Source organism: Gilliamella sp. LMG 34362 (assembly GCF_984569125.1).
This window is the reverse complement of record NZ_OZ474902.1, coordinates 921408-979078: the sequence shown is the minus strand read 5'-3', so window position 1 is coordinate 979078 and position 57671 is coordinate 921408. Positions and strand designations below refer to the sequence as shown.

At 35.4% G+C, this 57671-nt stretch carries 48 protein-coding genes, 1 tRNA gene and 1 other RNA gene (2 of these 50 cut by a window edge); 22 read left to right on the top strand and 28 right to left on the bottom strand.

Annotation, left to right across the window (positions count from 1 at the left end):
• Positions 1–315, top strand: the end of a protein-coding gene (locus AC5LWZ_RS04595; RefSeq protein ID WP_198221883.1) for a LacI family DNA-binding transcriptional regulator. The gene continues 735 nt to the left of window position 1, outside the view; only the last 315 of its 1050 coding nucleotides appear in the window; its start codon lies off the left edge, out of view; it ends in the stop codon at positions 313–315.
• 29 nt (positions 316–344) lie between these two features.
• Here the strand turns inward: AC5LWZ_RS04595 and truB are convergent, their stop codons facing one another.
• The 11 genes from truB to AC5LWZ_RS04540 form a co-directional block, all read right to left on the bottom strand.
• Entirely contained in the window at positions 345–1247 is a 903-nt protein-coding gene (gene truB, locus AC5LWZ_RS04590) for a tRNA pseudouridine(55) synthase TruB (RefSeq protein WP_493464050.1), read from the bottom strand.
• Positions 1248–1312: 65 nt separating this feature from the next.
• Complete coding sequence (gene rbfA / locus AC5LWZ_RS04585) at positions 1313–1690, bottom strand: 30S ribosome-binding factor RbfA (RefSeq protein ID WP_294882859.1); 378 nt, start codon at positions 1688–1690, stop codon at positions 1313–1315.
• 66 nt (positions 1691–1756) lie between these two features.
• Entirely contained in the window at positions 1757–4408 is a 2652-nt protein-coding gene (infB, locus tag AC5LWZ_RS04580) for a translation initiation factor IF-2 (protein WP_198246946.1), read from the bottom strand.
• Between the two features lie 17 nt (positions 4409–4425).
• Positions 4426–5901 (bottom strand): transcription termination factor NusA, encoded by a 1476-nt coding sequence (nusA, locus tag AC5LWZ_RS04575; RefSeq protein ID WP_110448321.1) that lies wholly within the window; start codon positions 5899–5901, stop codon positions 4426–4428.
• 16 nt (positions 5902–5917) lie between these two features.
• Complete coding sequence (gene rimP / locus AC5LWZ_RS04570) at positions 5918–6379, bottom strand: ribosome maturation factor RimP (protein ID WP_065578449.1); 462 nt, start codon at positions 6377–6379, stop codon at positions 5918–5920.
• A 192-nt stretch (positions 6380–6571) separates the two neighbouring features.
• Positions 6572–6648: transfer RNA gene (locus AC5LWZ_RS04565), tRNA-Met, on the bottom strand.
• Between the two features lie 216 nt (positions 6649–6864).
• On the bottom strand, positions 6865–7671 hold the full coding sequence (gene trpA / locus AC5LWZ_RS04560; RefSeq protein WP_294882766.1) for a tryptophan synthase subunit alpha: 807 nt from the start codon (positions 7669–7671) through the stop codon (positions 6865–6867).
• On the bottom strand, positions 7668–8861 hold the full coding sequence (trpB, locus tag AC5LWZ_RS04555) for a tryptophan synthase subunit beta (protein ID WP_493464049.1): 1194 nt from the start codon (positions 8859–8861) through the stop codon (positions 7668–7670). Before trpB ends, trpA begins: the two co-directional genes overlap by 4 nt.
• Positions 8862–8884: 23 nt before the next feature.
• A complete protein-coding gene (gene trpCF, locus AC5LWZ_RS04550; RefSeq protein ID WP_493464048.1) occupies positions 8885–10267 on the bottom strand; it encodes a bifunctional indole-3-glycerol-phosphate synthase TrpC/phosphoribosylanthranilate isomerase TrpF in 1383 nt (460 codons plus the stop codon).
• Between the two features lie 15 nt (positions 10268–10282).
• Positions 10283–11914, bottom strand: a complete 1632-nt coding sequence (gene trpD, locus AC5LWZ_RS04545; RefSeq protein ID WP_110448326.1) for a bifunctional anthranilate synthase glutamate amidotransferase component TrpG/anthranilate phosphoribosyltransferase TrpD — start codon at positions 11912–11914, stop codon at positions 10283–10285.
• Positions 11914–13476, bottom strand: a complete 1563-nt coding sequence (locus AC5LWZ_RS04540) for an anthranilate synthase component 1 (RefSeq protein ID WP_086359749.1) — start codon at positions 13474–13476, stop codon at positions 11914–11916. Before AC5LWZ_RS04540 ends, trpD begins: the two co-directional genes overlap by 1 nt.
• A 404-nt stretch (positions 13477–13880) precedes the next feature.
• Between AC5LWZ_RS04540 and AC5LWZ_RS04535 the strand changes: the two genes are divergently transcribed.
• Positions 13881–14789, top strand: coding sequence for an SPFH domain-containing protein (locus tag AC5LWZ_RS04535; protein ID WP_086359750.1), 909 nt, complete (start codon positions 13881–13883; stop codon positions 14787–14789).
• Between the two features lie 92 nt (positions 14790–14881).
• Positions 14882–15346: an NfeD family protein gene (locus tag AC5LWZ_RS04530; protein WP_198221897.1), complete on the top strand. Its 465-nt coding sequence runs from the start codon at positions 14882–14884 to the stop codon at positions 15344–15346.
• 247 nt (positions 15347–15593) lie between these two features.
• Here AC5LWZ_RS04530 and AC5LWZ_RS04525 read toward each other — a convergent pair whose 3' ends face one another.
• The 7 genes from AC5LWZ_RS04525 to dapD all read right to left on the bottom strand — a co-directional run bounded on the left by AC5LWZ_RS04525 (position 15594) and on the right by dapD (position 26358).
• Positions 15594–17264 (bottom strand): bifunctional metallophosphatase/5'-nucleotidase, encoded by a 1671-nt coding sequence (locus AC5LWZ_RS04525; protein ID WP_493464047.1) that lies wholly within the window; start codon positions 17262–17264, stop codon positions 15594–15596.
• Positions 17265–17512: 248 nt separating this feature from the next.
• Positions 17513–19660, bottom strand: coding sequence for a carbon starvation CstA family protein (locus AC5LWZ_RS04520; protein WP_232350062.1), 2148 nt, complete (start codon positions 19658–19660; stop codon positions 17513–17515).
• Positions 19661–19946: 286 nt separating this feature from the next.
• Positions 19947–20666, bottom strand: a complete 720-nt coding sequence (gene btsR / locus AC5LWZ_RS04515) for a two-component system response regulator BtsR (protein WP_110448330.1) — start codon at positions 20664–20666, stop codon at positions 19947–19949.
• Positions 20666–22360 carry a sensor histidine kinase gene (locus tag AC5LWZ_RS04510; RefSeq protein WP_294892395.1) on the bottom strand — a complete coding sequence of 565 codons (1695 nt, stop codon included), beginning with the start codon at positions 22358–22360 and terminating at the stop codon, positions 20666–20668. The genes btsR and AC5LWZ_RS04510 overlap by 1 nt, the downstream gene beginning before the upstream one ends.
• A 53-nt stretch (positions 22361–22413) precedes the next feature.
• Positions 22414–24690, bottom strand: coding sequence for a beta-glucosidase BglX (gene bglX, locus AC5LWZ_RS04505; protein WP_198199143.1), 2277 nt, complete (start codon positions 24688–24690; stop codon positions 22414–22416).
• Positions 24691–24938: 248 nt separating this feature from the next.
• Positions 24939–25430: a YajQ family cyclic di-GMP-binding protein gene (locus tag AC5LWZ_RS04500; RefSeq protein ID WP_110448333.1), complete on the bottom strand. Its 492-nt coding sequence runs from the start codon at positions 25428–25430 to the stop codon at positions 24939–24941.
• Between the two features lie 103 nt (positions 25431–25533).
• Positions 25534–26358, bottom strand: coding sequence for a 2,3,4,5-tetrahydropyridine-2,6-dicarboxylate N-succinyltransferase (gene dapD, locus AC5LWZ_RS04495; RefSeq protein ID WP_065563367.1), 825 nt, complete (start codon positions 26356–26358; stop codon positions 25534–25536).
• Positions 26359–26576: 218 nt separating this feature from the next.
• Between dapD and AC5LWZ_RS04490 the strand changes: the two genes are divergently transcribed.
• Genes AC5LWZ_RS04490 through AC5LWZ_RS04475 form a run of 4 tightly spaced genes read left to right on the top strand, consistent with a single transcriptional unit; the run spans position 26577 to position 28347 of the window.
• A complete protein-coding gene (locus AC5LWZ_RS04490; RefSeq protein ID WP_294892397.1) occupies positions 26577–27053 on the top strand; it encodes a prepilin-type N-terminal cleavage/methylation domain-containing protein in 477 nt (158 codons plus the stop codon).
• Positions 27047–27610: a prepilin peptidase-dependent protein gene (locus AC5LWZ_RS04485; RefSeq protein ID WP_493464046.1), complete on the top strand. Its 564-nt coding sequence runs from the start codon at positions 27047–27049 to the stop codon at positions 27608–27610. The genes AC5LWZ_RS04490 and AC5LWZ_RS04485 overlap by 7 nt, the downstream gene beginning before the upstream one ends.
• Positions 27594–28031 (top strand): DUF2509 family protein, encoded by a 438-nt coding sequence (locus AC5LWZ_RS04480; RefSeq protein ID WP_294892399.1) that lies wholly within the window; start codon positions 27594–27596, stop codon positions 28029–28031. Before AC5LWZ_RS04485 ends, AC5LWZ_RS04480 begins: the two co-directional genes overlap by 17 nt.
• Positions 28024–28347, top strand: coding sequence for a type IV pilus modification PilV family protein (locus AC5LWZ_RS04475; RefSeq protein WP_198246939.1), 324 nt, complete (start codon positions 28024–28026; stop codon positions 28345–28347). The genes AC5LWZ_RS04480 and AC5LWZ_RS04475 overlap by 8 nt, the downstream gene beginning before the upstream one ends.
• Here the strand turns inward: AC5LWZ_RS04475 and AC5LWZ_RS04470 are convergent.
• Complete coding sequence (locus tag AC5LWZ_RS04470) at positions 28319–28858, bottom strand: LysR family transcriptional regulator (RefSeq protein WP_493464045.1); 540 nt, start codon at positions 28856–28858, stop codon at positions 28319–28321. The two genes, AC5LWZ_RS04475 and AC5LWZ_RS04470, sit on opposite strands and share 29 nt — an antisense overlap.
• A 369-nt stretch (positions 28859–29227) precedes the next feature.
• Positions 29228–29977 (bottom strand): alpha/beta fold hydrolase, encoded by a 750-nt coding sequence (locus AC5LWZ_RS04465; RefSeq protein ID WP_493464044.1) that lies wholly within the window; start codon positions 29975–29977, stop codon positions 29228–29230.
• Positions 29978–30100: 123 nt separating this feature from the next.
• Here AC5LWZ_RS04465 and AC5LWZ_RS04460 point away from each other — a divergent pair, with 123 nt between their 5' ends.
• The 13 genes from AC5LWZ_RS04460 to AC5LWZ_RS04400 all read left to right on the top strand — a co-directional run bounded on the left by AC5LWZ_RS04460 (position 30101) and on the right by AC5LWZ_RS04400 (position 43900).
• Complete coding sequence (locus AC5LWZ_RS04460) at positions 30101–32041, top strand: exoribonuclease II (protein WP_493464043.1); 1941 nt, start codon at positions 30101–30103, stop codon at positions 32039–32041.
• A gap of 188 nt (positions 32042–32229) precedes the next feature.
• A complete protein-coding gene (locus AC5LWZ_RS04455) occupies positions 32230–32472 on the top strand; it encodes a YecH family metal-binding protein (RefSeq protein ID WP_110448341.1) in 243 nt (80 codons plus the stop codon).
• A 168-nt stretch (positions 32473–32640) separates the two neighbouring features.
• Positions 32641–33306: a hypothetical protein gene (locus AC5LWZ_RS04450; protein ID WP_493464042.1), complete on the top strand. Its 666-nt coding sequence runs from the start codon at positions 32641–32643 to the stop codon at positions 33304–33306.
• A gap of 20 nt (positions 33307–33326) precedes the next feature.
• Positions 33327–34886 carry a glucan biosynthesis protein G gene (locus tag AC5LWZ_RS04445; protein ID WP_232354812.1) on the top strand — a complete coding sequence of 520 codons (1560 nt, stop codon included), beginning with the start codon at positions 33327–33329 and terminating at the stop codon, positions 34884–34886.
• Between the two features lie 21 nt (positions 34887–34907).
• Positions 34908–37268, top strand: a complete 2361-nt coding sequence (gene mdoH, locus AC5LWZ_RS04440; protein WP_493464041.1) for a glucans biosynthesis glucosyltransferase MdoH — start codon at positions 34908–34910, stop codon at positions 37266–37268.
• 64 nt (positions 37269–37332) lie between these two features.
• Entirely contained in the window at positions 37333–38307 is a 975-nt protein-coding gene (gene epmA / locus AC5LWZ_RS04435) for an elongation factor P--(R)-beta-lysine ligase (protein WP_493464040.1), read from the top strand.
• 2 nt (positions 38308–38309) lie between these two features.
• Complete coding sequence (gene rmuC / locus AC5LWZ_RS04430; RefSeq protein WP_294912848.1) at positions 38310–39683, top strand: DNA recombination protein RmuC; 1374 nt, start codon at positions 38310–38312, stop codon at positions 39681–39683.
• Between the two features lie 118 nt (positions 39684–39801).
• On the top strand, positions 39802–40047 hold the full coding sequence (xseB, locus tag AC5LWZ_RS04425; protein WP_065614071.1) for an exodeoxyribonuclease VII small subunit: 246 nt from the start codon (positions 39802–39804) through the stop codon (positions 40045–40047).
• Positions 40037–40909, top strand: a complete 873-nt coding sequence (ispA, locus tag AC5LWZ_RS04420; protein WP_493464174.1) for a (2E,6E)-farnesyl diphosphate synthase — start codon at positions 40037–40039, stop codon at positions 40907–40909. The genes xseB and ispA overlap by 11 nt, the downstream gene beginning before the upstream one ends.
• Positions 40910–40921: 12 nt before the next feature.
• A complete protein-coding gene (gene dxs / locus AC5LWZ_RS04415; protein WP_370547301.1) occupies positions 40922–42787 on the top strand; it encodes a 1-deoxy-D-xylulose-5-phosphate synthase in 1866 nt (621 codons plus the stop codon).
• Between the two features lie 7 nt (positions 42788–42794).
• A complete protein-coding gene (gene zapA, locus AC5LWZ_RS04410) occupies positions 42795–43079 on the top strand; it encodes a cell division protein ZapA (RefSeq protein ID WP_034903801.1) in 285 nt (94 codons plus the stop codon).
• A 65-nt stretch (positions 43080–43144) separates the two neighbouring features.
• Positions 43145–43327, top strand: a non-coding RNA gene (gene ssrS, locus AC5LWZ_RS04405) — 6S RNA.
• A gap of 27 nt (positions 43328–43354) precedes the next feature.
• Positions 43355–43900, top strand: coding sequence for a 5-formyltetrahydrofolate cyclo-ligase (locus AC5LWZ_RS04400; protein WP_198221927.1), 546 nt, complete (start codon positions 43355–43357; stop codon positions 43898–43900).
• A 48-nt stretch (positions 43901–43948) separates the two neighbouring features.
• Here the strand turns inward: AC5LWZ_RS04400 and AC5LWZ_RS04395 are convergent, their stop codons facing one another.
• The 6 genes from AC5LWZ_RS04395 to sohB form a co-directional block, all read right to left on the bottom strand.
• Positions 43949–44551, bottom strand: a complete 603-nt coding sequence (locus tag AC5LWZ_RS04395; protein ID WP_146208345.1) for a hypothetical protein — start codon at positions 44549–44551, stop codon at positions 43949–43951.
• A 27-nt stretch (positions 44552–44578) separates the two neighbouring features.
• Positions 44579–45331: a 23S rRNA (guanosine(2251)-2'-O)-methyltransferase RlmB gene (rlmB, locus tag AC5LWZ_RS04390; protein WP_493464039.1), complete on the bottom strand. Its 753-nt coding sequence runs from the start codon at positions 45329–45331 to the stop codon at positions 44579–44581.
• Positions 45332–45334: 3 nt separating this feature from the next.
• Complete coding sequence (rnr, locus tag AC5LWZ_RS04385) at positions 45335–47776, bottom strand: ribonuclease R (protein ID WP_493464038.1); 2442 nt, start codon at positions 47774–47776, stop codon at positions 45335–45337.
• Positions 47777–48100: 324 nt separating this feature from the next.
• Positions 48101–49381: a hypothetical protein gene (locus tag AC5LWZ_RS04380; protein WP_493464037.1), complete on the bottom strand. Its 1281-nt coding sequence runs from the start codon at positions 49379–49381 to the stop codon at positions 48101–48103.
• A 638-nt stretch (positions 49382–50019) separates the two neighbouring features.
• Positions 50020–51303, bottom strand: coding sequence for a hypothetical protein (locus AC5LWZ_RS04375; protein WP_493464036.1), 1284 nt, complete (start codon positions 51301–51303; stop codon positions 50020–50022).
• Positions 51304–52020: 717 nt separating this feature from the next.
• A complete protein-coding gene (gene sohB / locus AC5LWZ_RS04370; RefSeq protein ID WP_493457941.1) occupies positions 52021–53109 on the bottom strand; it encodes a protease SohB in 1089 nt (362 codons plus the stop codon).
• Positions 53110–53259: 150 nt separating this feature from the next.
• On the opposite strand from sohB, the gene AC5LWZ_RS04365 reads away from it, so the two are divergent.
• Positions 53260–54960 (top strand): formate--tetrahydrofolate ligase, encoded by a 1701-nt coding sequence (locus AC5LWZ_RS04365; RefSeq protein WP_493464035.1) that lies wholly within the window; start codon positions 53260–53262, stop codon positions 54958–54960.
• A 14-nt stretch (positions 54961–54974) separates the two neighbouring features.
• Complete coding sequence (locus AC5LWZ_RS04360) at positions 54975–55373, top strand: RnfABCDGE type electron transport complex subunit B (RefSeq protein WP_493464034.1); 399 nt, start codon at positions 54975–54977, stop codon at positions 55371–55373.
• Positions 55374–55431: 58 nt separating this feature from the next.
• On the opposite strand, the gene typA is transcribed toward AC5LWZ_RS04360, so the two are convergent.
• Together typA and hemG are read right to left on the bottom strand one after the other, a co-directional pair.
• Positions 55432–57255, bottom strand: coding sequence for a ribosome-dependent GTPase TypA (gene typA, locus AC5LWZ_RS04355; protein ID WP_065578484.1), 1824 nt, complete (start codon positions 57253–57255; stop codon positions 55432–55434).
• Between the two features lie 154 nt (positions 57256–57409).
• Positions 57410–57671, bottom strand: partial view of a menaquinone-dependent protoporphyrinogen IX dehydrogenase gene (gene hemG, locus AC5LWZ_RS04350; protein ID WP_110448395.1) — the end only. 275 nt of this gene lie beyond the right edge of the window; the window shows 262 of its 537 coding nt (coding positions 276–537); its start codon lies beyond the right edge, outside the window; the stop codon is at positions 57410–57412.

The following is a 57671-nucleotide window of genomic DNA, read 5'->3' as shown; positions in this document are numbered from 1 at the left end:
TTAAGCAGTTTATCTTTTTTCGATTCAGATAGTTATCATGCACAAAATTATTTATCTTGTTATCGTTCTCTATTTGGTGCCTTACATCAAGTCAATAAAGGCCAATCAAATCTGTTAAAATCGCTGTCAATTGCTTATATTAGCCATAGCAATGAATATCAATATAATGACTTGGATAAATTGAATAGAATTAACAAACCACTCTATGAGATGGGCAATAAATCAGTACACTTACTTTGTGATTTACTTAAACAAAATATGACATCGTTAGCACGATGCCATATTATCGAAACAGAAGCTTTTTTTATCAACTAAATATCTGTTAATAAAAGGTAGTTAAAAAGTTAGGAAGTTGAAATCAATCTTTTAGGTGACAATTTATCCAACAGTTGTATACCGGCACCAATAAATTGCTGATCTTGATAAATTCTAACTAAAGTTTCTACTGCTACACTGTCAGCTAATTTGATAGTTCTACCTAATAAGATATCGCCAGCTTGGCTATCATTCAATTGCACTTTCGGACTATCTTGTAATGGACTATCTACCGGCATGAGTAATTGTGTTTTATCAGTAATATTTTCTAACTCATCCAAGCCAATCATTTTATCGATTGGATAATTTGACACTTGTAAACGTCTTAAATAAATCACATGGGCTCCACAACCGAGTAATTCACCTAAATCATCAATGATAGTACGGATATAAGTCCCTTTTGAACAATGGATCTCTAACGTTAACTCCTTTTTAATCGAATCATATTGAATAAACTGGTTTTCGTAAACCGTGATCGGTCTGGCTTCCCGTTCAATGACAATACCTTGACGAGCATATTCATAAAGCGGCTTACCTTGATATTTTAAAGCCGAAAACATGGTGGGAACTTGTAAAATATTACCACGAAAATGAGTTAATGCTTGCTCAATTTGAAGTTGAGTAACATCAACGGGTTTGGTACAGATTATTTGCCCATCAGCATCAGATGTGTCTGTCCGCTCACCCAATTTAGCAATTACTCGATAACGCTTGTCAGAATCTAATAAGTATTGTGAAAATTTAGTTGCTTCGCCAAAACAAATCGGTAACATTCCTGTTGCTAAAGGATCGAGAGCACCAGTATGACCAGCCTTTTTAGCATTAAATAGTCTTTTCACTTTTTGTAAGGCATCATTTGATGTCATGCCTTGTGGTTTGTCTAATAACAAAACGCCGTGAACATCACGGCGAATTTTTTTTATATTCATCATAGATATTTAAATTGAAACGGATAACACTCCTCAATATTTTTACAAAAATTGAGTGCTTTTAATTATTAATCTTTATGACGTTCGTTGTCTTGCTTAATCACATCAGAGACTAAACTAGACATCTGCATACCTTTGACAAGCGATTCGTCATAAAAGAATTTAATTTCAGGAATAATTCGTAAACGCATAGCTTTACCGATCAACGTTCGAATATACCCTTTTGCATCATTTAAGACATTCAATCCTTGTTCAATAATTTGTGGATCATCATCATTTAAAAAAGTGACAAATACTTTGGCATAAGAGAGATCACGTGAAATATCTACACCAGAAACAGTCACCATGCCTAAGCGTGGATCTTTGATTTCACGCTGTAAAATAATCGCAATCTCTTTTTGTAATTCATGTCCAACTCGAGATGATCGATTAAATGCTTTTGCCATATCTATTTTCCTTAAAATGTGAATAAGCAAGGCTAAAACCTTGCTTATAACATGTTAACGTATTAATTAAATAGTACGTTTGATTTCGACAGTTTCAAAGACTTCGATATTATCACCAACACGAACATCGTTGTAGTTACGAACACCAATACCACATTCCATACCATTACGAACTTCGTTAACATCATCTTTGAAGCGACGTAGTGATTCAAGTTCGCCTTCATAGATAACCACGTTATCACGTAATACACGAATTGGATTATGACGCTTAACTACGCCTTCAGTAACCATACAACCAGCAATTGCACCAAATTTAGGTGATTTAAACACATCACGTACTTCGGCAAGGCCAATAATTTCTTGCTTATATTCTGGAGCAAGCATACCGCTCATTGCTTGTTTAACTTCATCAATAAGGTCATAAATAACTGAATAATAACGTAAGTCTAAGTTTTCAGCCTCTACAACTTTACGCGCAGATGCATCAGCACGAACGTTGAAGCCTAAAATGATCGCATTAGATGCTGCAGCAAGTGATGCGTCAGTTTCAGTAATACCACCTACACCTGAACCAATGATTTTAACTTTAACTTCATCAGTAGATAGTTTAAGTAATGAATCAGAAATTGCTTCAACGGAACCTTGTACGTCAGCTTTAAGGACGATATTAAGTTCAGATACATCACCTTCAGTCATGTTAGTAAACATGTTTTCAAGTTTAGCTTTCTGTTGACGAGCTAGTTTAACATCACGGAATTTACCTTGACGATATAGGGCTACTTCACGAGCTTTCTTTTCATCACGAACAACTGTCGCTTCATCACCTGCTGACGGTACACCAGAAAGACCTAAAATCTCTACCGGAATTGAAGGACCAGCTTCAGTAACTTCTTTACCTAATTCGTTACGCATCGCACGAATACGGCCATATTCGAAACCACACAGTACAATATCGCCTTTACGTAAAGTACCTGATTGAACCAGCACAGTTGCCACTGAACCACGACCTTTATCAAGGAATGATTCAATAACCACACCACTAGCCATACCCGTTTCATAAGCAGTAAGCTCAAGAACTTCCGCTTGTAACAGAATCGCTTCTAATAATTGGTCAATACCCGTTCCCGCTTTTGCTGAAACATGAACGAATTGAGTATCTCCACCCCAATCTTCTGACATAACGCCATATTGAGCTAGTTCGCCTTTAACACGATCTGGATCGGCTTCAGGTTTATCAATTTTGTTAACCGCAACGACAATTGGTACATTAGCGGCTTTAGCATGTTGAATCGCTTCAATGGTTTGTGGCATAACACCATCATCTGCTGCAACAACTAATACCACGATATCAGTTGCTTTAGCACCACGAGCACGCATTGAAGTAAATGCAGCATGGCCTGGGGTATCTAAGAAAGTGATTTCGCCACTTGAGGTTTTAACATGGTAAGCACCAATATGCTGAGTAATACCACCGGCTTCACCTGAAGCAACTTTCGCTTTACGAATATAGTCAAGAAGAGATGTTTTACCATGGTCAACGTGTCCCATGATAGTCACAACTGGAGCACGTGAAACTTTTTCTGCACCTGTATCACGGTCGCTCATTAGTGATTCTTCAAGTTCGTTTTCACGACGAAGTACCACTTTGTGTCCCATTTCTTCAGCAACCAATTGTGCTGTTTCTTGGTCAATAACCTGATTAATAGTTGCCATTGCACCCATTTTCATCATGGTTTTGATAACTTCTGAGCCTTTTACAGCCATTTTGTTGGCTAGCTCGGCAACAGTAATGGTTTCACCAATAACCACATCTCGGTTAACAGCCTGAACTGGTTTGTTAAAGCCTTGTTGTAAAGTACTTTTGCCTTTTTTCTTGTGGTTACCACGAGTTACAGCTCGAGCTTCTTCACGTTCAGCTTTACCTTCAGATAATTTGCTGGCTTTTTTCTGCTTAGTCTGTTTAGTACCACGACCACGACCTCGACCGCCTTCGACTTCACGATCGGTATCATCTTCAGCAGCACGAGCATATTTAGAAGTAGTTACGTGATAATCTTCATCATCACTGTTATTATTGGTTTCTTCTGTTTCGTTATATTGTTCAGCAAGTTTACGCGCTTCTTCCGCCATACGTTTGGCTTCTTCTTCAAGTTTACGGCGGTTTTCTTCTTCAGCTTTACGTTTAATTTCGTTAGCTTCAGCTTCTAAACGTGCTTTTTCTTCTTGTGCTTTTTTCACTTTTGGATCAGCTGCTTGTTCTTGAGCTGCTTTAGCCTTTTGTTCTTGACTACGCTTTTTAGCTTCTGCTTCTTCACGTTTCTTTTGTTCTTCAGCAGCTAATTTTGCCTTTTCTTCGGCTTCTTTACGCGCTTTTAACTCAGCTTCTTGTTGCGCTTTTTGTTCTGCTTCAAGACGTGCTTTTTCTAATTCAGCTGGATCTTGTTTAACAATAGTTCGTTTTTTACGAACTTCAACTTTAATTTCTTTGCTTTTACCACCGCCACTTGACACATTCAATGTTGAATGTGTTTTACGTTGTAGTGTTAATTTTGTTGGGCCTTGCTGAGGATTTAAATGCGCAAGCAAAGCTTCTTTTTCCTTTTGGGTAACAGAATCAGATGCAGTTTTTTTAATACCAGCATCAGCAAACTGTTGCAAAAGCGTTTCCACTGGAGTTTTTATCTCTTGAGCCAGTGTTTCGATTGATACTTTGGTCATGTATTACTTTCCCTCAATTATTCATTTGCAAACCAACAAATATTACGGGCAGCCATAATAAAATCGCCAGCTTGTGTGCTTGTTAAACCTTCAATATCCGCAAGATCATCTGTACCTTGTTCAGCTAAATCTTCTAAAGTTACCACATCTCGTTGTGCTAATTGATAGGCTAATTCTTGTGTCATACCTGGTAGATCTAATAAATCTTGAGCAGGTCGTTTATCACCACTATGAGCAAGAGCGATAGTTGTTAATGCATCTTTTGCTCGATTTCTTAATGCTTCAACCAGCTCTTCATCAAGTTCATCAATTTCTAATAACTCTTCAACTGGTACATAAGCTAGTTCTTCTAATGAAGTAAAACCTTCTTCAACTAAAAGCTGGGCAAGATCTTCTTCAATATCTAAATGTTTCATTAGATTATTAATTGCTGCAAAAGATTCTGCTTGATGTTTTTCTTGCAAATCTTCTGTGCTCATAACATTTAACGTCCAACCAGTAAGTTGTGATGCTAAACGAATATTTTGTCCATTACGACCAATTGCTTGTGGTAATGTTTCAGCATTAACTGCGACATCCATAGTGTGTTTATCTTCATCAACCACGATTGACACAACATCGGCTGGCGCCATAGCATTGATAACATATTGTGCAGGATTATCATCCCAAAGAACAATATCGATACGCTCACCACCAAATTCATTTGAAACCGCTTGAACACGTGCGCCTCGCATACCAACACAAGCACCAACAGGATCAATACGACGATCGTTACTGCTAACAGCAATTTTAGCACGAGAACCTGGATCACGAGATACACCTTTAATGTCTATCATCTCTTCACCGATTTCCGGCACTTCAATGCGGAATAACTCTTCCATCATTTTCGGATTTGAACGGCTAACACAAAGTTGTGCTGGTTTATTATCTTGTTCAACAAGATATAAAATACCTCGCACACGATCACCAATTCGGAAATTTTCACGAGGTAACATATCATGGCGAGACATCATTGCATCAGCGTTATTACCTAAATCGAGGATAACGCTATCACGATTGGTCTTTTTAACAATACCAGTCACGATATCACCGATTCGGTTTCTAAACATGTCAATCACCATTGCACGCTCAGCTTCACGTACTTTTTGGACAATAACTTGTTTAGCGGTTTGAGTTGTAATACGGTCAAACGCGACTGACTCAATTTGTTCTTCTACGTAATCACCTAATTTTACATCAGGCTCTTCAAACTGTGCTGCTTCAAGGGTTATTTCTTTGGTAGGTTGAGTTACTTCATTTACCACTAACCAACGACGGAACGTATCATAATCGCCAGTTTTATGATCGATTTTTACAATAACATCGATATCAACAGTATGTTTCTTTTTAGTGGCCGTCGCTAATGCGGTTTCAAGCGCTTCGAAAATCTTATCTCGGGTAAGTGCTTTTTCATTAGATACTGCTTCAACAACAGCTAAAATTTCTTTATTCATCCTTTACACCTGTACTCTATTTAAGGTTAAAATTCGGTACAATGTTTGCTTTTTGAATATTACTAAAAGCAAACACTTCATCATTTCCATCTACATTAAACGTAATCATTTCATTCTCAATGGATTTAATCTGTCCTTTCCACTTGCGACGATTGGCAACAGGAATACGCAAACTGACGATGACTTCTTCACCAACAAAACGTTGATAGTGTTCAAGCGTAAACAAAGGCCTATCCATACCTGGAGATGAAACTTCAAGATTGTAGGCGTCTGTGATAGGGTCTTCAACATCAAGTACCGCACTAATTTGTCGACTAACATCAGCACAGTCATCAACGGTAATACCATTTTCACTATCAATATATACGCGTAAAACGGGATAGCGACCACGAATATATTCAATACCAACTAGCTCAAAACCAAGCGCATTAACTGGTTCTTGAATGATATCGGTCAATTGCTGTTCTAAATTAGCCAAACAAACCTCCACTGCAGAAAATAAAAAAGGGCATAAAGCCCAACATTCCTTTTAAACTCACGTTTGAATCATAACGCATAAAAAAACCCCGACAAGCGAGGCTACATTTAAAATTTAACATAATGAAGCCACTTGATTCGAACTTTCAGACAATAATAATAGGATAGATTAATGTATGAATGAAAATTTAAGTGGTTGCGGGGGCTGGATTTGAACCAACGACCTTCGGGTTATGAGCCCGACGAGCTACCAAGCTGCTCCACCCCGCGATAGATGGCTGAAGATTATACTATGTTTTGTAAAATATGCAACCCAAAATCATACTAGAATTATCAAAATCGTTTAAAGTCATTGAAAACTAAGCAGCTATAATTTTGTGTCGCAACTAATTACAATTAATCTCAAGTTATGATTAATATAAGTACAATTATTGTTTTTTCAAGTAATAAATTCCGCTGAATAATCAGCGGATAGTTTTACTGTTATTATTTTTGCGTTGCAGCTTTCATCGTTTTAACGAAACTAGCTAGTTCGCTCAACATTTTGGTTGGATTATTAAGGTTATTCTCAATAATTTTGACCGTTGCCGATCCTGCAATTGCGCCAGCAGCACCAGCTTTAATTGCTTCACTCACTTGATTTGGTTCTGAAATACCAAATCCTTGAATCGCAGGCGGTGCTTTAAACTCTGTCAATTTTTCCAGTAAATGAGTTAACGGTTTATTCGCACGATTTTCAGTACCGGTTACACCAGCTCGTGAGACTAAATAAGTATAACCTTTACCATGCTTAGCAATATTTTTTATTACCTCATCATCAGCATTAGGTGGGCAGATAAATATCGGAGCTATGCCATGTTTTTCTGCAGAACCAGTAAACTCTTGTGCATATTCAACCGGTAAATCAGCAACTAAAACAGAATCAACACCAGCTTTAGCGCATTTAGCATAAAAGTTATCAATACCATTTTTAAATACTAAATTGGCATAGATTAACAATCCAACAGGAATATCTGGATTGCTAGCTCGAATGTTAGTTAAAATTTCGAAACATTTTTCAACGGTTATACCACCATTAAAAGCACGGATATTAGCATTTTGAATTGTTGGTCCATCCGCCATTGGGTCAGAAAAAGGAATGCCTAATTCTAATGCATCAGCCCCTGCATCAATCATGGTTTGAATAATTTGACTTGAAAGTTGTGGATTTGGGTCACCAACTGGAACAAAAGGAACAAATGCACCTCGTTTTTCGACTGTTAAACGATCAAACAGTTTTTGATAACGACTCATTCTATTTCTCCTTTTGCTTTAAATATATCATAAACCGTAAAGATATCTTTATCACCACGACCAGATAAATTAACAATTAATAATTGTTCTTTATTTGGATTTTCTTTAATCATTTTCAGTGCATAAGCTAATGCATGCGATGACTCTAATGCAGGAATGATACCTTCACTTCGAGATAATGCTTTGAAGGCTTCAAGCGCTTCATCATCAGTGGCAGAGACATATTCTGCTCGACCAATACTATCTAAATATGCATGTTGTGGTCCGACTGCCGGAAAATCAAGGCCAGCAGAAACCGAATAAGACTCTTCAATTTGCCCTTCATCCGTTTGCATCATTGGTGTTTTCATACCAAAGTAGATACCGAGTTTACCATGTTTTAGCGATGCACCATGTTCACCACTTTCAATACCATGTCCACCTGGCTCTACACCAATTAATCTAACTGATTTATCATCAATAAAATTAGCAAACATACCAATTGCGTTTGAACCACCACCAACACAGGCGATGACTGCGTCAGGCAAACGACCTTCTTTTTCCATAATTTGCTGTTTTGCTTCACGACTAATCATTTGTTGAAATTCACGCACAATGGTCGGAAATGGATGTGGGCCAGCAGCTGTACCTAACATATAGTGTGCGGTTTCATAACTACCAGACCAATCACGTAATGCTTCATTACAAGCATCTTTTAACGTGGCAGAACCGGTTTCAACTGGAATGACGGTAGCACCCATTAATCGCATTCTAAATACATTTGGAGCTTGGCGTTGAACATCTTTTGCTCCCATGTAAATTCGGCATTTTAAACCTAATAATGCGCAAGCTAATGCTGAAGCGACACCATGCTGACCAGCACCCGTTTCGGCAATAATCTCTGTTTTACCCATTCTTTTAGCCAGTAATGCTTGGCCTAGTACTTGGTTAGTTTTATGGGCACCACCATGGACTAAATCTTCTCGTTTTAAATAAAGTTTTGTTTTGGTACCTGCAGTAAGATTTTTACACAATGTTAATGCGGTTGGTCGACCTGCATAGTTCACCAAAAGGTCATTAAATTCTTTTTTAAAACTTGCATCGTGTATCGCCGATATAAAGGCATCCTCAAGTTGTTCTAGCACTGGCATTAATATTTGTGGTACATATTGACCACCAAATTCGCCAAAATAAGGATTTAATTTAGACATAACCATTCCTTCAATATAATTAGTTAAATTTGTTCAAATACTGCTGTAATTTTTTGTTTATCTTTAATTCCGGCCGATATTTCAACACCTGAGTTAAGGTCAACGCCAATAACATCAGTAGCGAGTGCTTGACTTACATTTTGTGGATTAATACCACCAGCCAAAATGACATTACTTAAATCTTTACCCTTTAATAATGACCAATCAAAACTTTTACCCGTTCCGCCAGCACCATTATCAAATATATAACGAGAGACTAATGGATTATCATGGTTCGGAATACTATCACTAATACTTAATGCTTTCCAAATTTGACAAGTTGTTGGCAATTGTTGGCGGAGTGTTTGAATATAATTATCATCTTCATGACCATGTAATTGTACTGCGTACAGTGATAATTGTTGCGCTATTTGGCAAACTTCGTCTATATCACTATTTTTAAAAACTCCCACCCAATTTAATGGTGCTGCTGCAATAACACTACGTGCTTTAGTTGGTGTAATATATCTTGGTGAATTAGAGACAAAAATTAATCCGCCATAAATCACACCTGCTTGATAGACAGTTATCGCGTCCTGCGCTCTGGTTAAACCACAGACTTTATTTTCACCTAGGATCACCTTACGAATAGCTAGATTTAAATTTGACTCAGACATTAACGCGCTACCAATTAAAAAACCGTTAGCATAATGGCTAAGATCTTTAACTTGATTATGAGTGTAAATACCCGATTCACTGATAATAATTCGATCATCAGGGATAGATTTAGATAATGTTTTTACTCGATTTAAATCTACTGACAGATCACGAAGATTACGATTATTAATACCAATAACTTTTGCGCCAAGATTAATGGCTCGTTCAACTTCTTGTTCCGTACTTGCTTCAGTTAAAACTCCCATTTTAAGTTGATGAGCAATTTGGCTAAGATGGCGATACTCATCATCATTTACCACTGATAACATTAACAAGATAGCATCCGCTTGATAATATCGAGCTAAGTAAATTTGATATTCATCAATAATAAAATCTTTGCAAAGTACTGGTTGTGTGACTTCATTACGCACCATAGGCAAAAATTCAAAGCTACCTTGAAAATATTTTTCATCAGTTAAAACTGAAATCGCTGAAGCATAATCTTTATAAACTTTAGCAATCGTTGCCGGATCAAAATCATCACGAATTAAGCCTTTAGATGGTGACGCTTTTTTACATTCTAAGATAAATACCGTTTTCGGTTGATTTAATGTTTGATAAAAATCACGATCACTTGCTACTACTTTACTTTTAAAGTTAGTTAGTGGTTTTTTAGTTTGCTGTTCGGCAAGCCATAACTGTTTATCTTCAATGATTTTTTTTAATACTGTTGCCATTTCAACATTTTCGGTTAATGCTGCAATTGCCATGTTATTCTCCACTTATTATCTTGCTGCTAACTTTTGTAATAGCTCATAAGCCTTGCCACTATGCATCAATTCAATTGCACGTTGTGCATTTTGTTTTAAGTCTGGTTCACCAAACAAGCTAATTAACATAGCTACATTAGCCGCGATAGCCGCTTCATGAGCTGGTTTACCATGTCCTTGTAAAATAGCTAACAACAAATCACGATTCATTTCAGGTGTACCACCCTCAATATCTTTTAAAGTATATTGTTGTAAACCAAAATCCTTTGGTGTTAGCGTAAAATAGCTGATTTCACCATTTTTTACTTCGGCTACTTGAGTCTCGCCATGAATAGCCACTTCATCCATACCTGCACCATGTACTACATATGCATGGGTATAGTTCAACATTTTTAATGTTTCTGCAATCGGTTTTATCAAATCAGGATGATAAACACCGAGTAAAATACGTTTTGGTCGTGATGGATTTATCAACGGACCTAGCACATTAAAAATTGTTCGTGTTTTTAATTGTTGACGAACTGGCGCAGCATGACGGAAACCTGAATGATATTGTTGAGCAAATAAGAAACATACCCCTAATTCATCAAGCGCTTTACGTGAGGCTTCCGCTGACATGTTTAATTTAATACCTAAAGCAGATAGTACATCGGAAGATCCTGATTTACTTGATACCCCTCGGTTACCATGTTTAGCGACTTTATACCCTAAGGCTGCAGTAACAAAAGCACTAGCTGTTGATATATTAATACTATTAGTGCCATCACCACCTGTACCAACAATATCGGTAAAATCATAATCAGGAACTTCAAAAGCATCTGCATTTTCAAGTAATGCTTGCGCAGCACCAGCAATTTCATCTGGTTTTTCTCCTCGCACTTTCATACTTATAATCGCAGTTGCCAAAACAGTTGGTTCAATTTTACCTTGAATAATTAAGTTAAATAGTATTTTGCTCTCTTGTTGTGACAATACTTGTCCTAAATACAATTTATTTAAAATCGGTTGAATGTTGTATTCTTGCTTATCGACAATTGCCTCTTGTTTTGCTTGCGGTTGTTTTTGGACTGGATTAAGTGCCCATTCAATGGTTTGCTCTAATAATTTTACTCCTTGAATGGTTAAAATCGATTCAGGATGAAATTGAAAACCACAAACCCGATCCTCATCATTACGTACTGCCATAACAATGTTATTACACATGGCATTAATCGTTAATGTTTTCGGTATATTTTCACCTTTTAAAGAGTGATAACGAGCCACCGGTAATGGATTTGGTAAGCCTTTAAACATAGCTTGACCATCATGTTCAATTAATGAGGCTTTACCATGCAAAATATCACCAGCTGGTACAATCATACCACCATAAGATTCGACAATCGCTTGATGGCCTAAGCAGATACCAATAATCGGTAATTTCCCTTTTAAACGTTTTAGTAATTCAGGCATTGAACCAGCTTCGCTTGGCGTACCTGGTCCTGGCGATAACATTAAGATAGGATTTTGCATATGTGATAATTTTTCGATAATCACATCCGCCGGAATAGTATTACGGTAAATCGTCACGTTATGTTGATTATGACGTAACTGATCAACTAAGTTATAAGTAAACGAATCAACATTATCAATAAATAAGATATTAGCCATTAAAATACACCTTCTACATTATGTGCTGCCATAATCGCGCGAACAACAGCACGAGCTTTGTTACGTGATTCGTCCGATTCTGATTGAGGTTCTGAGTCTAAAACAACTCCACCACCAGCTTGCACCGTGGCAATGCCATCTTCAACATAAGCACTACGGATAACAATACATGTATCCAAATCACCACTAGCGGTTAAATACCCCACTGCTCCACCATAACTGCCACGTTTTATTTTTTCTGATTCAGCAATTAACTGCATTGCTCTTACTTTAGGTGCGCCGGTTAATGTTCCCATATTCATTGTTGCTTGATAAGCATGCAGTGCATCAAGATCAGTCCGCAACTGGCCAACTATTCTTGAAACAAGGTGCATAACACACGAATAACGGTCAACTTTTAATAACTCTTTAGTATAACGAGTGCCCGGTTGACAAATACGAGCTAAATCATTACGGGCTAAATCAACCAGCATTAAGTGTTCTGCCAACTCTTTTTTATCAGTGCGCATTTCAAGTTCTAGTCGGCTATCCAAATCATAATCAATCTCACCACTTGCGGTTAAACCACGTGGTCGAGTACCGGCAATAGGGTAAATTTCAACTTGATTATTGGTCTTGTTATATTTAAGGGCACTTTCCGGTGATGCACCAAATAGAACAAAATCGCTATCTTGCATATAAAACATATATGGACTTGGATTGGTATTTTTTAACACTTGGTAAGCAGATAAAGGTTCAGGGCATGGTAATGAAAAACGTCTTGAAGGAACGGCTTGAAAAATTTCACCTTGTTGGATAGCATCCTGCATTTTTTTAACTATGGTATTGAAATCATCATCACTCTTATTACATGAAACATTTATTTCTGCTAAAGATTGAGTCTTAATTGCTTTCATCGGTTGATTAAGTTTACTTTGCAACTCTGTTAAGCGTTGATTCAAGCGTTTTGTCTCATCAGGACAAGAAGTAAATGCCGTTGCTTTTAATAATGAAACACGGTCTTTATGATTAATTTCCAGTAATGTTTCAGCTAAATAAAAGCGAAAGTCTTGGCAACGTTGTTCGGTTGGTAACAGAGGTAAATCCTCAAAGCCAGCAACAAGATCATAAGCAAATAAACCACCGACAAATACTGCATCAGAACTCGCTTGTTGTGGGATATTAACGATGTTTAATAATGTTCTTAGTGCATCAAAAATTGATAATGACTTTAAGCGAGAATCTTCATCTTGCAAATTATCAATAGCCGGAAAAACTAGCTGAAGATTATGTTCATCTAATTGTGTTTTAGCAACGTTATCAGGAAAAGCTTGTAGCAATAAAGGCAATAATTTTTTTCCGTTACTGGTTAAAGCTTGAAAAGTGACTTGGTTATTGAGTGCAGAAATAGTCAAAGCACTATCAACTATCATTACACTTTTAATACCTTGCTTATTATCAATTTCAGCTGATTCCAGTAACAATGTTGCCGGTTTGTTATCACAAAGTTGATAAAATACCTGAGTCGGATCCTGATAATAACCAATGGTTTTAATTATCTGTGTTAATGTAGGCTTATTCATTGTTGACTCTCTTTTATAAAATTATTTTTATCTTTGCAAAACTAAAATACCCGCACTGAGCGGGTATTATGAAAAAAGGATATCATCACATCACCCGCAGGAAGTAATGCGCCACCAACCCAAAACGGTAGTTTGTTTACAATGCGTTAATGTGAATTGCTGATTTATCATTATTATGTCTGCTAGAAAAGATTTTGTACTATTAAACTAGTTCAGTGATGTATTGTCAAGTGAATATTTTATGTACATTTAAATTAAGTCTACCTGCTACCAATCAGAAGATCTTTTTACAGTAAAAAATTTATTATTTTTTAACAAACAAATTAAAGCTAGCCAAACAAGATATTAGTCTTTAAAATGAACGACTCCGATAAATAATTGATAAAAATTAGAGATTTTGATCTATGCCTATATTTTATATTTTTATAGCAGTAATCGTTTTACTTGCTTTAGTTACTGTTTTTAAAACCATCACTATTGTTCCGCAAGGATACCAATATACTATCGAGCGTTTCGGTAAATACACTCATACCTTAGAACCGGGCTTAAATATTATTATTCCTTTTATGGATGGTGTGGGCCGTAAAATTAATATGATGGAACAAGTGCTTGATATCCCATCTCAAGAAGTTATTTCTAAAGATAATGCAAATGTACAAATTGACGCAGTTTGCTTTATACAAGTACAAGAAGCAGCAAGAGCAGCTTACCAAGTTAACCAACTTGAGCGTGCTGTTATTAATCTGATGATGACAAATATCCGTACAGTACTTGGTAGTATGGAACTAGATGAGATGTTATCACAACGTGACCATATTAACTCAAAACTACTTAGTATTGTCGATGATGCAACTAGCCCATGGGGAATAAAAATTACTCGTATTGAAATTCGTGACGTTCGACCACCGGCAGAACTAATTGCAGCCATGAATGCACAAATGAAAGCTGAACGTAATAAACGTGCGGAAATCCTTGAAGCGGAAGGTATCCGTCAAGCAGCTATTTTACGTTCTGAAGGTGAAAAACAGTCAGAAATTTTAAAAGCTGAAGGTGAAAAACAAGCAGCATTTTTACAAGCTGAAGCACGTGAACGTGCGGCCGAAGCAGAAGCTAAAGCAACACAAATGGTTTCGGACGCTATTGCAGCAGGTAATATTAATGCTATCAACTACTTTGTTGCGCAAAAATATACTGAAGCGTTACAACAAATCGGTGCTTCAGATAACAGTAAAGTTGTGATGATGCCGCTTGATGCTTCAAGTCTAATGGGTAGCATTGGTGGTATTGCCGAATTAATCAAAAATACTAAATAGACTAAGTTTAGCAAAATCATATCCCTAACTGATAATAAATTGGTTTGAGAGATGATTGGAAATATAATTTAATTAATAATAGGTAACAACCAATGACAGATTTTTTAATGGTTATTTATGATTCTCCTCACTGGGTATTTTTTGCTTTAGGCGGTATTTTGCTGATAGCTGAATTATTAGGAACTGGCGGATATGCACTTTGGAGTGGAATGGCAGCCATTATTGTTGGCTTAATTGCTTGGATTTTACCACTGTCTTGGCCTGTTTTATGGATTTTGTTTGCTATTTTTACGTTAATATCAGCTTATCTTTGGTGGGCTTGGTTAAAAAAACGCGATAATAACAAATCAAGTAAAGTTGAAATTAATCAACCACAACAAGAATTAATTGGCATTAGAACAATCGTTACCGAAGCCATTACTAATGGTTCAGGTCGAGTAAAAATCAAAGACGGCACATGGTCAGCAAAATGTAATCAAGATCTAGAAGTAGGTCATCCTGTTGAGGTTGTTGCAGTTGAGGGCATAATACTGAAAGTAAAAGCACTCAATAAATAAATTAATAATTAAATACGAGTCAATGACTCGTATTTTTTTGTTTATCATAAAAAATAATCAATCAGATAAACCGATTATTAAATATCTTCTATAGTAAAAATTCATGGTAATTATCATAATAAGATAATTACTGTTAATCCAGCTTCAATATAAAATTTAAAGTGCTTAAGTACTTATAACAGTAATTATCATTTTTACTAAAAACTAGTGTAAAAATAAGCCAATAAGAATGCTAACACTAATTCGATTATTTAGGATCAATACCAATAACTTTCCAATTATTATTTGATTCATCGGTAATCTTACCTTTCTTCACATCGGTAATATATTTAATGGTCATATTACGAATGGTACCTTCTTCATCACCTAATGCCGTGCGAGAATTCCAAATTGGCTCGACTCGGCGCCCTTCTAATGGACCACCTTTTTTCACCAGCATTTCATAACGATAAGCATTCATACCTAGTTTGAGTTTCATATCATCAGTAATAACTTTACCATTTAAAAGTGTTAGATTTTTAATTCGATTTCCTACTGGTTCACTTAAATCAATAATATATTTAACGCCACCAAACATATCATAAGTCATATATTTAGATGCGCCTCGTACTGAATCATATTGATAATTTTTATCCGTTGGTTGTACTTGAGCAAAATATGCCGCTGACCATTCCATATAATCTTTAAGATCCTTTCCGGTAACTTCAAAAATAGAGGTTTCACCAGCAGTATATTGATAATTGTTAGCAATATCTTTGCGAGCGATTGGCCCTTTATTTAATATCGCTTTTTTATTATCGACTAAAACAGCAGTCACATCCGCACCGCTATAATAAATTTGTACAGAATTAAGTAAATTAGTTAAACCACTTTCTTGCAAGTAAACCGCTGGTATACCATGTATTATCTCTTGTGGTACAAGATCTTGATCTGTTTCACCTATAACTTGATTAGAAATTTCTCTTAATTGTTGATGATAAGGCAAATAAATTTTTTCGATTTCAGGATCAGCTGGATAAGTTTTTACTGGTAATGTTTGCGATTTTTTTGCTTTTAACGTTTTTTTATTGCCATCAATATCAAATTTAAGATCAACCACCGATACTACTGTTCCATAGCGATGCGGTTCAGTAATAACAACATTATTAATAACTTTTTCACTAATATTTTGATGATTATGTCCGGCAATAATTATGTCAAGTTCGGATAATTGATTAGCAACATCGGCAACACCTGTACCAGGTTTATTGTTTTCATTATCTAATCCCATATGGGTAACTAAAACAATAGCATCAACTGATTGTTGTTTGAGATTCGCAATTTGTTTTTTTATTTCCGGTATTGGCATGGTAAATTCCATTTGATTTACATAACCAGTTTTATTCTCGTATTCTGGAACAAAAGGCGTAGTTGCACCAATAAAGCCAATCTTAATACCTTCTTTCTCAATAATGGTTGTGGCGGGTAAATAAGGTTTACCGGAATCTTTATAATAAATATTAGCCGCTAAAGATTGGCCTTTAAATTCAGAAGTGACTTTATCGACTATCGGCATACCAAAATTAAATTCATGATTGCCAAGTACCATAATGTCATAATGCATGGCATTTAATGCCGCAATAGCCGGATGATTTTGCACATTGTGAAATCGTTCAATTTGATTATCTTGAATAATATCACCAGCATCAACCACAATGACATTTTCATGTAGTGAACGGTACTCCTTTAAAAACGAAGATATCTGCGCATAAGAGCCTGAAGAGTCTGCTTTGTCAGTACCATAATCCCATGGTAACATTCGCCCATGCACATCTGACGTTGCTAAAATAGCAACATCAACTTCTTTTGCATTAACCTGAAATACACAACCTAATATGAATAAACCGCTTAACAAAGCACGTTTTTTGCTTACCAACATCCTTATCTCCTATCACTATTATGTAAAATTAATATCCTAATTAATTTAAATCATTTTTATAAAAACAGTCTATTATTCTAAATTATTATTTTTTCAATTAAAGCGTTTTTATAAAAAAATAAACTGCTTAATCAGTGATAAAAAATGCCTAACGATAGTGACTATTGTTAGGCAAAATAAGGAGTACGAAAGTTATTTTCATAAACAGACAGAATGTTACTTAAATTTAACATTCTGTTTACTGTTAATTAATGTGACATCGTAGTTTTAACGCCACCTTCAGGAATAGGCACATAAGCGGTTTCTTTATCAGTTCTTTGTTTATTATTACGCACTTTAAGTGCAGTTTTAATACCAAAGAAGATAATGCTATACACAACCACTAAGAACAAGATACTTAAACCAGCGTTAGTGTAGTTATTAATGACAATATGATGCATATTATCAATTTGTTGTGCTGTTAATTCGCTACCTTCGGCAATTCGACGGTTATACTCATTAGCTAAATAGAAGAATCCTTCTAAATTAGGATCATTACTAAATAGTTTAAGTGCTAATGCCCAAGTAGTACAAATCAATAACCAAACGGCAGGAATAATAGTCACCCAAACAAATTGAGCTCGTTTCATTTTAATTAATACAACTGTAGCTAATACTAATGCTACGGCTGCTAGCATTTGATTTGAAATACCAAATAATGGCCATAAGCTCTTAACACCACCTAATGGATCAACCACACCTTGGTAAAGTAGATATCCCCATAAACCAACACATCCTAAAGTACCAATAAAGCCAGCAATAAGTGAATCGGTTTTTTTCAAGAATGGTACAAAGTTACCTAATAAGTCTTGCAACATGAATCGTCCAGAACGAGTTCCTGCATCAAGCGCTGTTAGAATAAATAGTGCTTCAAATAAGATACCAAAGTGATACCAGAAGCCCATATTTGCGCCTGGAAGAATTTGATGGAACACATGCGCAATACCTACGGCTAAGGTTGGTGCACCACCGGCACGATTTAATACTGATGGTTCGCCAATATCTTTGGCTGTTTGTAAAATTTGCTCAGGTGAAATCACAAATCCCCACGAACTAACTGTAGCCGCAGCATGTGCTGTCACATCTTGTAGTTGAGACATTATCATCGCCGCATCGCCAGTACCTAATTTATGTAAATCAGGCATAGTTATTCCTAGCGCAGCTGGTGGAGTATTCATAGCAAAATATAAACCTGGCTCAATAATTGATGCAGCCACTAAAGCCATAATAGCCACGAAAGACTCCATTAACATAGCACCATAGCCGATAAAACGTGCATCTGTTTCATTAGCAAGTAATTTTGGTGTTGTACCTGATGAAATTAAAGCATGGAAACCAGAAACAGCACCACAAGCAATAGTAATAAATAAGAATGGAAATAAAGAACCTTTCCAAACAGGGCCTGTGCCATCAACATATTTAGTTACATCTGGCATTTTTAAATCAGGATTTAAAATAACAATACCAATAGCTAAACCAACGATTACACCAATTTTTAAGAAAGTGGCGAGGTAATCACGCGGTGCTAAAATTAACCATACAGGCAACATCGCAGAAACTAAGGCATAACCAACTAAAGTAAAAGTAATCGTGGTTGCTTTGAAAGTTAATGCAGGCCCCCAATATGGGTCATGAGCAATTACACCACCAAACCAGATAGATAAGATGAGTAATACAATACCAATTATTGAAACCTCTAAAACACGACCCGGTCGGAGGTATCGCATATAAATACCCATAAATAATGCGATTGGCACGGTAGAACAAACAGTAAATACGCCCCAAGGACTTTCAGCTAATGCGTTAACAACAATCAATGCCAATACAGCTAAAATAATTAGCATGATTAAGAAACAACCAAATAAGGCAATTGTTCCAGGAATTGGTCCCATTTCATCTTTTATCATTTCACCTAATGAAGCCCCTTTACGGCGTGATGATAAAAATAGCACCATAAAGTCTTGTACTGCACCAGCAAATACCACACCAGCCAATAACCATAGAGTACCCGGTAAATAACCTACTTGTGCTGCAAGTACAGGGCCTACAAGCGGTCCAGCACCGGCTATTGCCGCAAAATGGTGTCCAAATAAGACATATTTATTGGTTGGAACATAATTTAAACCATCATTATTGATAACTGCCGGCGTCGCTCGTGTCGGATCTAACTGCATTACTTTATTGGCGATATATAAACTATAATATCGATAAGCAACGAGATAAATGGACACTGCAGCAGCAACAATCCACAATGCACTAATATGTTCCCCTCGACGTAGTGCGATGACAGCTAAACAGCATGCACCAACGATAGCAAGAATAACCCAAGGTATATGCTTTAGTATTCTATTATTCATAATAATTCTCTTTATCGCTTTAAGATTAATATCATCTATTTTATTTTTAACTTAATTATATAGTTAAAAAGGTAGATAAAATTTATTGATATTAACTTCAAATTGTTTTTGAATTTGGTTGTATTGAATCATGAGATAAAGCTTACTTTATGCTCAAGGGTATAGTAATTTTTTAGTTAATTGAATGGTATAGGAAATTTAGTTACAGGTTGAAACGACTATATGAGTGGTTAAAAATGGTTGGTAAACGGTATCTCTATCGATGAAATAAACCCAGATAAAATGATTATAGTCCTAATATCTCTTTAAGCGATTTTAAATATCGACGACTCACAGGCACAGCAACATCATTATTTAAAATAATATCAACGCTACCTGCTTCATTAAAACGAATCTCTTTTAACTTTTTTAAATTAACTAAATATTGTCTATGGCAACGAATAAGCGAGGTTTTATCTTCTAACGTTTTTAGTGTCAGTTCAGTAAAATATTCATTATTATTTTGATTAAAAACATAAATACCACAGACTTTAGATGAAATATAAAAAACATCATCATTAGATAGTAAATAAATTCGATTATGACCAATACAAGGTATATATTTTAACTGTTGATCAATGCCTGATAATTGATTTATATCAGCTACAGGACATTTTTTGTGTAAGCGGCTTAATGTTTTATTTAGCCTATCTTGTTCAATAGGTTTTAATAGGTAATCAAAAGCTTGTTCTTCAAAGGCTTTTACAGCAAACTCACTATAAGCAGTTAAAAAAACAATATGAGGCATAGTTTGTGGATCAAGCATTGATAACATTTCAAGACCATTTATCTTCGGCATTTGAATATCAAGAAAAACAACATCAGGCGCTAACCGATGAATTTCACGTATAGCATCCATTGCATTATTACATTCTGCGACAATATTAATTTGGCTATCGTTGTCTAGCAAACAACGTAAATTTTCGCGAGCAAGTAATTCATCATCAACAATAATCACATTTAACATTAAACTACGACATCCTCTAGCAAAGGCAAAGATAACATTACATTTGTATATTCGTCTGGTTTACAGATTATCTTTATACCATAGTTTTCACCATAGCGGATCTTAATTCGTTTATCTACTAAATTAAGACCAAGCCCTTTATTATCTTTTTTATTTTCTCGATAATTACCTGCATTATCAATAACCTCTAAAATTAAAGTCTGATCATTTTCATAGGCTCTAATCGTTACTTCTCCTTGACTAATTAATTGTGATGTACCATGTTTAATGGCATTTTCCACAATTGGTTGTAATGAAAATGCTGGTAATTGCGCATATTCGAGTTGTTCAGGAATATCAAAATTTATACTTAACTGCTCCATAAAACGCATTTTTTCGATCTGTAGGTAAGCATTTACATGCTCTATTTCATCTCTTAACGTTACTATTTCATCAGTACGTTTTAAGTTTTTACGGAAAAAAGTTGATAAGTTTTGCACTAATTGCGATGCTTGTTCTTTATCACGCCTAATAATAGCCAGTAAAGTATTTAAGGCATTAAATAAGAAGTGAGGATTTACTTGGGCATGTAATAGTTTAATCTCAGTTTTAGACAATAACTGTTTGTAGTACTCATTTTGCCCGGCCAATATTTGCGCAGATAACAAGCTGGCAATACCTTCACCTAACGTTCTATTTATTGAGCTAAATAATGTATTTTTACCTTCATAAAGTTTAATAGTACCAACTACATTATCATTTTCACCACGCAGAGGAATAACCAAAGTTGCACCTAAACGACAATTTTTATTGATTGAACATTGATAAGGTTGATGTGTACCATCAAGATATTTAACATCATTTTGCTCAATTGCTTCTAAAGTAACATTTGAAGTAATTTGAGTACCAGGTAGATGATGATCGTCACCTACCCCAATAAAAGCAAGAATTTTTTCTCTATCTGTTATAGCTACAGCGCCAATATCTAATTGTTGATAAATAATTTCTGCAACTTTAGTACTATTTTCTTGATTGAAGCCTTCGCGCAATAGACCTTCAGTACTCACTGCGATTTTAAGAGCCTTGGCAGAAAAAGCCGATGTATAACGTTCAAAAATCGCCCGTCTATCTAGTAAAATTCGCATAAACATTGCAGCGCCAATACTATTAGCAACAATCATCGGTGCAGCAATACTACGCACTGCATGTAGAACAACATCAAAAGGTCTCGATATTAATAGTACTTGAATCATTTCTAATGATTCAACAAAAACACCTAATACTCCGACTAAAAATGGATTGTAGACTAAATCAATTCGACCTCTTTTCATTAAGGTATAGTGAAATAGCCCACTAATTAAACCTGTCAAGATAGTCGATAACATACAACTTTCAGCTGTAATACCACCTAATGTATAACGATGAATGCCGCCAGTTAAGCCAACTAAAAGCCCTACTACCGGACCACCAAGCAACCCTCCTAAAATAGCGCCAATAGCACGAGTATTCGCAATAGTATCTTCAATATGTAAACCAAAATAGCTACCCATAATGCAAAATAAAGAAAAAATAAAATAACAGACTAATTTATGAGGTAAATGGATGGTGACTTGCATTAAAGGAATAACAATTGGGGTTTTACTTAACAAATAAGCAATAACCAAATACACGCACATCTGCTGTAAAAGCTGTAGTACAAGATCAAACTCAAACATAACAATAACCACGGCACAAAACCGCCGACCAAAGTCGACGGAAAATGCTAACTTTAATTATCAAGTAAAGTAAATGTTTGCTTATCTTTAGTTGTAGAATCCGCACCTACAAACACATTAAATTTACCAGGTTCTGCAACATATTGCATTTTATCATTCCAGAATTTTAACATGTCATATTTGATAACAAATTTTACTTGACCTTTTTCATGCGGTTTAAGAGTAATAAATTCAAAACCAATTAACTCTTTTACCGGTCGGCTTACTGATGCTGTCACATCTTGCAAATAGAACTGCACCACTTGTGAACCTTCTCTTTCACCAGTATTTTCCACATTAGCAATAACTTCAATTTCCCCATTTGGTGACATTTCAGTTTTTGATAATGAAAAATCAATAGTAAAATCAGTATAACTTAAGCCAAAACCAAATGGAAATAAAGGCTCATTCGGGCTATCAAAGTAAGACGTTGTGTATTTACCCATATTAACTGTACCATGTGGTCGACCAGTTTTTAAATGGCTATAATAAACAGGGATCTGGCCAACATTATCTGGAAAAGACATAGGTAATTTAGCTGACGGATTATAATCACCAAACAGCACATCGGCCACAGCATTCCCGCCTTCAGTACCTAAAAACCACGTTTCAAGCATAGCATCAGCTTGCTGATATTCTTCTTTCACAGTAAGTGGACGGCCATTCATTAAAGCAATAATCAGTGGTTTACCAGTAGCTTTTAATGCTTTAATTAATCGTTTTTGACTAGCTTGAAGATCAAGATCGGTTCGACTTGATGATTCATGTGCCATGCCTTGTGCTTCGCCAACAAAAACCACAACAACATCTGATTTTTTAGCTTGAGCAACAGCTTCGGCTATCATCTTATTAGCTGGTCGTTTATCAAATTTGCTGCTTTCACCATATAAATTTAAAAATTTATCAAGGTTAGGATCATCCGAGAGATTCGCCCCCCATGCGTAACTCACTAATTTGGGATTTGCGATGGCATTTTTAATGCCTTGCAACGGCGTTACCGCTAAATTAGCACGTCCAGCACCTGACCAGCTACCTAAAATATCTCGTTTTGAATCAGCCAATGGTCCAATGACAGCTATTTTTTTATTTTTGTCTAACGGTAATAAATTATTTTCATTTTTTAATAATACAATACTACGACGAGCTACATCTCTGGCTTCAGTACGATGTAGGCGATCGTTAGCAAACATAGTTTCAATATCAAAATTAGGATCTAAATTTCGATGCGGATTTTTAAACAACCCCATATCATATTTAAGCTCTAACACATGGCGACAAGCTTGATTAATCAGATCTTCTGAGATTGCACCTTCATCAACCAATTCTGGTAAAAACTGTAAAAAGTATTCATCATTCATACTCACATCAATACCAGCTTTGATAGCAATACGTACTGCATCTTTAGCATCCTGTGCAACGCCGTGATTAATTAATTCACGGATAGCACCATGGTCACTAACAACTACTCCATCAAAGTGCCATTGGTTGCGTAATACATCAGTTAATAACCAATGATTAGCTGTAGCAGGAATACCATTTACACTAACCAGCGCAACCATAACCGCTCGGCTACCGGCATCAATAGCCGCTTTATAAGGCACAAGATATTCTTGAAACATTTTGCGTTCACTCATATCGGTGCTGTTATATTCGCGTCCTGCTTCTACCGCACCATAAAGTGCAAAATGTTTAACCGTTGTGACTAATGATTTTTTATCAGCCAAGGATTGCTTTTGCATTTTTTCAACAAAAATTCGCCCTGCTTCTGAAGCTAAATAAGGATCTTCACCAAATCCTTCGGAAACTCGTCCCCACCTAGGATCACGAGTAATATCCACCATTGGCGCCCAAGTAACATTAAGTCCATCAGATGTAGCTTCATCAGCAGAGACCTCAGCCACTTTAGCGAAAGCATTACGATCCCAAGTTGCAGCTATACCTAAATTAATTGGAAATACTGTACGATGCCCATGAACAATATCAAAACCAAAATAAACCGGAATTTGGTTTGGTGATCTTAAAGCTCTTTCCTGCATTCTGGATAGATCGGGTTCCACAACAGTATTAAAAATGCCACCTATTTCACCAGCTTCTATTTGATCAAGTACTTTGTCTAGGGTTAGATCACCGCCGACACTAATTAACCGCAATTGCCCCACTTTTTCTTTAATAGTCATTTTTGATAATAAGTTATCAATAAATACTTTCTTTTCTTCGTCATTGGGATTTTGTGCAAATAAAGGACATGAAAAAATAAAAAAAACAAAAAAGAAAACTAATTTTTTCAGCATAATAAGTATTGTTATAATATAAGAGGATAGACAAGCAAATAGAATAACGTATTTAGTCAAAAAAATCTCGTTATTTGAAATAATGCCTCACCAAAAATAAAAATAAAAGCACATATTATTAAAAATTTAGCCGCAAAAAAGTGCTTTCCTCAAATTTTTTAAAAGTTGATTCTGTGAATAAATGAAAACATATTGCCGAACAATTTTGTCAAAACAATGTCGGCAATAATAAAGATTAGAATGATTGATTAGTCGCGGAAATTAGTAAATTGAAATGGTTGACCTAACTCACCATTTTTAACTAGTGCCATAGTTGCTTGTAAATCATCACGTGATTTTCCAGTAACCCGAACTTGGTCACCTTGTACTTGTGCTTGGACTTTAATTTTACTATCTTTGATTAATTTAACTATTTTTTTAGCTAATTCTTTATCGATACCTTGTTTCAGCTTAACTGTAATACTATAAAACTTACCACTATGTTCCATCTCTTCCGGAATTTCTAGCGCACCACCATCAATACCACGCTTAGCTAACTTATCACGTAAAATATCCAGTAACTGTTGCACTTGGAAATCTGATTGGCTCGTCGCTTTGATAGTTTCATTTTTCTCATTAAGCTCAAATGATGCTTCCACATTTTTGAAATCCCAACGTGTTGCCAATTCTCGAGTCGCATTTTCGACCCCATTTTTGACTTCTGGCATTTGAATTTCTGATACAATATCAAAAGAAGGCATAAATTTTCCTCTTCTAATCGTTATAAGATATAACTCACTTTAAACAACTCATTTTATTGCTACCGTAACATTTACGGTAGCTTTAATAGATAGATTAATAAAATTAATCAATAGTACGAAGTAATTCGTTAATACCGACCTTACCTAACGTTTTAGCATCTACTTTTTTAACGATTACTGCACAATAAAGGCTGTATTTACCATCTTTAGTTGGTAAGTTACCTGATACCACCACAGAACCAGCCGGTACGCGACCATAGTGAACTTCACCAGTTGCACGATCATAAATTTTAGTACTTTGTCCAATAAATACACCCATTGAGATAACGCTGCCCTCTTCGACAATCACACCTTCAACAATTTCACTACGAGCACCGATAAAACAGTTATCTTCAATAATAGTTGGATTTGCTTGTAATGGCTCTAATACACCACCAATACCAACGCCACCAGATAAATGGACATTTTTACCAATTTGTGCACATGAACCTACAGTTACCCATGTATCAACCATAGTCCCTTCATCAACATAAGCACCGATGTTGACGTAAGAAGGCATTAATACTGTATTGCGAGCTACATAAGCGCCTTTACGTGCAATTGCTGATGGAACTACGCGGAAACCTTCTTGTTGGAAACGCGCTTCATCATAATCAGCAAATTTTAACGGTACTTTGTCATAATAATTAGTTGCGCCACCATCAATAAGTTGATTTTCATTAATACGGAATGAAAGCAACACTGCTTTTTTTAACCATTGATGAGTTACCCAATCGCCATTAATCTTTTCTGCGACACGCATTTTACCGCTGTCTAATAAAGCGATACATTGATTAATCGCATCACGTGTCACTGTATCAACATTTGAAGGGGTAATTTCAGCACGACGTTCAAATGCTGCCTCAATAATAGTTTGTAATTGTTGCATTTCTCGTTTCCTTTAACTTAAAGTCCGTTAGCAAATTTAATTGGCCTAACAGTATAATATAATATGCCACTATTTTTAAGTGGTTTATCTTATCATTAAGATCTCTCAAAAAAAGTTAATTATTTGGAATACCTTTCACAAAATCTTAGTAAAAGTTAATACCGTGATTTTATTTGGATATAAAGTTTAATTCTCATTAAATTTCTCAATAAAAAATAATGCAAAACAGCGGATTTTCTTTATTAGAGCTTTTATTAGTTATCAGCATTAGTGCTATTTTGGCCACAATTGGTGTACAACATTGGAAAGAATTACAACTGCGTAATGAACTAACAACCACCACAAAACAGCTTGCCTATTTTTTAGAAGAGGCTCAAGCAAGAGCTTACAACACTAATGAAAACTATCACGTATATTATTTTTTTAAGCCTTGGTGCATAAGTATTGGCAAGGGCGAAAAACCAACCTCTTGCCAAGAAGGCACCGCCTATTTTATGAAGCCTAATAATTCTGTTGAATTGAGTGATTTAACTGATAAAAAAACCATCTCCTTTTGGGGCCGGAAAAATATGGCACAAACGGGGACAATCGAATTACACAACGCCATTGGTACCACGCAAATTATCATTTCTTATCGAGGGCGGATCCGATTTTGTAAGAAAAATAGTTATTTACCCGGACTACCGCGATGCTAAAACAAAATGGATTTTCATTATTTGAAATAATGTTAAGTATTGCATTTTCCAGTTTAATATTTATAGGTATCACCTCATTCTATAGTAAATTACAATCGATATTGTTGGAAAAAAATTTGCATATTCATTTAGAAAAAAATATTCATCAAGGTTTAGTGAGTATAACAAAAGATCTAAAACGTGCTGGATTTATTGCCAATAGTCCCGAAAAAATGAAACAATATCCAATTGAAATCAATACTTCAAACAATTGTTATATTTTCCGTTATGATAGTGAAATTCGCAATGATTGGATTTATGATCGTAATGCGCCAAGTAAATCAGACATCTTTGCTTATCGTTTCTACAAAAATAATTTGGAATATAAAGTAGGTTCAATAAGTTGTGAGGGTGTAAATTGGGAGAAAATATTCGATCCACATGACATTAAAATAACGCAATTTTTAATAAAACAGCAAAACAACTATTTTGTAATAAATATTAGAGCTCAATTAAAGAAAAACAAAAAAATAACCTATCAAACGGTAACCATTATCAAAAATGAAAATCCATTTTAATAAAAAAACAACGCAAGCCGAAGGTTTTAGCTCGTTAATAATGGTAATTATCTTAACCATTGTCGGCCTCATTTTATTAACCGGTTTTCAGGCTCTAGTTAATTCATTAAAAAAAACCTATTTGATTGAGATTCAACATTATCGTCAGTTTAATCAAGCAAGCTCAAGTTTAAATTGGGCAAAAACACAAGTATGGCAACCACCGAGTGAGCAATGGCAATGTTTATTAGATAATCAATATCAATTCAAGGCTTGCATCAAAAAATCACGATTAAAAATCGATAACTATACTCTACTGAGAGCTCAAGCTGATGACTATTATCTTTATATGTTAACGTATTTTGCTGATAATCACTTGATTATTGAAAAAGGCCATTGGCTAGATTATTGTCCAGAAAAAAGGCTCGTTGATTGTGAATAGAAAAAACATAGCCGGATTTAGCTTAATTGAAGTCATGATATCATGCTTAATGTTTGCTATCATTATGCTAGGTTTTAGTGGTTATTTAACCGCAATCATTAGTCAACACCACTATTTCCAAAAACAGTTTAAAGCGGAGCAAATCGCCTTTGCTTTACTTGATAGTTATCCTCATAATTTACAGCAAATCATACCAAATAATTGGCAATATCAAGTTTATAGCCAACCTTATGGTAGGTCTTGTCAGATGGTTTTTGTTAGCGTCACCCCTATTCATCACAAAACGATTAAACAACAACGTTTTTTATGTGATTAATATTCATGTCCAAAAATAAATCGCGCTTTTTATTTTCAATTCTTTTATTCCACGCCACGGCAATATCCCATCCCGTTTGCGTTAATTCTAATGAAATAAGTTTTACCCCCCTAGGTAAAAAATGACGAACACTAGCTGGCACAAAAGCAATATCTAGTTCACCTTGCATTAACAGATTTATTTGCTCACTAGAAGGTAGTTGTTTAGTCACAATATGACATTCAGGGGATCCATCAGAAAAAGTCCGAATCCATTTAGGAACCTGTTGAAAACAAGAGATACCAAAACCAATTGATAAGCATTCATTCGCTTTTTTCTTAATATTATCGGCAAATAACAGGAATTTCTGATGTTGTTGCAGTAGTTTTTTAGCTTCGGGATATAACGCATTGCCTATTGCAGTCAATGTTGCTCCATTCCGACCACGGATAAACAGTTTTTGATCGATGACTCGTTCAAAAGATTGAATTTGTTTAGTTAACGCTGGTTGTGTTATGAATAGCCGGTGCATATTGTGTCGGCATTGGTAATGCTGAACTGATCCAACATGGTGCGCAAACCGCAATTGCTAATTTTTCTAAAGTCAAAGTTATGAACCAAAACAACAATGATATTCGTATCTGGTTAGATAATGAACATAAATTGATTTATAATAAATAAATCACACCATAAAGAATAAAAGAAATACGTATTGGCTAATACTGCTTATACTATGACTATTCATGTTGGTTGATTGAATTTACCAAACAACCAATCTTATTTTTTAGTGTTATTGCTTATTAAATCATGCAATCTTTAGTTTCAATTAAAAAATAAAAATCAGTAACCATCAATTAAGCAATTGCTGTACTGATTAATTTTATTGTTGAAATAATTATAATCAGTCAGCTAACCAATGATATAAATGTTGCAATACTTGCTCTGTTTTTTCAGCATGAACATTATGACCAGCGCCTTCTACAATATCAATTTGTGCATTGGGAAATTGATTAAATATAGCTGGATAATTTTCATCACTGATATAGCTTGAATTACCACCGCCAATAAATAATGTTGGTATGTCACAGGGTGAAATAGTTTGCCAATCACAAATATTGGCATACTGATTAATAATTACATCAGCATTAAATAGCCAACGCTCATGTTTAAAGGATTTGAGCAAAAATAAAACCATTGGTTCATTTAATCCATGTTGTCGCATAACTTCAGCAATTTTCTTTCTATCGACTAATTGTTGTTCAATGCATTGTGCCAATGCTTTTATGACCGGAGTATTAATTGTTTGAGTATATTTAACTGGCGCAATATCAATTGCACAAATGTTGCTAATCAGTTGTGGAATAAGTTGGCTCAATTGTAAAGCAACTTTGCCACCCATTGAATGACCAATTAAGATTAAGTTTTGTAATTGCAAATCATGACAGAGTTCCGCGATATCTTCCGCCATAGTTTGATAGTTCATGATATTTGACCATGGCGATTGGCCATGATTACGTAAATCAACTTGTATAGTTTGATAATTTGCAACGAGGTCTTTAGCTAACATGTTTAAGTTATCTAAACTACCAAATAGACCATGCATTAATAAAATCGGTTGTTTATTGCCTTGTAATTTATAATTTAATTTCATGTTTTAACTCTTTATTTATTGTAACTGACTTCAATAGTCAGTCAATGATGAACAATTCAATAACCCCTAAAAGCATAACTATGATAGAATTTAGTCTAAATTTTTCAATTAATATTAAACCATATGTTTCAAAATAACCCATTACTCACCCAACTTAAACAAGAATTTGCAGAACAAAAACCTCATGTTGAAGGTATCGTCCGAGCACACGAAAAAGGATTTGGTTTTTTAGATGTTGATAATAAAACAAATTATTTTATTCCTGTTGCCAAAATGAAGCAGCTTTGCCATGGAGATAAAGTATCGGGAACCATCATCAGCAATAATGATAAAGAGTCATTTGAACCTGAAATATTAATTGAAAGTAGCTTACAAAAATTTATTGGTAAAATCGGCTTTTTAGATCGCGCTATGGTGATTTATCCTGAAAATATGCCAACTAAGTTTGCCATACGTTGTCAAGTTAACACCGAAGTTAAGCAAAAATTAACCGAAGGTGATTGGGTTGTCGCAACATTACAATCGCATCCATTGCAAAAAGATAAACAACAATTTCTTGCTCAAGTAACACAATTTATCGCAAGTTCTGATTCAATTTATCAATTATGGTTGAAAACCTTAGCTCGTTACCAATTAGAGGATAATGCCCCCCAAGCTGAATCATTAATCATTTCTGAAAGTGAACAACAAAATCGACAAGATTTAACCAATGTGTCGTTTTTCACTATTGATAATAAAAATACCGAAGATATGGATGATGCGATTGCTATTTGCCAAGATGAAATGGGTAATTATAACTTAATGATAGCCATTGCAGATCCTACGGCCTATATTTTACCTGATAGTGAGCTGGATAATATTGCCAAAGTTCGTAATTTTACAACTTATCTGCCCGATTTTAATATTCCAATGTTACCTAAACAATTGGCTGATGACCTATGCTCATTAAAAGCCAATCAAAAACGTCCAGCAATGGTATGTAAAATTCACCTAGATAAAACGGGACAATTTACTGCTGATGATATCCATTTTACCTCGGCTTGGATTGAATCCAAAGCTAAGCTTTGTTATAACAATGTTTCTAATTTCCTTGAAAATCAAAGTGATTTAAATTTTGCTAACACAGAAATTAAAACCCAATTGAAATTGTTAGCTGATCTAGCAAAAGTTCGTATCAATTGGCGACAACAAAATGCGTTAATTTTTAAAGCAAATAATGATTATCGGTTTGTACTTGATGATAATCGCCAAGTGCAAACAATCCTCAAAGAAGAACGCGGCATCGCCAATAATATCGTTGAAGAAATGATGATTATTGCTAATTTAGCTTTGACCTTATATTTAACTGAAAAGATTGGTATCGGCGTCTTTAATACTCATTCAGGCTTTGATAGTAAGTACATTGAACAGATTTTAAAAATATTAGTTGATAATGGCATTTATGATTTTGATAAAGAGTCACTAACTTCATTTGAAGGATATATTAGATTACGCCGATTAATTGATAATAACGATTTTCTATCAACTAAGTTGCGTAAATTCCAAAGTCCTGCTGATTTTTCGATAACGCCACAACCTCACTATGGTTTGGGCTTTTCGGCCTATGCCACTTGGACTTCACCAATTCGCAAGTATGGTGATATGATAAACCATCGTTTACTTAAGGCTTCGCTTAAAGAGCAACCATTCATTGTGCCAACTTCTGAGCAATTAGAAAGTATGTCTGATCGTCGAAAAAAATTACGTTTAGCTGAACGTGATATCGCCGAAAATCTTTATAGCCAATACTTAACCAATAAACAAGGAAAACGCTTTAATGCTGAAATAATTGATATTAACCGAGGTGGTGCTCGAGTCCGATTGACCGAGATAGGGGCATTCGCATTTTTACCTCTCTCCATGATTCATAACGTTCGTGATGAAATAACCTTAAATCTTGATGAGGGTTCAATTAAAATTAAAGATGAGCTTGTACTTAAACTAGCTGATACAATATCAGTTGTACTCCAACAGGTTAAAACTGAAAACAACTCGATTATTGTAAAAATCGATGAAAATAAATAAAGATTATCTTGTCAATTTAACCTTTTTCACACTAATTATTTACCCCTGATAATAATCAGGGTTAATCTAAATACAATTAATAATATTTTTAACATTTAACCTCTTTTTTTTATTAAAAATATCTGCTATCTTTCACCGCTTAAAAAATAATAATTAGAGCGAGATAAACCGCAATCTAGGAGAGGAAAATGATATCAATTCACGGTCATGAAGTACTACAGATGATGGATGGGAACAATTATACCGAATCATCTTTACTTAATGCTATCCATGAAAAATTTGGTACCGAAGCTAGATTTCATACCTGTTCTAACTCCGATATGAATGCCGAGCAGCTTATTGCTTTTTTAAAAGCAAAAGGAAAATTTAAGCCAGCTTTAACCGATGATTCACAATTTACTGTCGATATTAAAAAAATATGCCGACATTAAACAAAATCGGCAAACGAATATTTAGTGCGTTTTTTACTAAATTAATGTAATCATCTAGTGTTTTTAAAAGAATAAGAGTATATAATTTCGCGTTACGACTTCACTACAAAGTGTTAAGTTTCTCAACCTGAAATTTCAACTCAAGAATATGTTCATGGAATTTGATATATGAAAATAAGTAATATCCTTACATGTGCCATTGTCTTTATTCTTGCTACAGGCTGTGTAAAAAACAATATGTCTAAAACAAAAAATAATGGCAAAAATATTGAAGTCGATCCGTTAACAATACTAAAAGAACAAACGGAACAAAATAACCCGTTTGTATCTAATGCCAAAAATCAATTACTTCAATTAGTTGGCGATAAACAATTTGACAGTTATATAAAAAAACAAGGTATTTTAGACTGTAAAGATGATAGTAACGAATCATCCTGTGTGTTAAATTTTTATCTTAACGAATTTTATAAGTTAAAATATGATATACAACTCAAAAAAGTGATTGAAGAAAATCAAGCCGAACATAAAATTGAGTTAAAAAAAATTAATCCAACCAACAATAATCTAAACAATTACTGTCAATGGTCAGCTGATTTTGTTGCTGCAGTTTACAGCAAAGATACCGAAAATATAACCAATCGCTATCAACCATTATTTAGAATGTCAGAACAAGATTTGGCTGCATTAAAAACTAAAATTCTCAAAGATAATTACTCTCATTTTTTAATAGATGAAAACCCAAGTATTCTTGACGAAATGAAAACTGATTATCTTGAAAATTGTTTAAGTAGCCCTAAAGACAATATTATCAATTACATTAATATTTTTAGATAATACTTAAGTGAGTCTTTTTTATGTACAATTTATTACCTATTAGTCGATTTAGTAAAACACTAACTTGCAAGATGTTATGCATAGCATCAATATCTTGTTTGAGTTTTTCTTCATGGGCTTTTACTTTTAATGATGTAGTGACAAAAGCAGAAAAATTATCAAAAAAGTCTTATGTCCAACCATCTAAAAACATTCCTAGTGAGCTATCTTCACTGCAATTTGCTGATTATCAAAAAATTTCTTTTAAACATGATAAAGCTTATTGGAATGATCGCAAAAGTCGCTTTAAACTAGAGTTTTATCATGAAGGTATGTATTTTGACATGCCGGTTAAAATTAACGAAATTGTCAATAACCAAGTTAATGAAATTAAATACGATCCAGATTATTTCGACTTGAGTCAACTTCATTTAGATAATTTAAATACTAAAAATCTTGGTTTTGCCGGTTTTAAAGTTCATTATCCAATTAACAAACCAACAAAAACCGATGATGAAATATTTACTGCTCTTGGTGGTAGTTACTTCCGTGCTGTTGGTAAAGATCAACGATATGGCCTTTCCGCTCGAGGTCTTGCTATCGACACCGGTGAAATGTCAGGAGAGGAATTTCCTCGCTTCAAAGAATATTGGATTGAACGTCCAGAACCAAATCAAAAGCATTTAGTCATTTATGCATTACTTGACTCTCAAAGTGTTACTGGAGCTTATAAAATCACCCTAGTACCAAGTATCGATACCACCGTTACGGTTGAAGCTAAAGTATTCTTCCGTAATTCAGTTAAAAAATTGGGTATTGCGCCATTAACTAGTATGTTCTTATATGGCCCAAATCAGCCATCACCACTACTTAATTATCGTCCAGCAATGCATGACTCAAACGGGTTATCTATTTTGGCTAATAATAATGAGTGGATCTGGCGTCCCTTAAACAATCCTAAACGTTTATCTTTTTCATCATATAGTTTAGAAAATCCTAAAGGTTTTGGTCTAATCCAACGAGATAAAGGGTTTGATGACTATCAAGATTTAGATGACCATTACGAACTAAGACCAAGCGTTTGGGTTGAAATCTTAAATGATTGGCAAAAAGGGCGAGTTGAACTTGTCGAAATTCCAACAGCAGATGAAACCAATGATAATATTGTTTCTTTCTGGGTTCCTGAAAAGCAATATAAAGGCGGTGATCAACTTACTTTTAAATATCGACTACATTACACTTTAAACGAACAAAATCGTTATCCGGCTAACGTCGCTAGAGCAGAAAGTACTCGTTTATCGCTAGGTGATATCAAGCAAGCCAATTTAATACGTAAACTTGATGGTTCTAATGCATATGTTATTGATTTTACTGGACCTCAGTTATCTGATAAAAATCCTGTTAAAGTTATTTCAAGTATTAATAACGGCTCAATTGTAAGTTGTGATTCCCAATACAATTCAGTAACTAAAGGTTGGCGTGTTATTATTCGATTCAACGTTGAAGATAACAAAAAAGCAACCGATCTGCGTGTTCAACTCGCTTCTCAAACAGGCGAAGTTCTGTCCGAGACGTGGAGTGGGCAATACCCTGCTCAATAATTATAATAATCAGCCAATAATATGAAAAAAGATTACTTCGAAAATCTATCTGACGCCGAAATTTGGCGTCAGAAATCGGAAAACAATAACTCTCTTGCCAATGATGTCGAATTCTTAAAATATCGATTGAGTCAAGTCGGCAACATTGACCATTTTAATGAAGCAAGACAACAGCAACCTAGTTATCCCAAAGTTGAACGTGTGTCAGTACAACCACAAATTTGGAATGAACGCTATACAGCTAAATCAAAACCTCGTGTGAATATTATCGCACTTATTCGTCGTCTAATTATGTTTGTGCTTATAGCAGTTCAAACATACTATGGAACAATTTATTTATCGTCACTTTTGCCGTATCAAAGCTGGCAAAAGATTAGTTTTATGGCTAATTGGGACATCAATCCTGAACTCGCTATCTATAGTATTATTCCTTATATCATACAGGGCTTCATTATTGGTCTCTTTGCTATTTTATTTTGTTGGATCTCAATCGGTTTTTGGACTAGTATCATGGGTCTTATTTTGGCAGTGATAAAAAAAGACCGTTATACTATTGCTATTCCTAATGATCCCGCAGCTCATATTGACGCAAAACATCGTACTGCTTTAGTCATGCCTATTTGTAATGAAGATGTTTCACGAGTATTCGCTGGACTTGAAGCCACCTATGAATCACTAGTTGAAACAGGACATGCTCAATATTGTGATTTTTATATTCTTAGTGATACAAACGATCCTGATTTGTATGTTAATGAATTAAAGGCTTGGGCTGATTTTAATGCTAAAAAAGCAGATAATGGTTGTAATATTTTCTATCGTCATCGTAAACGCCGTGTAAAACGTAAAAGCGGTAATATCGATGACTTTTGTCGTCGCTGGGGCCATCAATATGAGTATATGATGATTCTTGATGCTGATAGTATTATGACTGGGGATTGTATTTTAAAAATGGTTGCCATGATGGAAATGAATCCAACAGCGGGTATATTACAATCACCACCAAAATCGGTCAGAATGACAACCTTATACGGCCGTATTCAACAATTTGCCAATCAAATTTATAGCGATATTTTTTGCTCAGGTACTCACTTCTGGCAACTAAGTGAAGCCCAATATTGGGGTCACAATGCCATGATTCGCCTAAAACCTTTTATTGAACACTGTATTTTATCACCATTGCAAAAACGTAAAGGCCCGATTCATATCTTATCGCATGATCTGGTTGAAGCAACTTTAATGCGCCGAGCTGGTTATGGAGTATGGATTGCTTACGATATGAACGGTAGTTATGAAGAGTTGCCAGGTAATATGATTGAAGATCTTAAACGAGATAATCGTTGGTGTATGGGTAATCTGATCAATCTTCGATTAATATTCAAAAGTGGCATTACTTTAACCCATCGAGTTATGTTTTTAACCAGTGGTATGGCTTACATTTCATCATTATTGTGGTTGGTATTTTTAATTTTCTCAACACTATTATTATTAGTGTTCAATATTTCTGAACCACAATATTTTTTCCAACCAAACCAATTTTATCCAACTTGGCCAAGATGGGATGAACAATTAGCTATTCAACTACTTTCAACCACGATGGTATTGCTGTTTGCACCTAAATTATTTAGCTATGGTATTATTATAGCCAGAACAGGGGCAAAAGATGTTGGTGGAATATTTAAACTAACCTTATCAATTCTTATTGAAATGGTGTGGTCAATGATCCTTGCTCCAATCCGTATGATCTTCCATAGCAAATTCGTTGTTAAAGCATGGCTTGGTAGCAAAATTCAATGGAAGTCACCATCACGAAGTGATGATGCCTTAACTTGGGGGGAATCATTCTACTTTTGTTGGCCTTTATCGTTATTAGGAATTGTGTGGTTATGTGTGATTATTTGGTTAAATCCACAATTTACCTATTGGTATATCGCAATTTTAATTCCATTAACTATTTCACCACTAGTAATTCGTATTTCTGGTTTATCCAGTATTGGTATGAAAGCTAAAAAAGCAGGGTTATTTTTAACACCTGAAGAAACCCACCCTTCACGTGCAGTAAAACTCACTGGTGACTATTTAGCGCAAACCGAAGCTGCTTTTATGGAACATGGCTTTATTATGGCACTTGTTGATCCTATTTATAATGCATTAGCCTGTGCATTATCGACTTCTCGTCATTTACCTAATACAAAAAATCAGCAATTGCGCCAACAACTGATTGAGCACTATCAGCAAGTGGATTTAGAAAAAATCAGTAAAGAACAACAATTAGCGATTTTAGAAGACCCTATTATTCTTTCTGCACTTCATTGTCACATCTGGCATCAGCAAGAAAAATACGACAATTTGTTCTCATTATGGCAAAATGAACGCCAGCAATAAGAGATAGGGCTTAATGCCCTATTTCTTCTTTTAGTAATTAATCAAAATCCATGGATATTTTTTTATGACTTGGCAACCTAATGCATCAATTAATAATTTACTTAAGCGCGCTAAAATTGTATCTCAAGTAAGACAGTTTTTCGCTGATCGCTGTATATTAGAAGTCGAGACGCCAACCTTAAGCCAATATGCAGTAACAGATGTGCATCTGAGCTCATTTCATACCTTATTTTTAAAACCTGGTGAAACCAATGAACAACAAGGGCAGAAAATGTCATTAATCACCAGCCCTGAATATCATATGAAGCGTTTATTAGCGGCTGGCAGTGGCCCTATTTATCAAATATGTAAATGCTTTCGTAATCATGAAGAAGTGAGTCGCTATCATAATCCTGAATTTACCATGCTTGAGTGGTATCGTATCCAATTTGATATGATGCAAATGATTAACGAGGTCGATGATCTTCTACAAAACATTTTAGATTGCGAACCAGCCGAACGTATCTCTTATCAAAAAGCATTTCAACGTCATCTAAATATTGATCCATTGGAAGCTGATCAAGCAAGCCTAATTGATGCGATTAAAAAGCTTAATATCGAGCTCAATACTGATGATTATGATCGAGACACTTTATTACAATGCCTATTTAGTTTCGGCGTCGAACCTCATATTGGTCAAGAAAAGCCCGTTGCAGTATATAATTTCCCCGCTTCTCAAGCAGCATTAGCAGCAATCAGTTCGGAAGACCATCGAGTCGCCAGCCGTTTTGAGTTTTATTATAAAGGGGTTGAACTGGCTAATGGATTTAAAGAATTAACCAATCCGCAAGAACAAAAGATGCGTTTTGAACAAAATAATATTGATAGGGCTAATCAAAATTTACCGCCACAAAATATTGATATTGAGTTAATTGCGGCTATGGAAGCTGGTTTACCTGATTGTGCCGGTGTTGCCGTAGGACTTGACCGCTTAATTATGTTAGCACTTGATGCCATGAATTTAGACGATGTCATTTCATTCACTTTTGCAAGGGCTTGATCATGTTTGGAAGTTTAGGCTTAAGTGAATGGACAGCGATAATAATTGCTATTATCGCCGTTGTTTTATTAATCGCTTTATTAAAAACGCAATTTAGAGCCAATAATCTACATGCTTTATTTGATTTACAACTAAATCAAAAAAAACAAGAAAATCAAGTTTTAACCACTCAAATAACACAGTTGGAACAAGAATTAAACCAATGCCAACAACAAAATATCGCCCAAAATATCAAAATTAGCGAGTTACAAACTCGTTTGGAAGAGACCATGAATGCGGCACAGCAACGGCAAACCATTCTGGAACAAAGTGAGCAACGCTTAACAACTCAGTTCGAAAATTTAGCTAATCGAATTTTTGAACAAAGCGGCAAAAAGATTGAGCAACAAAATAAACAAAGTTTAGATTTTCTACTTTCACCACTAAAACAACAATTAGAAAGCTTTCAGAAACAGGTTCAAGACAGCTTTGGACAAGAAGCCAAAGAGCGTCATACTCTCACCCATGAAATCCGCAATTTGCAACAGCTTAATGAATTAATGACTAAGGAAGCCACTAATTTAACTAATGCATTAAAAGGCAATAACAAAACTCAAGGTAATTGGGGAGAGTTTATTCTTAGTCAAATTTTGGATAATTCAGGACTCCGCTTGGGACATGAGTATCACACTCAGGTTAATTTAACCAATGAAAATAATCAACGATTGCAACCAGATGTAATTGTTCATTTACCTCAAGGTGGTGATGTTGTCATTGATTCAAAAGTTACTTTAGTTGCCTATGAACGTTACTTTAACAGTGATGACGATGATATTAGAACTAAGGCTATTGCCGATCATCTTGCTTCGGTACGTAATCATTTAAAACAGCTTAGCCAAAAAGATTATCACAAACTCATTGGTATCAATTCATTAGATTATGTTTTAATGTTTATTCCAGTTGAACCAGCATTTTTGTCAGCAATTGATCAAGATCCTACATTAATTAATGATGCTTTAAAAAACAATATTATGATTGTTAGTCCAACAACCTTATTGGTAGCGTTAAGAACTATTCATAATTTGTGGCGATTTGAATACCAAAATCGTAACGCCGAACTTATTGCTGATAGAGCAAGTAAACTATATGATAAAGTTCGTGGTTTTATTGAGGATATGGAAAACCTAGGTAACTGCTTAGATAAAGCGCAACAAACCTATCAATCTTCAATGAACAAACTATCTAAAGGACGAGGTAATGTTGTTGGTCAAATAGAACGATTCAGGGAATTAGGAATTGAAGTAAAAAAACCGATCAATCCTGATATAGCCCAACTATCAGTTGATGAACTTGAACGTGAACAAGAAGATTATCCATCTTGCCACGATACTCAATAAAACTAATCACAACTCATTGTGCAATGACGTTTTAATTAATGTAAAAATTTAACTTAAATATCTTAATTCACCATCAGAAAAAATACGTGTATACTCATTTAACACAGAGGGGGACGATATGGCAAAAAAACAAGATAAAGAAGCAAGTTTTGAAGAAACGATCAAACAACTTGAAGCAATTGTCACTCAACTTGAAAATGGTGATTTACCATTAGATGAAGCTTTAAATGAGTTTGAAAAAGGGATTAAATTAGCCCGTTCAGGTCAAAAACAACTTAATGAGGCTGAACAACGCATCCAAATTTTGTTATCTGAAAATAGTGATGCTCAATTATCTGAATTTTCAATTGATAATAATGAATAGCACAAAACCATTACAAGAACGTATTGATAATTATTTAACAACGTATATTTCGCAATTTGCCCCTTCAAACTTGCAACAGGCGATGAGCTACAGTCTGCTTGCCGGAGGCAAACGAATCCGCCCCATTCTAGTTTATCTAACTGGGCAGATGTTTAATTGTCCTTTAGAAAAACTTGACCCTATTGCAGCAGCTATTGAATCAATGCATACTTATTCTTTAATTCATGATGATCTACCTGCCATGGATAATGATAACCTCAGGCGGGGTAAACCTACTTGTCATATTCAATTTGGTCAAGCAGAAGCAATTCTTGCTGGCGATGCCTTACAATCGCTAGCTTTTGGTTTATTATGCGAAAATCAACATATTGATAACCAAAGTAAAATTAATATGATTAGTGAACTTGCTAACGCCAGTGGTCTTGCAGGTATGTGCTTAGGTCAATCACTTGATTTGCAAGCAGAACAACAAAAAGTAACCCTTGAACATTTACAAAATATCCATAATTATAAAACCGGTGCTTTAATTCAAGCTGCAGTTAGGCTTGGTGCTTATGCTAGTGGTGAGGTAGCCAAACCCTATTATCAAATCTTAGATGACTATGCTCAAGCTATTGGATTAGCATTTCAAATTCAAGATGACATTTTAGATGTTATTGGTGAACAAGAACTAATGGGTAAACCACAAGGCTCAGATATTGCACTTGAAAAAAGTACTTATCCGGCATTAGTTGGCTTACAAAATGCAATTGAAATGACAAACACATTATATCGACAAGCTATCGATAGTCTGCAGCAAATACCTTATAATAGCCAACCATTACAAGATCTTGCTGGTTTTATTATTAATCGAAATAGTTAACCTAATAACTAGATGATAAAAATGAATTTAGATAAATTTCCTTTATTAAAGCAAATCAATTTCCCCACGGATCTTAAACGTTATCCGCTATCACAATTGCCAGAGATTTGTCAGGAATTACGACAATTTTTATTAGATAGTGTTAGTCAATCTAGTGGCCATTTAGCTTCAGGTTTAGGTGTAGTCGAATTAACCGTTGCTTTACATTATGTCTATAACACTCCATTTGATAAAATTATATGGGATGTAGGGCATCAAGCTTATCCGCATAAAATCCTTACTGGTCGACGTGATCAGATGCTAACCATTCGCCAAAAAGGTGGATTGCACCCTTTTCCTCATCGTTATGAAAGTGAATACGATGTGTTAACAACTGGCCATTCATCAACATCTATTAGTGCCGCGCTAGGTATTGCTATTGCTGAACAACAAAAGCAATCAGGACAAAAAGTAGCAGCAATTATTGGTGATGGAGCATTAACCGCTGGTATGGCATTTGAAGCAATGAATCACGCAGGTCATATAAAACCTGATATGCTAGTCATTGTTAATGACAACGATATGTCGATTTCTGAAAACACCGGCGCACTTAATCAGCATTTAGCGCAACTTTTAACAAGTAAAGCTTATACCTCTTTTCGTGAAAGTGGTAAAAAAGTCCTTTCGAATATTCCGCCATTAAAAGAATTATTCAAAAAAACCGAAGAACATTTAAAAGGATTAGTGACTCCAGCCATTTTATTTGAAGAATTAGGCTTCAATTATATTGGCCCAGTAGATGGTCATGATGTCGAAACACTTGTAGCTACCTTGCAAAATGTGAGGCAGTTAAAAGGACCACAACTACTGCACATTATTACTCAAAAAGGTAAAGGCTATGGCCCTGCCGAACAAAACCCGACTTTATGGCATGGTGTTCCCAAATTTAATCCCAACGAAGGGACTTTACCGATTTCAAAAAAAGTTGCACCAACCTATTCAAAAATATTCGGAGATTGGCTGTGTGAGATAGCCGAACATGATAAACGTTTAATGGCAATTACCCCTGCCATGGGCGAAGGCTCTGGTATGACTGAATTTGCAAAACGATATCCCAATCAATTTTTCGATGTGGCCATTGCTGAGCAACATGCGGTAACGTTAGCCGCAGGCTTTGCTATTAGTGAATTTAAACCGGTAGTAGCCATCTATTCCACTTTTTTGCAACGTGCGTATGATCAAGTGATCCATGATATTGCTATCCAAAATTTACCTGTCCTGTTTGCTATAGATAGAGCTGGTATTGTTGGCGCTGATGGTGAAACCCATCAAGGGGCTTTCGATTTAAGTTTTCTACGCTGTATTCCTAATCTTGTTATTATGACTCCGAGTGATGAAAATGAATGTCGACAAATGCTTTATACAGGTTATTTACATAATGGCCCATCAGCGGTACGTTATCCTCGTGGTGAAGGATGTGGTGCTAGCTTACAACCACTCAATCCAATACCATTGGGACAATCAAAATACTGTCGTGAAGGTGAAAATATTGCTTTACTTAATTTTGGCACATTATTACCTGAAGCTTTACAAGCAGCCGATCAAATAAATGCTACAGTGATAGATATGCGTTTTGTAAAACCACTAGATGAAAAAGTCCTTTTGCACATTGGTCAAAGCCATAATATACTTGTCACCATCGAAGAGAACAGTATCAAAGGTGGGGCAGGAAGCGCCGTCAATGAATTTTTGTTATCGAAAAAAACAAAATGTGATATTTTAAACATCGGATTGCCTGATGTGTTTATTCCACAAGGATCACAACAAGAAATGCGTGATGAAGTTGGATTAAACGCCAAACATATAATCGACAAAATTAATACATTTATAAAACTATAGGTTAAATATGGAAACTCAAGCTGTCACGGTTCAGATTTTTGGGCGAACTTTAAAATTTAATTGCCCTGTTGAAGAAGTTGACGCACTTACAAATGCGGCTAAAGATTTAGATGCACGCTTAACAAATTTACGAGAAAAATCACCACAAGTTGGCAGCGATCAACTTATTATGACTGCTGCACTAAATATATCTTATGAACTAACTAAAGAGAAAGAAAAAAGCGATGAGTTTGCTAATAGATTAAAAATGCTACAGCAGTTACTTGATTCCGCTTTAAATACCAACAATTAGTTAGCTTAAACGTAAATAATCAACAAAGACTATTGTATGATTCTCTAAATTTTGTATTATATTAATTATCTCTGAGATGCTCGGGATAAGGGTTAGTCCCCTGAGCCGATATTCTTTAATTTAGAGTGGTGTGGTTTTTGATTGGTGTGTATGCCTAATTTATTTAGGAAACCTAAAAATTAAAACATGCAACTCACCTTGAACCTTGGGTTCAAGGGTTACGACCCTAACGACATCTTGGAGTGCTTCTTTACTTTTTTTTCAATCGATAACTAATGAATATTCGGCAAGCGATACGTCAAAAAAGACGTGATTTATCTCCACAACAACGCTGTAATGCGCAGCAAATTATTTATCAAAAAATTAAAAATCATCCAGCTTTGAATCAAGCTGAAAATATCGCTATTTTTTTGTCATTTGATGGGGAAGTCGATACTAAACCGATTATTGAATATCTATGGCAACAAAACAAATCAGTCTACTTACCAATTACCCATCCATTTTGTAAAAATCACCTACTCTTTTTAAAGTACACCACAAATACGCCACTCATAAAAAATCATTTTGGCATCTTTGAACCAGAACTTAATGTCAATAATGTCATTCCGTTTGCACAACTTGATATCGTCTTTACACCATTAGTTGCTTTTGATGAACGAGGTTATCGTATGGGAATGGGCGGTGGCTATTACGACCGAATGCTAGCAAATTATCAACAACAACAGATATTACCTATTGGGCTCGCATTTTCCTGCCAAAAATTGGCCAATATTGATAATCAACCTTGGGATATCAAATTGCCAGAAATAATTTATGCTTAAACAGGCATTATCATAAAATCAAACAAACTATAAGTAATCAATAACTGGTTATTTTAGCTTATTCGACTTTTTCAGAATGGCTGCCATTAGCGGACGATGGCAATGATAAATCATGTCAGATTTTAACATCACTAATTCGGCTAACGGTACAGTCCAATCAGGTATTTCAGTAGTCTCTGGATGTTTTCGATCAATCGGATTATCTACAGTATAAAGCTCAGTACTAGCAAATAAATCTTGCTTTTTAGCAATATCTACATCATCACTGTCGCTAAGCATTTTACAGTTATCTAATAGTTCTTGGGCAAATTGTTCTGGCCAATCATCCGCAAAGTGCTTAAATTTAGCAAAGCTTGCAATGTGCCTCAACATATCACGAAACAGTAATAAATAGACCATTTGAACATTTCGCCCAGATAAACTAGCAAGCTGTTCGTCAGACAATTTGTTATTGAAAACACTAGGCCCCCATTTAAAAAACAGCGTATCTTTATACAAATTGATGATATGTTTAGCTGCACTATATTTCGACTTAACTAAACTATCAATTTCACGCGATAGTTGCATGGTAGGATAACCAACATTATTACGACCATTTAAGTCTCGTTCTGATAAAGATTGTGTTTTTTTGCTGGGTAACAGTTTTTTCAAAAATCCTAACATGATATATCACTCAAACTATCTATTTTTTTGTCTAACAATTTCAAATAAGCAAATACCTGTCGCTACCGAAACATTAAGTGAAGAGACAATTCCTGCCATAGGTATACTGACTAGCTCATCACAATGCTCTTTAGTTAATCGACGCATACCTTCGCCTTCAGCCCCCATTACTAAGGCCAGAGATAAGTTTTTTGAACTTTTATAAAAATCAGTCTGATAAAGTGTGCTGGTTGCTTCACCGGCAGTACCTACAATCCAGACTTGATATTCATCTTGTAACATCCGCATAGTTCGAGCTAAATTGGTAACTCTAACTACAGGCACGCTTTCAGCGGCGCCACAAGCAACTTTTTGTGCGGTTGAGTTAAGTGGTGCAGAGCGATCCTTTGGCACAATAATAAAATTGACACCAGCGGCATCAGCGGTACGAATGCAGGCACCTAAATTATGTGGGTCGGTCACACCGTCTAAAATTAAAATAACCGGATTAGGATGTTGTTCCATCAATAGTGGTATATCATTTTCCTGATAACCACGGCTTGGTTTTACCATCGCTAATATACCTTGATGAACACCATTTTTTGATTTTTCATCTAGATATTGTCTATTGGTTACTTTCACTGTTAAACTTAACTGTTCTAATTCTTGAACAAGGGCAGTCAAGCGTTTATCTTCTCGACCTTTAGCGATAAAAACTTCAATAATTCTTTCTGGAGCACGCGTTAACAATGCTTCAATGGCGTGGATACCGTATACTGTTTCACTCATCTATTAATTACTCTTTTTTCTTTTATTACTTGATGTCGATGCTGATTTAGATTTAGTCTTAGATGCCGCTTTAGATTTTGCTTTAGCTTTTGTTCGTTTTTTACTTTTCACTTTAGCTTCTGCTTTATTTGCTACTTTAGCGTTCGCTTTTTTCTTTTTGCTATCTGGTGGACTTTTAGCTTTGCGTTTTACTGGTAAATCAGTAGCAAAACTTATATCAGCTTTATTAGCTTTATCTCTTGCCGTCTTACCTTGACGTTGTGGCTTATTATTACTGCCGACCAAAGAAAAATCAATTTTACGCTCTTCTGGATTAACATTATCGACTTTTACTTGAACTTTATCACCTAAACGATAACTAAAGCGAGTATTCTCACCAATTAGACGATTACGTGATGCATCATAAATATAATAATCATTTTCCAGTGACGAAACATGCACTAAACCATCAATAAACAGATCATCTAACCGGACAAAAAAGCCGAAATTAACCACACTAGAGATAGTACCATTGAATACCTCACCAACATGATCTTGCATATAGTCACATTTTAGCCAATCAACGACATCACGCACGGCTTCATCCGCACGACGTTCAGTTATTGAGCAGTGTTCACCAAAATAAAGCATTTCGCTAATGGTATAACGATGCCCACCAGTTTTACTGGTTTTATGTTGTTCATTCGCCAGTACCCATTTAATGGCTCGATGTAATAATAAATCAGGATAACGACGAATTGGCGACGTGAAATGAGCATATTCTTCAAGCGCTAGGCCAAAATGACCACGATTTTCGGGATCATAAATTGCTTGCTTCATTGAGCGTAAAATTACAGTCTGTAACATCTCATGATCGGGTCTTGCTTCAACATCAACCATTAATTTGGCAATATCTTTAGGTGTTGGATTTGCTCCACCGCCAAGTGATAAACCGAGTTCACTTAAAATACTGCGTAAATTATTCATGCGATCTTCATCCGGTCTATCATGCACGCGGAATAAAGACGGAATCTCAGCATTAATGACCAATTTTGCCGCAGCAACATTGGCTAAAATCATACACTCTTCAATAATTTTATGTGCGTCATTACGCTGTACTAATTCAATACTCTCAATACGTTTATCTGCATTAAAAATGAATTTTGGTTCTTCTGACTCAAAACCAATTGCGCCACGAGTAACCCGAGCATTATCTAATACCTTATATAAGCCATAAAGATTTTCAAGATGAGGTACTAACTCTCGATAATGTTCACGTAACTCTTTATCACCTTCTAAAATTTTGGCAACCTTAGTATAAGTTAAGCGAGCGTGTGAGTTCATTACTGCTTCATAAAATTGATAACCGGTTAAACGTCCTTTGTTCGACACCGTCATTTCACAAACTAAACATAAACGATCAACTTGTGGATTGAGAGAACAAAGGCCATTAGATAACACCTCCGGTAACATTGGTACCACCCGTGAAGGAAAATAGACCGACGTACCTCGTAAGCAAGCCTCTTTATCTAAAGCTTTACCGTTGCGAACATAATAACTCACATCAGCAATTGCTACCCATAATCGATAGCCACCGCCACGATTTTTTTGACAATAAACTGCATCATCAAAATCACGGGCATCTTCACCATCAATAGTAACTAACGGTAAATCTCGTAGATCTTTACGTCCTTTTTTAGCACTTTCAGGCACTTGATCACTAAATTTGTTGACCTCTTTTTCAACTGCTTTAGGAAATTCGTAAGGGATCTCATGATTACGTAACGCAATATCTATTGCTAAATTGGTTCCCATAATCTCACCAAGAACTTCTTTAATAATACCTACTGCTTTTTGACGACGCTCAGGACGTTGTTGTAATTCAACTACCACAACCGACCCCATTCTTACGGTGCGATTTGGTTTACCCGCGATCAAAATATCAAAGTTCAATCGACTGTCATCAGGTACCACAAAGCCAACACCTTGTTCAATAAAATATCGCCCAACGATTTGGTTAGTTCTGGGTTCTAAAATTCGTACTACACGTGCTTCTGTTTTACCTCTATATTGGCTACCAATTGGTTGTGCTAATATAACATCACCCTGTAACACTTTTTTCATTTGTTCAGGTGATAAAAAATAATCTTCTGGTTTTCCTTCTACCCTTAAAAAACCAAAGCCATCACGGTGGGCAATAACACTCCCCTTCACCATATCGAATTTTTCCGGTAAGGCATAACACTTACGCCGTGTAAACACCACTTGGCCATCACGTTCCATCGCCCGCAATCTTCGATGTAATGCTTCTTTTTGTTCATCATTCTTAATTGATACTGCTTGAGCTATCTTGTCTAAATTAGCTGGTTTTGCTTCTTTAGTAAGATAGTCTAAAATCAGCTCACGGCTGGCGATCGGCGAATCATATTTTTTCGCCTCACGATCATAAAATGGATCTTTTATCATATGGAACGTCCTGTGATCGAATATTAGGTTAAGCATAACATAGAGTTGCATAACTTAAAATCAAGATTACTTTTTTGAAGTGCAAAAGCCTTTACTCACAACATATTTATAATTACTAATTCTTAAGATTCATGATTAATAAATAGGAGATGCTAATAAGGTAATTTATCTAAATAAAATATAAATATAATTTATATCTATTTATTCAGCTTTGTTTGATTGTTTTTTGATCAAAAAATTGCTTCCAGTACGCTACGCATAACTGGAAGCAATTTTTCTCTGCTTTTAATATATAAAATGTTTCCCTTTTATATTAAACATATTTTAATCACCACGACAAACACCCGTTGTACTTGGATATCTTGGCTCCTGACGATCAACTTCACCTGTCTTACCCTTTACTCGGTAAACAAAGCTGTTATTCCATAGTTCAGCAGTCCATAAATCACCATCTGGAAGCCAGATTCCACCATAGAGTTTTGTAATACCCCACTCGCTCATAAATGTACCCACTGCCCTTATAAAATGAGACTCATTATTAGTCAGCTCAGAAGGTGTATATAAATATTTTAACCGAAAATCTCTATCTAGTGCTTGCGCTTTAGTAATTTTATTTATCCCGCTACAAAAACTTAATAAATTAAATCCTAAACTCGTATTTACAAGCTTTGAATTACTAAACACAATTGCCTTACCTGTTCCCTTCTTTGGCCATTTTTTAGGAACTGGAATAGTAAAACTATCAAACCTTTCCCAATTACGACCATTATAAAATTCCATTGTTATTGTTGGTGTGCCATTTTGAATAAATTGACTTTTTTGCCCTGCAATATAATTTACCGTACAATTTGAAGCATAACCACCAATTGTTGATAAGCTTATCTTTCCACCACCATTAGACGTATAACAACGATAAAGACTTTGGTCTGAACCACTACCGACTAAAGTAAAGGCCGCATTCTGAAAACCGGTAGTTGGAAAACCACTATTTCGTGAAAAACCATAGGTATTATTAAAGACATTGGGATCATGATCACCAAAGTGAGTCATTTCATTCGGTCGTAAATAACATATTTGCCCATTTGGAATTATCCTATATTCTACCGAACTACTGCCATAGTAACGATTTCTAGGTAAACCATATTGAGTATTGGCCTGAATATTCGAAACTTCTACCCGTAATTTATAAGGTCCACCACAATTCCAAAGCTCCCAACTTAACTTATCATTAGGTATTTGAATGCCATTCTCAAACCAAGTTGCTCTAATTGTGCCCGATACATAACCGCCAACTTGATCACCATCAATATCATCAACCTTAAGTGCCGATGGGATACGTGCAACACCATCAGTTGATAAAGCAAAAGCCAAAACGTCTTTGAAATGCATCCCTTTAGGGGCTCGCAAGATAAGATCTGTATCCCAAGCACTGATCCATTCAGTACCGCCTTGTCCATTACGATTAGGAAAATTAATCCACATGATTTGACGTAAATCAGTTAGCGGTGTTACGCCATCAGTTAATAAAATATACGGCGTATTACCGGTTATCATTTTTTCAGTTTGAGCAGAATATGAAGATAATGCCCATACATTATTTACCAATAACAGACTACTTAGAATAAAAATTATTTGTGCAAATAGTGTTTGATATCTAGTTAAATTTATCGCTTTTTGTTTATTTTTATGTTGATGGATATTTAATACAATTTTTGCTATATAAGTTTTTAGATTATGGAAAGATGAGTTTATGGCAGATTTTATTTGCGAAGTTTGTTTAGCCTGAAAGATGGCTAGAATACTATTTAGCCTATATGGCTGGCTGGCTGGCTGGCTGGCTGGCTGGCTGGCTGGCTGGCTGGCTGGCTGGCTGGCTGGCTGGCTGGCTGGCTGGCTGGCTGGCTCCTAAACAACTGTATTTTAACATTTTTTCAATCCCTTGTCAATGTATCCAATTATTTTATAACAATAAAAATATATTTTATTGACTTAAATAGTATAAATATATGCATTAATTTTGACAAATATTGTTTCGTAATGAATTGTTAAGATTCATGATTAATAAATAGGAGATGCTGATAAGGTAATTTAACTAAATAAAGTATAAGTATAATTTATACTTATTTATTGAGCTTTATTTGATTGTTTTTTGATCAAAAAATTGTTCCAGTACGCTCCACTTAACTGGAACAATTTTTCTTTACAGTATACCTAAAATGTTGCTGATTGTTATTAAATATATATTAATCACCTCGGCAAACAGTTGTTGTACTTTGATATCTTGGCGACTGAGCTTCAATTCGACCTGTCATTCCCATTACACGATAAATCCTTCTATCATCACTTGTTATGTCAGCTGTCCAGAGATCACCATCAGGGCGCCAAACTCCACCATATCTTTTTGTAATACCCCACTCACCCATAAACGTACCTACAGCCCTTATAAAATGAGACTGATTATTACTCAGTTCATCAGCTTTATACAAATATTGTGCCCGAAAACCTAGGCTATGCGATTGAATATAACTGATTTTTTCTATATTACTACAAAAAGTCAATGCATAATAATTCTTGATATCGTAAAACCAGTAACCATCACCAAAAAACATTGCTTTACCAGAGCCTTTACTAGGCCATTTATTAGGAACTGGAATAGTAAAATTATCTATCCATTCCCAATAACGACCATTATAAAATTCCATTGTTATTGTTGGTGTGCCATTTTGAATAAATTGACTTTTTTGCCCTGCAATATAATTTACCGTACAATTCGAACCATAACCACCAATTGTCGATAAGCTTATCTTTCCACCACCATTAGACGTATAACAACGATAAAGACTTTGGTCTGAACCACTACCGACTAAAGTAAAGGCCGCATTCTGAAAACCGGTAGTTGGAAAACCACTATTTCGTGAAAAACCATAGGTATTATTAAAGACATTGGGATCATGATCACCAAAGTGAGTCATTTCATTCGGTCGTAAATAACATATTTGACCATTTGGAATTATCCTATACTCTACCGAACTACTGCCATAGTAACGATTTCTAGGTAAACCATATTGAGTATTGGCCTGAATATTCGAAACTTCTACGCGTAATTTATAAGGTCCTCCACAATTCCCAAGCTCCGAGCTTAACTGATCATTAGGTATTTGAATACCATTCTCAAACCAAGTTGCTCTAATTGTACCAGAGACATAACCACCAACTTCATCACCATCAATGTCATCAACATTAAGTGTTGATGGATTATGCGCTTCACCATCCGTTGGAGTTGCAAATGTCCACACATCATTGAAATGCATTCCTTTAGGGGCTCGCAAGATAAGATCTGTATCCCAGGCACTGATCCATTCAGTACCGCCTTGTCCATTACGATTAGGAAAATTAACCCCCATAATTTGACGTAAATCAGTTAGTGGTGTTACGCCATCAGTTAATAAAATATACGGCGTATTACCGGTTATCATTTTTTCAGTTTGAGCAGAATATGAAGATAATGCCCATACATTATTTACCAATGATAAACTACTTAGAATAAAAATTATTTGTGCAAATAGTGTTTGATATCTAGTTAAATTTATCGCTTTTTGTTTATTTTTATGTTGATGGATATTTAATACAATTTTTGCTATGTAAGTTTTTAGATTATGGAAAGATAAGTTTATAGCAGATTTTACTTGCGAAGTTTGTTTAGCCTGAAAGATGGCTAGAATACTATTTAGCCTATATGGCTGGCTGGCTGGCTGGCTGGCTGGCTGGCTGGCTGGCTGGCTGGCTGGCTGGCTGGCTGGCTGGCTGGCTGGCTGGCTGGCTGGCCTCTAAACAACTGTATTTTAACATTTTTTCAATCCCTTGTCAATGTATCCAATTATTTTATAACAATAAAAATATATTTTATTGACTTAAATAGTATAAATATATTCATTAATTTTGACAAATATTGTTTCGTAATGAATTGTTAAGATATGTAAGCAAGAATTGATGCAAAAAATATTCCTCAATATTTTGATTAAAAAATTTTACATAAAATTAACTTTCCCTATTTAGAGCAATCGGTTAACTATTTATGCATTTGAATGCTCACCTAACTAAATCGTTATGCTCGTCTTGATATTTGCTGTTTTTGGTGCTAACAGAAGCTGTTCTAGGCCTTTTTTGACTAAAGGTACATTTTGCAAATTTTATGGTTTGTTTGCAATAAATTGGGGTGATAGATTTATAAAAAAAACGGACTGTTATAGTCCGTTTCCTTGTCTAAAGAATAATCTTTCCATACCTTTTACAACATTTTTCGAGAGTTTTTCCGATAGCTTTTGTTTACGTTGATAGTTAACTGCTATGATTTTATGCGTGTCTAGATGCGATAAGATAAAATCATCACTGGTACTAATTTCGTCGACTAAGCCCTTTTCTTTAGCCTGTGTTGCAAACCAATGTTCTCCTGTAGCAATCTGTTCAATATCAATATTAGGACGATACTCTTTTACAAAGTCTTTAAATAATAGATGAGTCTCTTCTAATTCTTGTTTAAATTTTTGGCGACCTTCATCGGTGTTTTCACCAAACATGGTTAAAGTTCGCTTGTATTCACCTGCTGTTTGCAATTCAATATCGACATCATGCTTTTTGAGTAATCGATTAAAGTTAGGAATTTGCGCAACTACCCCAATTGAACCAACAATAGCAAATGGTGCTGCAACTATTTTGTTGGCTGTACATGCCATCATATAGCCGCCACTTGCTGCAACTTTATCTACCACCGCAGTAAAAGGAATATTTCGTGTTCTAAAGCGTAATAATTGCGAAGCGGCCAGCCCATAACCATGCACTACTCCACCAGGGCTTTCAAGTTTTACCACAACTTCATCTTCTGGTTTGATGATAGCTAATACGGCAGTAATTTCTTGGCGTAACTCTTCAACTTCATGTGCGTCCATACTACCATTAAATGATAGAACAAACAGTTTAGGTTTTGTCTGTAAAACTGATGTTGTCTCAGATGATTTTACAGTATCGACCGACGACGCATTATCTGTTTGTTTCTTATTTAGTTTAGCTGCTTGTTTAGCCTGTTTCTTTTCAAGTTTTTTTTGTTTTTTCAGATCTTTAGTGAATTGTTTGGCTTCGGCCTCGTCCATACTAGACATTAACATTTCATCTTTAGCTTGTTCATACTCTTTACTTATATCTTTGACTGACATTCGCCCAGCAACTGTGGATGATTTTCGACGCTGACATAAAATAAATATCAATATTGCTAGAATAGCAATAACAACAGTTACTGTTTCAGCCAAGAAAAGTGAATACTGTGAAAACCAATTCATTTGACAATTATCCTATAGTTTAAAAATTTGCCCATTATAACAATATAATTAAAGATTGTGCCGAAAATCAATAAAGATAAAATTGTTGCTTTATTCGGCATTTTAAATTCTTTATACTGACAACCTGTTTAATTTAATACGAGAACGAGTATGCCTTTACGTCCAATAACTGAAATCGCAAAACAATGTAATATCCCTGATGAATATGTGCTGCCTCATGGTAAATATGTCGCTAAAATTGATTTATCTATTATTAAAGCAAATCAAAATAAAGCTCAAGGTAAATTAGTATTAGTGACAGCAATAACCCCAACGCCACTCGGTGAAGGAAAAACCGTAAATACTATTGGATTAAGTGAAGGTTTAAATTATTTGGGAAAATCTGCTATCGCTTGTATTCGTCAACCTAGTTTAGGGCCAGTGTTTGGCGTTAAAGGTGGTGCAGCAGGTGGGGGACAGGCTGAAGTATTACCAATGGAAACATTAAATCTTCATCTTACTGGCGATATCCACGCTATAACTGCAGCCCATGATCTGGCTTCAGCAGCATTAGATTCTCGACTTTACCATGAAGAACGTCTGGGTGAGGAATTTACAGCACAAACAGGTTTGCCTCGTCTAAATATCGATATAAACCGTATTGTCTGGAAACGAGTCATCGATCACAATGACCGTGCGCTACGAAATATTACTGTTGGTGTCGGTGGTGGTGTTAACGGTGTTGAACGCCGAGATGGCTTTGAAATTACCGCTGCATCAGAGCTTATGGCAATTTTAGCGTTAGCATCTGATCTACATGATATGCGCGCACGAATTGGACGAATTATTTTAGCCTATAACACTAGTGGTGAACCAATTACTGCTGAACAACTTGAAGTTGCTGGGGCAATGACCGTTCTGCTTAAAAATGCCATTAATCCAAACCTTATGCAAACAGTGGAAAATACACCTGTATTAATCCATGCAGGCCCATTTGCCAATATTGCTCATGGTAATTCATCTGTAATTGCAGACCGCATTGCTATGCAATTAGCTGACTATGTTATAACCGAAGCTGGATTCGGCTCAGACATGGGAATGGAAAAATTCTTTAATATTAAATATCGTCAAGCTGGTATCAAGGCATCTTGTGTAGTGCTTGTTGCAACTGTGCGTAGCTTAAAATCCAATAGTGGTAAATATAATATCAAACCAGGACAAGCCATACCGAAAGAGATTTCAGAGTCTAATGTAGAATTACTTGAAATTGGTGCAGCTAATTTAGCGTGGCATATCAATAATGCTAAAAGTTATGGTTTACAAGTGATTGTCGCAATCAATCGATTCCCACATGATAGTGAAGAAGAATTAGCATTTTTACAAAAATACGCCATTGAACACGGTGCATTTGCTTGTGAAGTCAGTGAAGTATTTACTCAAGGTGGTAAAGGTGCAGAAAAACTTGCCAAACATGTGATTAAAGCGTGTGATATGCCAAGTGAAATCAAGTTACCTTATCCTGACAGTATGCCATTAATAGATAAAATCCAAACAATGGTAAAAAAATATGGTGCAAATAAAGCTAATTTATCAGACACAGCGCTTAAAAACATTAAAGAAATCGAAGCATTAAAATTAGATCACTTACCACTTTGTATCGCGAAAACACCAATGTCAATTAGTGCTGATGCTAATTTAAAAAATGTACCGACTAATTTTGATGTCGATATCAGCCATTTAGCAATATCTGCCGGTGCTGGTTTTATTCGAGTTTATGCAGGTAATGTAATGACAATGCCTGGACTTGGTACTAATCCGGCTTATCGAAATATCGATATTGACAAAGATGGTAATATTGTTGGTTTAAGTTAATTTAAAAAATTATTATGCAAAAACAATATAAAGCGTTAATTGATGAAGAAAATTGTATTGGTTGTGGCAAATGTATACGCGTTTGCCCAACTGATGCTATTGTAGGGAGCAAACAAGTATTACATACCATATTGCCACAATATTGTACATCTTGTAGTAATTGTATTAATACTTGTCCAACTGACTGTATTACCTTAAGTACACTAGGTGTTGCTTTAAATGAACAGGAAGAGTTACTGTTGACGAAAAAAAAACAGCAACGATTAAGTCACAATCAATTGGTACCGCCAACAATTTTATTCCCTAGGTCGATGCCAATAAGCAATAGTAATACGACGACACAAAAAGATCGCAAGCAATCAATCGCCGACGCTATCGCCAGAGTGAAAGCCAAAAAAAACCTCGCTAATTAGCGAGGTTTTCATTTCTAATTTAAACTAACTAGTTAAACTTGCTAGTTTTTTACTGACATTACTCTTTATTGCTTCTGAATGCTCGTTTACGATCATTTTCAGTTAAATGACGTTTACGCAAACGTACAGATAATGGTGTAACTTCTACTAATTCATCATCATCAATAAATTCTAATGCTTGTTCTAATGTCATTTTAACTGGTGGTGAAAGCGTAGTCGCTTCATCAGTACCCGACGCCCGCATGTTAGTTAATTTTTTACCCGTTAAGCAGTTAACGGTTAAATCATTTGAGCGGGTATGAATACCAATAATTTGTCCTTCATACACTTCTGCACCATGACCAAGGAATAATTTACCGCGATCTTGTAAGCTATAAAGTGCATAAGCTAACGCTTTACCTGTACCATTCGAAATCATTACACCATTATTACGTTGGCCGATTTCACCTGGACGTACATCATCATAATGGCTAAATGTTGAGTAAAGTAAACCAGTACCAGATGTCATCGTCATAAATTCAGTTCTAAAACCAATAAGACCACGGCTTGGGATCACATAATCTAAACGTACACGACCTTTACCATCAGGTAACATATTGGTTAAATCACCTTTACGTAAACCTAAAGCTTCCATCACTGAACCTTGGTGCTGTTCTTCAATATCTAAAGTAACTTGTTCGAAAGGTTCTTGCTTTTTACCATCGATTTCTCTATAGATAACTTTAGGACGTGATACCCCAAGCTCATAACCTTCACGACGCATATTTTCGATAAGAACCGATAAGTGCAACTCACCACGACCTGAAACTTTAAATGCATCTGGGTCTGGCGTTTCTTCAACGCGTAAAGCCACATTGTGTACCAGTTCTTTGTTTAAACGCTCAAGAATTTGACGTGAAGTCACATATTTACCTTCTTTGCCAGCAAATGGTGAGCTATTAACATTAAAGAACATAGTAACAGTTGGTTCATCAACACTTAATGCAGGTAATGCTTCAACGCAACTATTATCACAAATCGTATCAGAGATACCGAGTTCGCCTAAACCAGTGATTGCAATAATATCACCCGCTTCAGCAACTTCAGCTTCATAACGTTGTAAACCTAAATGACCTAATACTTGGCCTACTTTACCAGTGCGTTTATTACCTTCACTATCAACAATAGTGACTTGTTGATTTGGTTTAACACGACCACGTTTAATACGACCAATACCAATAACACCAACATAGTTATTATAATCAAGTTGTGAAATTTGCATTTGGAAAGGACCATCTAAGTCAACTGCTGGTGGCTCAACATGTTCAACAATTGCTTCAAATAATGGCGTCATATCTTCAGCCATATCTTCATGATCAAGTCCTGCAAATCCCATTAATGCTGATGCATAAACAATTGGGAAATCAAGCTGTTCATCAGTTGCACCTAGATTTACAAATAAATCGAATACTTGATCCACAACCCAATCAGGACGAGCGCCTGGACGGTCAACCTTATTGATAACAACAATCGGTTTTAAACCATAAGCAAACGCTTTTTGGGTAACAAAACGTGTTTGTGGCATTGGTCCGTCCATTGCATCAACCAGCAATAATACCGAATCAACCATTGACATTACACGTTCAACTTCACCACCAAAATCGGCATGTCCTGGAGTATCAACAATATTAATACGATAACCATTCCAATCGATAGCCGTATTTTTAGCTAAAATAGTAATACCACGCTCTTTTTCTAGCGCATTAGAGTCCATTATTCTTTCATTGTCGTCGCCACGTAAATTATCAAGCGTACCAGACTGTTTTAATAATTTATCAACCAAGGTTGTTTTACCATGGTCAACGTGAGCAATAATGGCTATATTTCTTAAATTTTCAATCACAATTAAAATCCCAATTAGGAGATAAATTCTTTAGGCGCAATATTGTACACCTTTTTAGTAAAAATGTTGATCTATATCACAAAGTTTCTTAAAAAGAACTTTAAGACTTGATATATAACGAGAATACTGACTTATTTTATAGAGATAACTAAGATTACTCATTGATAAGTGTCGCAAATTGATGAGCAAACTCATCTACTTTGTTCCAATTTGTGTACTCAATCACTTCTTTAGTCACATCGGTATCACCTTTACCTAACCACATAATAAAACGGATCATATTACGATCAAACCAATTATATTTTGGATAATAAAGTGCGCCAGCAAATACCGCTTTAATCGTTGGTTGCCATGCAATTTTAGCTAAGAGTTTTTTAGTATATATATTCGTTTCAGGCGTATTTTTATTCGGTTTT

Bases quoted from the DNA above. Each gene is read 5' to 3' on its own strand.
- bglX (WP_198199143.1), bottom strand. From the start codon at position 24,690: ATGCTGAAAAAATTAGTTTTCTTTTTTGTTTTTTTTATTTTTTCATGT.
- AC5LWZ_RS04530 (WP_198221897.1), top strand. From the start codon at position 14,882: ATGACAGATTTTTTAATGGTTATTTATGATTCTCCTCACTGGGTATTT.
- nusA (WP_110448321.1), bottom strand. From the start codon at position 5,901: ATGAATAAAGAAATTTTAGCTGTTGTTGAAGCAGTATCTAATGAAAAA.
- AC5LWZ_RS04460 (WP_493464043.1), top strand. From the start codon at position 30,101: ATGTTTCAAAATAACCCATTACTCACCCAACTTAAACAAGAATTTGCA.
- AC5LWZ_RS04510 (WP_294892395.1), bottom strand. From the start codon at position 22,360: ATGTTTGAGTTTGATCTTGTACTACAGCTTTTACAGCAGATGTGCGTG.
- btsR (WP_110448330.1), bottom strand. From the start codon at position 20,666: ATGTTAAATGTGATTATTGTTGATGATGAATTACTTGCTCGCGAAAAT.
- AC5LWZ_RS04480 (WP_294892399.1), top strand. From the start codon at position 27,594: ATGAAAATCCATTTTAATAAAAAAACAACGCAAGCCGAAGGTTTTAGC.
- AC5LWZ_RS04540 (WP_086359749.1), bottom strand. From the start codon at position 13,476: ATGAATAAGCCTACATTAACACAGATAATTAAAACCATTGGTTATTAT.
- mdoH (WP_493464041.1), top strand. From the start codon at position 34,908: ATGAAAAAAGATTACTTCGAAAATCTATCTGACGCCGAAATTTGGCGT.
- rnr (WP_493464038.1), bottom strand. From the start codon at position 47,776: ATGATAAAAGATCCATTTTATGATCGTGAGGCGAAAAAATATGATTCG.
- trpD (WP_110448326.1), bottom strand. From the start codon at position 11,914: ATGGCTAATATCTTATTTATTGATAATGTTGATTCGTTTACTTATAAC.
- AC5LWZ_RS04500 (WP_110448333.1), bottom strand. From the start codon at position 25,430: ATGCCTTCTTTTGATATTGTATCAGAAATTCAAATGCCAGAAGTCAAA.
- sohB (WP_493457941.1), bottom strand. From the start codon at position 53,109: ATGAATTGGTTTTCACAGTATTCACTTTTCTTGGCTGAAACAGTAACT.
- AC5LWZ_RS04360 (WP_493464034.1), top strand. From the start codon at position 54,975: ATGCAAAAACAATATAAAGCGTTAATTGATGAAGAAAATTGTATTGGT.
- rmuC (WP_294912848.1), top strand. From the start codon at position 38,310: ATGTTTGGAAGTTTAGGCTTAAGTGAATGGACAGCGATAATAATTGCT.
- AC5LWZ_RS04450 (WP_493464042.1), top strand. From the start codon at position 32,641: ATGAAAATAAGTAATATCCTTACATGTGCCATTGTCTTTATTCTTGCT.
- dapD (WP_065563367.1), bottom strand. From the start codon at position 26,358: ATGCAACAATTACAAACTATTATTGAGGCAGCATTTGAACGTCGTGCT.
- trpCF (WP_493464048.1), bottom strand. From the start codon at position 10,267: ATGGCAATTGCAGCATTAACCGAAAATGTTGAAATGGCAACAGTATTA.
- AC5LWZ_RS04445 (WP_232354812.1), top strand. From the start codon at position 33,327: ATGTACAATTTATTACCTATTAGTCGATTTAGTAAAACACTAACTTGC.
- rbfA (WP_294882859.1), bottom strand. From the start codon at position 1,690: ATGGCAAAAGCATTTAATCGATCATCTCGAGTTGGACATGAATTACAA.
- zapA (WP_034903801.1), top strand. From the start codon at position 42,795: ATGGAAACTCAAGCTGTCACGGTTCAGATTTTTGGGCGAACTTTAAAA.
- AC5LWZ_RS04400 (WP_198221927.1), top strand. From the start codon at position 43,355: ATGAATATTCGGCAAGCGATACGTCAAAAAAGACGTGATTTATCTCCA.
- trpB (WP_493464049.1), bottom strand. From the start codon at position 8,861: ATGTCTAAATTAAATCCTTATTTTGGCGAATTTGGTGGTCAATATGTA.
- AC5LWZ_RS04365 (WP_493464035.1), top strand. From the start codon at position 53,260: ATGCCTTTACGTCCAATAACTGAAATCGCAAAACAATGTAATATCCCT.
- trpA (WP_294882766.1), bottom strand. From the start codon at position 7,671: ATGAGTCGTTATCAAAAACTGTTTGATCGTTTAACAGTCGAAAAACGA.
- xseB (WP_065614071.1), top strand. From the start codon at position 39,802: ATGGCAAAAAAACAAGATAAAGAAGCAAGTTTTGAAGAAACGATCAAA.
- AC5LWZ_RS04525 (WP_493464047.1), bottom strand. From the start codon at position 17,264: ATGTTGGTAAGCAAAAAACGTGCTTTGTTAAGCGGTTTATTCATATTA.
- rlmB (WP_493464039.1), bottom strand. From the start codon at position 45,331: ATGAGTGAAACAGTATACGGTATCCACGCCATTGAAGCATTGTTAACG.
- dxs (WP_370547301.1), top strand. From the start codon at position 40,922: ATGATAAAAATGAATTTAGATAAATTTCCTTTATTAAAGCAAATCAAT.
- AC5LWZ_RS04490 (WP_294892397.1), top strand. From the start codon at position 26,577: ATGCAAAACAGCGGATTTTCTTTATTAGAGCTTTTATTAGTTATCAGC.
- truB (WP_493464050.1), bottom strand. From the start codon at position 1,247: ATGATGAATATAAAAAAAATTCGCCGTGATGTTCACGGCGTTTTGTTA.
- AC5LWZ_RS04465 (WP_493464044.1), bottom strand. From the start codon at position 29,977: ATGAAATTAAATTATAAATTACAAGGCAATAAACAACCGATTTTATTA.
- AC5LWZ_RS04455 (WP_110448341.1), top strand. From the start codon at position 32,230: ATGATATCAATTCACGGTCATGAAGTACTACAGATGATGGATGGGAAC.
- AC5LWZ_RS04535 (WP_086359750.1), top strand. From the start codon at position 13,881: ATGCCTATATTTTATATTTTTATAGCAGTAATCGTTTTACTTGCTTTA.
- epmA (WP_493464040.1), top strand. From the start codon at position 37,333: ATGACTTGGCAACCTAATGCATCAATTAATAATTTACTTAAGCGCGCT.
- infB (WP_198246946.1), bottom strand. From the start codon at position 4,408: ATGACCAAAGTATCAATCGAAACACTGGCTCAAGAGATAAAAACTCCA.
- AC5LWZ_RS04470 (WP_493464045.1), bottom strand. From the start codon at position 28,858: ATGCACCGGCTATTCATAACACAACCAGCGTTAACTAAACAAATTCAA.
- AC5LWZ_RS04485 (WP_493464046.1), top strand. From the start codon at position 27,047: ATGCTAAAACAAAATGGATTTTCATTATTTGAAATAATGTTAAGTATT.
- AC5LWZ_RS04520 (WP_232350062.1), bottom strand. From the start codon at position 19,660: ATGAATAATAGAATACTAAAGCATATACCTTGGGTTATTCTTGCTATC.